Source organism: Mycobacterium angelicum (genome assembly GCF_002086155.1).
GTDB classification, from domain to species: Bacteria; Actinomycetota; Actinomycetes; order Mycobacteriales; family Mycobacteriaceae; genus Mycobacterium; species Mycobacterium angelicum.
Window position 1 is genome coordinate 1 of record NZ_MVHE01000038.1, and the last position, 50258, is coordinate 50258.

General features: G+C 65.7%; 45 protein-coding genes, 1 tRNA gene and 2 pseudogenes. 30 read left to right on the plus strand and 18 right to left on the minus strand.

The window, feature by feature from the left end; translation table 11 throughout:
* On the plus strand, nt 1-815 hold an 815-nt coding region (locus BST12_RS19275; RefSeq protein ID WP_139801780.1), incomplete at its 5' end, for an HNH endonuclease signature motif containing protein.
* Nucleotides 816-846: 31 nt separating this feature from the next.
* Here the strand turns inward: BST12_RS19275 and BST12_RS19280 are convergent.
* The 3 genes from BST12_RS19280 to BST12_RS19290 are packed head-to-tail and all read right to left on the minus strand — an operon-like array spanning nt 847 to nt 6714.
* Nucleotides 847-2472, minus strand: a complete 1626-nt coding sequence (locus BST12_RS19280) for a PE family protein (protein ID WP_083114738.1) — start codon at nt 2470-2472, stop codon at nt 847-849.
* Nucleotides 2473-2512: 40 nt separating this feature from the next.
* Entirely contained in the window at nt 2513-4450 is a 1938-nt protein-coding gene (locus BST12_RS19285; protein ID WP_083114739.1) for a fumarylacetoacetate hydrolase family protein, read from the minus strand.
* Nucleotides 4447-6714 carry an ATP-dependent DNA ligase gene (locus BST12_RS19290; protein WP_083114740.1) on the minus strand — a complete coding sequence of 756 codons (2268 nt, stop codon included), beginning with the start codon at nt 6712-6714 and terminating at the stop codon, nt 4447-4449. The genes BST12_RS19285 and BST12_RS19290 overlap by 4 nt, the downstream gene beginning before the upstream one ends.
* Before the next feature lie 57 nt (nt 6715-6771).
* Between BST12_RS19290 and BST12_RS19295 the strand changes: the two genes are divergently transcribed.
* The 7 genes from BST12_RS19295 (at nt 6772) to BST12_RS19325 (ending at nt 13060) form a co-directional block, all read left to right on the plus strand.
* Complete coding sequence (locus tag BST12_RS19295) at nt 6772-6999, plus strand: ribbon-helix-helix protein, CopG family (protein ID WP_083114741.1); 228 nt, start codon at nt 6772-6774, stop codon at nt 6997-6999.
* Complete coding sequence (locus BST12_RS19300) at nt 6996-7301, plus strand: toxin (protein ID WP_083114742.1); 306 nt, start codon at nt 6996-6998, stop codon at nt 7299-7301. The genes BST12_RS19295 and BST12_RS19300 overlap by 4 nt, the downstream gene beginning before the upstream one ends.
* A gap of 4 nt (nt 7302-7305) precedes the next feature.
* Nucleotides 7306-8247 carry a carbohydrate kinase family protein gene (locus BST12_RS19305; RefSeq protein WP_083114743.1) on the plus strand — a complete coding sequence of 314 codons (942 nt, stop codon included), beginning with the start codon at nt 7306-7308 and terminating at the stop codon, nt 8245-8247.
* Between the two features lie 50 nt (nt 8248-8297).
* Nucleotides 8298-8525 (plus strand): CsbD family protein, encoded by a 228-nt coding sequence (locus BST12_RS19310; protein WP_083114744.1) that lies wholly within the window; start codon nt 8298-8300, stop codon nt 8523-8525.
* Between the two features lie 56 nt (nt 8526-8581).
* Nucleotides 8582-9499, plus strand: a complete 918-nt coding sequence (gene ku / locus BST12_RS19315; RefSeq protein ID WP_083114745.1) for a non-homologous end joining protein Ku — start codon at nt 8582-8584, stop codon at nt 9497-9499.
* A gap of 54 nt (nt 9500-9553) precedes the next feature.
* Entirely contained in the window at nt 9554-10678 is a 1125-nt protein-coding gene (gene pstS / locus BST12_RS19320) for a phosphate ABC transporter substrate-binding protein PstS (protein ID WP_083114746.1), read from the plus strand.
* A gap of 270 nt (nt 10679-10948) precedes the next feature.
* Nucleotides 10949-13060: a serine/threonine-protein kinase PknD gene (locus BST12_RS19325; RefSeq protein ID WP_083114747.1), complete on the plus strand. Its 2112-nt coding sequence runs from the start codon at nt 10949-10951 to the stop codon at nt 13058-13060.
* A gap of 21 nt (nt 13061-13081) precedes the next feature.
* Here the strand turns inward: BST12_RS19325 and pstA are convergent, their stop codons facing one another.
* The 3 genes from pstA to pstS (BST12_RS19340) are packed head-to-tail and all read right to left on the minus strand — an operon-like array spanning nt 13082 to nt 16120.
* On the minus strand, nt 13082-13984 hold the full coding sequence (pstA, locus tag BST12_RS19330; RefSeq protein WP_083114748.1) for a phosphate ABC transporter permease PstA: 903 nt from the start codon (nt 13982-13984) through the stop codon (nt 13082-13084).
* A 6-nt stretch (nt 13985-13990) separates the two neighbouring features.
* Nucleotides 13991-14992: a phosphate ABC transporter permease subunit PstC gene (gene pstC / locus BST12_RS19335; RefSeq protein ID WP_083114749.1), complete on the minus strand. Its 1002-nt coding sequence runs from the start codon at nt 14990-14992 to the stop codon at nt 13991-13993.
* Nucleotides 14993-15004: 12 nt separating this feature from the next.
* On the minus strand, nt 15005-16120 hold the full coding sequence (gene pstS, locus BST12_RS19340) for a phosphate ABC transporter substrate-binding protein PstS (protein WP_083114750.1): 1116 nt from the start codon (nt 16118-16120) through the stop codon (nt 15005-15007).
* Nucleotides 16121-16458: 338 nt separating this feature from the next.
* Between pstS (BST12_RS19340) and BST12_RS19345 the strand changes: the two genes are divergently transcribed.
* Complete coding sequence (locus BST12_RS19345) at nt 16459-17250, plus strand: SDR family oxidoreductase (RefSeq protein WP_083114751.1); 792 nt, start codon at nt 16459-16461, stop codon at nt 17248-17250.
* Between the two features lies 1 nt (nt 17251).
* Here the strand turns inward: BST12_RS19345 and BST12_RS19350 are convergent, their stop codons facing one another.
* Nucleotides 17252-17701, minus strand: coding sequence for a MarR family winged helix-turn-helix transcriptional regulator (locus tag BST12_RS19350; protein ID WP_245850436.1), 450 nt, complete (start codon nt 17699-17701; stop codon nt 17252-17254).
* Nucleotides 17702-17908: 207 nt separating this feature from the next.
* Between BST12_RS19350 and BST12_RS19355 the strand changes: the two genes are divergently transcribed.
* The 5 genes from BST12_RS19355 to BST12_RS19375 all read left to right on the plus strand — a co-directional run bounded on the left by BST12_RS19355 (nt 17909) and on the right by BST12_RS19375 (nt 22844).
* Nucleotides 17909-18481, plus strand: a complete 573-nt coding sequence (locus BST12_RS19355; protein ID WP_245850437.1) for a TetR/AcrR family transcriptional regulator — start codon at nt 17909-17911, stop codon at nt 18479-18481.
* Between the two features lie 92 nt (nt 18482-18573).
* Nucleotides 18574-19800: an Nramp family divalent metal transporter gene (locus BST12_RS19360; RefSeq protein ID WP_083114753.1), complete on the plus strand. Its 1227-nt coding sequence runs from the start codon at nt 18574-18576 to the stop codon at nt 19798-19800.
* Complete coding sequence (locus BST12_RS19365; RefSeq protein WP_083114754.1) at nt 19801-20859, plus strand: poly-gamma-glutamate hydrolase family protein; 1059 nt, start codon at nt 19801-19803, stop codon at nt 20857-20859.
* Nucleotides 20860-20877: 18 nt separating this feature from the next.
* Nucleotides 20878-21702 carry an LLM class F420-dependent oxidoreductase gene (locus BST12_RS19370; protein ID WP_083114755.1) on the plus strand — a complete coding sequence of 275 codons (825 nt, stop codon included), beginning with the start codon at nt 20878-20880 and terminating at the stop codon, nt 21700-21702.
* A gap of 131 nt (nt 21703-21833) precedes the next feature.
* On the plus strand, nt 21834-22844 hold the full coding sequence (locus tag BST12_RS19375) for an Acg family FMN-binding oxidoreductase (protein ID WP_083114781.1): 1011 nt from the start codon (nt 21834-21836) through the stop codon (nt 22842-22844).
* On the opposite strand, the gene BST12_RS19380 is transcribed toward BST12_RS19375, so the two are convergent.
* Nucleotides 22817-23473, minus strand: a complete 657-nt coding sequence (locus BST12_RS19380) for a helix-turn-helix transcriptional regulator (protein WP_083114780.1) — start codon at nt 23471-23473, stop codon at nt 22817-22819. The two genes, BST12_RS19375 and BST12_RS19380, sit on opposite strands and share 28 nt — an antisense overlap.
* A gap of 11 nt (nt 23474-23484) precedes the next feature.
* The gene (gene fdxA, locus BST12_RS19385; protein WP_083114756.1) at nt 23485-23838 is read right to left on the minus strand and encodes a ferredoxin; all 354 of its coding nucleotides are present in this window, start codon (nt 23836-23838) and stop codon (nt 23485-23487) included.
* A 120-nt stretch (nt 23839-23958) separates the two neighbouring features.
* Between fdxA and BST12_RS19390 the strand changes: the two genes are divergently transcribed.
* Nucleotides 23959-24150, plus strand: coding sequence for a ferredoxin (locus tag BST12_RS19390; protein WP_083114757.1), 192 nt, complete (start codon nt 23959-23961; stop codon nt 24148-24150).
* A gap of 10 nt (nt 24151-24160) precedes the next feature.
* Here the strand turns inward: BST12_RS19390 and BST12_RS19395 are convergent, their stop codons facing one another.
* Nucleotides 24161-24928, minus strand: coding sequence for a DUF2249 domain-containing protein (locus tag BST12_RS19395; protein WP_083114758.1), 768 nt, complete (start codon nt 24926-24928; stop codon nt 24161-24163).
* A gap of 94 nt (nt 24929-25022) precedes the next feature.
* Here BST12_RS19395 and BST12_RS19400 point away from each other — a divergent pair, with 94 nt between their 5' ends.
* The 5 genes from BST12_RS19400 to BST12_RS19420 all read left to right on the plus strand — a co-directional run bounded on the left by BST12_RS19400 (nt 25023) and on the right by BST12_RS19420 (nt 33193).
* Complete coding sequence (locus BST12_RS19400; protein WP_083114759.1) at nt 25023-25727, plus strand: helix-turn-helix transcriptional regulator; 705 nt, start codon at nt 25023-25025, stop codon at nt 25725-25727.
* Nucleotides 25717-26808 (plus strand): hypothetical protein, encoded by a 1092-nt coding sequence (locus BST12_RS19405; RefSeq protein ID WP_083114760.1) that lies wholly within the window; start codon nt 25717-25719, stop codon nt 26806-26808. Before BST12_RS19400 ends, BST12_RS19405 begins: the two co-directional genes overlap by 11 nt.
* On the plus strand, nt 26805-29363 hold the full coding sequence (locus BST12_RS19410) for a multicopper oxidase domain-containing protein (protein WP_083114761.1): 2559 nt from the start codon (nt 26805-26807) through the stop codon (nt 29361-29363). Before BST12_RS19405 ends, BST12_RS19410 begins: the two co-directional genes overlap by 4 nt.
* 87 nt (nt 29364-29450) lie before the next feature.
* Nucleotides 29451-29523: transfer RNA gene (locus BST12_RS19415), tRNA-Arg, on the plus strand.
* Nucleotides 29524-30307: 784 nt separating this feature from the next.
* The gene (locus tag BST12_RS19420) at nt 30308-33193 is read left to right on the plus strand and encodes a cellulose binding domain-containing protein (RefSeq protein WP_083114762.1); all 2886 of its coding nucleotides are present in this window, start codon (nt 30308-30310) and stop codon (nt 33191-33193) included.
* Nucleotides 33194-33686: 493 nt separating this feature from the next.
* On the opposite strand, the gene BST12_RS19425 is transcribed toward BST12_RS19420, so the two are convergent.
* Together BST12_RS19425 and BST12_RS32095 are read right to left on the minus strand one after the other, a co-directional pair.
* Nucleotides 33687-34982 carry an NAD(P)/FAD-dependent oxidoreductase gene (locus BST12_RS19425; protein WP_083114763.1) on the minus strand — a complete coding sequence of 432 codons (1296 nt, stop codon included), beginning with the start codon at nt 34980-34982 and terminating at the stop codon, nt 33687-33689.
* 22 nt (nt 34983-35004) lie between these two features.
* Nucleotides 35005-35160, minus strand: coding sequence for a hypothetical protein (locus tag BST12_RS32095; RefSeq protein WP_170062158.1), 156 nt, complete (start codon nt 35158-35160; stop codon nt 35005-35007).
* A 191-nt stretch (nt 35161-35351) separates the two neighbouring features.
* Here BST12_RS32095 and BST12_RS32100 point away from each other — a divergent pair, with 191 nt between their 5' ends.
* On the plus strand, nt 35352-35582 hold the full coding sequence (locus BST12_RS32100; protein WP_083114764.1) for a hypothetical protein: 231 nt from the start codon (nt 35352-35354) through the stop codon (nt 35580-35582).
* 123 nt (nt 35583-35705) lie between these two features.
* Complete coding sequence (locus BST12_RS19435) at nt 35706-36374, plus strand: DUF3298 domain-containing protein (RefSeq protein ID WP_245850439.1); 669 nt, start codon at nt 35706-35708, stop codon at nt 36372-36374.
* A 332-nt stretch (nt 36375-36706) separates the two neighbouring features.
* On the opposite strand, the pseudogene BST12_RS34640 reads toward BST12_RS19435, so the two are convergent.
* Nucleotides 36707-37003 (minus strand): annotated as a pseudogene (locus tag BST12_RS34640) (PE family protein); the annotation flags it as partial.
* A gap of 257 nt (nt 37004-37260) precedes the next feature.
* On the opposite strand from BST12_RS34640, the gene BST12_RS19445 reads away from it, so the two are divergent.
* The 8 genes from BST12_RS19445 (at nt 37261) to BST12_RS19480 (ending at nt 46864) form a co-directional block, all read left to right on the plus strand.
* Nucleotides 37261-37584, plus strand: coding sequence for a PE domain-containing protein (locus BST12_RS19445; RefSeq protein WP_083114766.1), 324 nt, complete (start codon nt 37261-37263; stop codon nt 37582-37584).
* Nucleotides 37585-37715: 131 nt separating this feature from the next.
* Entirely contained in the window at nt 37716-39407 is a 1692-nt protein-coding gene (locus BST12_RS19450) for a PucR family transcriptional regulator (RefSeq protein WP_083114767.1), read from the plus strand.
* 229 nt (nt 39408-39636) lie between these two features.
* Nucleotides 39637-39936, plus strand: a complete 300-nt coding sequence (locus BST12_RS19455) for a PE family protein (RefSeq protein WP_083114768.1) — start codon at nt 39637-39639, stop codon at nt 39934-39936.
* Complete coding sequence (locus BST12_RS19460) at nt 39937-41178, plus strand: PPE family protein (RefSeq protein WP_083114769.1); 1242 nt, start codon at nt 39937-39939, stop codon at nt 41176-41178. It begins immediately after the preceding gene.
* 94 nt (nt 41179-41272) lie between these two features.
* Nucleotides 41273-43438: a glycogen debranching protein GlgX gene (gene glgX, locus BST12_RS19465; protein ID WP_083114770.1), complete on the plus strand. Its 2166-nt coding sequence runs from the start codon at nt 41273-41275 to the stop codon at nt 43436-43438.
* 189 nt (nt 43439-43627) lie between these two features.
* The gene (locus BST12_RS19470) at nt 43628-44854 is read left to right on the plus strand and encodes an acetyl-CoA acetyltransferase (RefSeq protein ID WP_083114771.1); all 1227 of its coding nucleotides are present in this window, start codon (nt 43628-43630) and stop codon (nt 44852-44854) included.
* 1 nt (nt 44855) lies between these two features.
* Entirely contained in the window at nt 44856-46373 is a 1518-nt protein-coding gene (locus BST12_RS19475; RefSeq protein ID WP_083114772.1) for a carotenoid oxygenase family protein, read from the plus strand.
* Between the two features lie 11 nt (nt 46374-46384).
* Nucleotides 46385-46864 carry a VOC family protein gene (locus tag BST12_RS19480; RefSeq protein WP_083114773.1) on the plus strand — a complete coding sequence of 160 codons (480 nt, stop codon included), beginning with the start codon at nt 46385-46387 and terminating at the stop codon, nt 46862-46864.
* 2 nt (nt 46865-46866) lie between these two features.
* Here BST12_RS19480 and BST12_RS19485 read toward each other — a convergent pair whose 3' ends face one another.
* The 5 genes and pseudogenes from BST12_RS19485 to BST12_RS19505 form a co-directional block, all read right to left on the minus strand.
* Nucleotides 46867-47301 (minus strand): hypothetical protein, encoded by a 435-nt coding sequence (locus BST12_RS19485; protein ID WP_083114774.1) that lies wholly within the window; start codon nt 47299-47301, stop codon nt 46867-46869.
* 92 nt (nt 47302-47393) lie between these two features.
* Entirely contained in the window at nt 47394-48167 is a 774-nt protein-coding gene (locus tag BST12_RS19490) for a VOC family protein (protein ID WP_083114775.1), read from the minus strand.
* A 143-nt stretch (nt 48168-48310) separates the two neighbouring features.
* A complete protein-coding gene (locus tag BST12_RS19495; protein WP_083114776.1) occupies nt 48311-48748 on the minus strand; it encodes a type II toxin-antitoxin system Rv0910 family toxin in 438 nt (145 codons plus the stop codon).
* Between the two features lie 4 nt (nt 48749-48752).
* Nucleotides 48753-48938, minus strand: a complete 186-nt coding sequence (locus BST12_RS19500) for an antitoxin (RefSeq protein WP_083114777.1) — start codon at nt 48936-48938, stop codon at nt 48753-48755.
* 92 nt (nt 48939-49030) lie between these two features.
* Nucleotides 49031-50258 (minus strand): annotated as a pseudogene (locus tag BST12_RS19505) (PPE family protein); the annotation flags it as partial.

Below are 50258 nucleotides of genomic sequence, written 5' to 3' on the forward strand. Positions count from 1 at the left end.
GCAACTACACCGACGAGGACCGCGCCCGCAAACGCGGCCTGAGCCTGGGCAAGCAAGACCACGACGGCATGTCACGCCTGAGCGGCTATGTGGATCCCGAGCTGCGGGCCACCCTGCAAGCCGTCGCAGCCAAACTGGCCGCACCGGGAATGTGTAACCGTGACGACGAAACCCCGGTGGTCGACGGGCAAGCGGCGCCGGACGCCGCGCGCCGCGACCTGCGCTCCAAAGCCCAGCGCTTCCACGACGGGTTGCTCGCCGGGCTGCGGGCGCTGTTGATGTCCGGAGAGTTGGGTCAGCACAACGGATTACCGGCCTCGATCATCGTCACCACCACACTCAAGGAACTAGAGCTTGCGGCCGGGCGCGGCCTCACCGGCGGCGGCACCCTCCTGCCCATGCCCGATGTGATCCGCCTGGGCCGCCAGGCCAGCCACTATCTGGCGATCTTCGACGACGGCAAGCCCCTAGCGCTGTATCACACCAAACGTCTGGCCTCACCAGCACAGCGAATTGTCTTGTACGCCAAGGAACGTGGCTGCTCGGCACCGGGCTGCGATACGCCCGGGTACTACTGCGAAGTGCACCATTGCATCCCGTATGCCCAGTGCGGCAGCACCGACATCGACCAGCTCACCTTCGCCTGCGGCGGCCATCACCCACTGGCCGAGAAAGGATGGACCACTCGTAAGAACGCCAAGGGCGAAACCCAATGGATTCCGCCGGCACACCTAGATCGCGGACAGCCGCGAACCAATTCCTACCATCACCCCGAAAGGCTTCTCTGCGACGGGGACGACGACGAACCCGTTTGACGGGCAATGCATTCAGTTGTCACCGCCGCCGTCACAACGGTGTCGGCGGCGGGTACCAGGCGCCGGTGAGGACGAACAGTTCGTAACCGGCCAGCAGCGTGGACAAGCCGACGGTGGCGGCGATCGGCCGGCCGATCGCATTGACCAGCCCTTCGACCGGGGCGCCGTTGACCATCTGCTGGATGCCGTCCACGAACAGCTGGGCGTCGTAGGCGGGGACCGCGGTCAGCAGGGCGGTCGCGATGTTCACCGTCGGCTGCACCTTGGCGAAGGCGTCGGTGAAGTTGGCGGGTAACGCTCCGCCGATAGCCGACACCGGATTCCACTTGAACACGTCCGCAACGTCCGAGAGGGTGAGGCCTGCCAAGTCGTTTCCGAAAGCGGTGATGCCCTGTTGCGTCCCGGTAGCCAGGTGGCCCAGCAGCGCTTGGGGATCGACGGACGGAAAGACGCCGAACGGGGTGGGCACATCGGGCGGCCCGGTCGAGTAGCCGTGCGCCACATCGCCGTAGCCGAGGTTGACCAGTACCCGCAAATCCGGTTCGAGCAGATCCGCCATTGCATTGCCCAGCAACGGAATTGACCGCAACGGCTGCACCAGCGGCAGATGTGGATTGGTGATCATGTAGTAGGTGGTATTGCCCGCATAACCCTGCGACGGTTGCAGCATCTTCAGCTCGTACCCGGTGGGCAGCGCCGCCGGATTCAGGCTCGGATACAACGGGTGCGCGTAGTAGAACCCGGCGAAGGCGTTGAGGTCGGCCAGCACATTGATCGGATACTGCGGCCAGTCGGAGATCCCGTCGTATTCCAGGGTGTAGATCGTGGTCGGCCACACGGTGTTCGAGGGCGTCGCGCCGTAGAACGTCTGCCCCAGACTGGGAAAGCTCAGGCCCGGGAAGCGCGCGAAGAGACCGCCATTGGGATTCATCGGGTCGCCCAAGAGCTGGAAGCCGAGTTGCTGGTCGGTCAGCGGACTATGCATGTTCAGCAGCTTCTGCATTTCCAGCGATGCGATGATGGCTCCCTGTGAAATGCCATGCACCACAACGGGATTACCGCCGGGAGTGATCAGCCCATGCTGGCCGGCCGCCGTCCCGAACAGTGTCGTGTCCAGGATCTGCAGGCCCTGGGCCACCGACTCGTTGAGCGTCAGGACGGTGGTGCCGGTCAACGGATACAGGCCCGCGGGAGTGAACATGGCGAACGCGTTGCTCAGCAGTCCGCCGGGGAAGGCGGGCTTGATGTAGTTGGCGAGAACGGTCGTTATGTAGTCCGGGCTGGGCATGCCGTTGCCGCTGCCGGAGATGAACACCGATGCGTAGTTGGCCGGAAACGTGAACGGCGGTGTGGCCGCGGCGGCCAGGGCGCCCACGCTGGTGGCCTCGGTACCCGCGTAGGCGTTGGCCGCGGCCGCCAGAGCGGCGGCGAAGTCGCTTCGATAGCCCTCGATCAGTCGGGTGACCGCCTGGTATTCCCGGCCGAAGTCGTTGAACAGTGTCGCGGTCGCCGCCGACACCTCGTCGGCGGCTGCCGCCAGCACACCGGTTGTCCGGGTCACCGCGGCCGCATTGGCTTCGCTGATCGCCGATCCCAGCCCAGCAACATCCGCGGCGGCGGCCGCCATCGCGGCGGGTTGCGCGAGCATGTTTGTCATCGGCGACAGCGTAAATCGCGCTCGCCGGTCATGTCGGCATTTAGGCCGTTTCGCGTTTAGCCAGCCACTCGGCCTGCATCACCATCAGCCCGTACAACTCGGGCGTCGGGGTCTCCGGATCCAGTTCGCGGTAGCGCTGATAGATGTTGACGACGGCGCGTTCGGAATCCAGCCAGGAGGCATACTCGCCCAGGTCGACGGTATCGACCGCCTCTTCGAACGAAAGCCCCTTGCGGTAGGCGGCCTCGGCTTGTTCGCTGATGTGCACGAGATAGCCACGCACAGCACGGATTCCGTCCGGGTCGGTGACCGGGCCGTGGCCGGGAACCACCGTCGGCGCATCGAGTGCGATCATCGCGTCGCACGCCGCGATCCAGTTGGCGATCGGACCGGCCCAGACGATCGGCGTGCAGCCGATGAACAACAGGTCCCCGCCGAACAGCACACCTGCGTCGGGGACGTGCACCACCGAATCGGCGGCGGTGTGCGCGGGACCGAGGTTGAGCAGATCCACCCGTCGGCCGCCGACGTCGATGGTCAGCTCCCGATCGAAGGTGTGGTCGGCATTGCGCACCGTGATGCCACTGAAGTCGAAGTGCCCGAAGCGATCTCGCGCATATCGGGTCGCCACGGGACCCAGGTCGGCGGTCTGGATCCGGGCCAGCATCTCGGCACCAGGGTCCTTCGCGATCTCCTCGGCTGTGCCGGTGGCGGCGATGATCCGCACCGAGCGCTCCAGCAGTTGATTGCCGTGGGTGTGGTCGCCGTTGGAGTGAGTGATCAGGGCATCGGTGATAGGCGCGCCCGCGGTGACCGGCCGCATCGCGGCCAGCATCTCGCGGGTGAGCGCGAGGTCGAACAGGGTGTCCACCAACAACGACGCGCCGTCGCCGGCCACCAGACCGGCGTTGCTCCACCCGTATCCGCCGTCGGGCAGCATCCACGCCCACACCCGCTCGGCGACCTCGTGCAGCCCGCGGGTGTAGGGCACCTTGGCCTTCGCCGGATTGACGCGCGGCCGCGACGGCGCAGCATCCGGATTGGGCCGCACCGCCAACGGCACGGGCGGGGCGCTGGCCCGAACGGTCTGCCGCGTTTCGCCCAGCCCCTCGACCCGCAACGTCACCACGTCGCCGTCGCGCAACCAACCCGGAAAGGACTCGGGCCGGCTCAGGTGCTCGACCAGCGTGCAGGTGGGCACCGTGCCGGAGCCGAACACGTCGCCGGGGTGCAGCGGCACCCCGCGCGAGGCGTAGGAGATGACTTCGCCGAAGGTCCAGTCCATCTGCCCGGTCGATCCGGAGCCGATCACGGTGTCGTTGACCAGCGCGGTCACCGACAGGCTCAGCCTGCCGTCGCGCAGGTGGGGCTCCAGTTCGTCCGCGGTGACCAGATACGGGCCCAGCGTGACGCCGCTGTCCTTGCCCTTGGCCTGCCCGATCCGCAGCTGCCCTTCGAGCATCTGCAGGTCCCGTGCCGACCAGTCGTTGAAAATCGTGTAGCCGATGATCGAGCTTTGCGCCTGTTGCACCGACAGGTCTCTACCCGGCGCCCCGATGACGGCGGCGATCTCCAATTCGAAGTCCTGCCAAGCACTTCCGGGCGCCATGGGCGCGTCGTCGTAAGGGCCGAGCACGGTTGCCGGGCAGGCGAAGTAGAACGCCGGGATGCGATACCAGGTGTCCGCCAGTATCCGGCCGCCCCCGGTCGCCTCCTGGCAGTTGCGCATGTGGTCCAGAAAACACAGCGAGTCCCGTATCGAGGGCGGGCGCGGAATGGGCGCCGCCAGAGTCGCGTCGCGCAGGCTGATCACCTCGGCGGGTGCACGCAGCGCCTCCGCACCGGCTGCGGCCAGCCCGTCGGCGCCGCGCCCGATCAAGTCGAGCAGCGTCACTCCGGCCGGCATCGCGTGGATCGAGTCGCCGGCGAGCACGCCACAGCGTTCGCCGTCGTCGCTTCGATACGTCACCCACTTCATTCGCGTACCACCTCACTCGGGTTCTTGTCCGGCCGCAGGCCGCGCCAGCTCACTTGCCGCAGCCGGTTGTCCGGCGTCCATTCGCTGTAGCGCACCTCCCCCACCAGCGTCGGCTCGACGTACGTCACGCCCTTGGCGTCGCGGGTGGAAAGCTTTGCGCTGAAAGGTGATTCATCGGTGTGCAGCGGCGCCAGAGTCTTCTTGAGATTGGCCAGGTCGCGTTCGGTGAAACCGGTACCGACCCGGCCGACGAACTGCAACCCCTCCGGGCCGGGGATACCCATCAATAGCGCACCGATGCCGCTGCTGCGCCCGCCCGCACCGACGCGCCAGCCGCCGATGACGACTTCCTGAGTGTTCCAATGCTTGTCCTTGATCCACGACGCCGAACGGCGTCCCGGCTGATACGTCGAGTCGCGCTTCTTGGCGACCACACCTTCCCAGCCGCGCTTGCCCGAGTACTCCAGCGCCTGTGCGCCGTTACCGGGCAACAACTCCGGAACGATGAGACCGCCTGCGCTGCCGAGGGTTTCCAACAGCTTGCGACGGTCCTGATATTTCGCGCGCAACAACGAGCGGCCGTCCAGGTAGAGCAGATCGAACGCCCAGAATTCGATGCGAGTGGCCCGGACCCGGTTCTGCATCTCGTTGAAGCTGGGCACTCCGGACTGGTCGAGGGCAACCACTTCGCCGTCGATGACCACGTGGTGATCGGCGAGATCTGCTGCCAGCGCCTGCAATTGGGGATATTCACCGGTGACGTCGCGGCCGCTGCGCGAACGCAACCGCAACCTGCCATGGTCGGCGTCGACCAGCAGCCGGTAGCCGTCCCACTTACCCTCGAAGGCCCACTGGCCCGCGGTCAATCCCGCCGCCGAACCGTGGCTGGCGAACATGGGCGTAAGCGTGTCGAAGTCGAAGACCTTCTGATCCTTGGTCCGGTGCGCCAGCCACTGATTGCCGTCGGTCTGAATCAGCGCATAACGCCCGGAGATCCGATTGCCGTGCAGATTGACTATCACCTCGTCATCGAGAAACTTCTCGGCCTCGTAGGTGCCCGAGTCCCAGATGACGACCTTGCCGGCGCCGTATTCGCCCTTGGGGATGGTGCCCTCGAACGAGCCGTATTCCAGCGGATGGTCTTCGGTATGCACCGCCAGATGGTTCACCGATGGGGTCTCGGGCAGGTTCTTCGGCACCGCCCACGACACCAGCACCCCGTCTCGCTCCAGCCGGAAGTCGTAATGCAGCCGGCGGGCGTGATGCTCCTGGATGACGAACGTATTGTTCTGCCCCGCCGCGGGTTTCGCACTCGGCACCGGCTCCGGGGTCTTCGCCGCGTCCCGCATGCTGCGGTACTTGGTCAACCGGTCCCGGCTGGGCAGGTCGGCATCCAGCGGCGCCAGCAGGTCGCCGTCGCGGGCCACCCGGGCCAGCACCTCGTCGTAGCGCAACTGACGCAGCTTGTTGTCGTCGAGCTCCGCCCAGGTCCGGGGTGCGGCCACCGTCGGAAACTCGCGTCCGCGCAGCGAATACGGTGCGATGGTGGTCTTCGCGCCGTTGTTCTGACTCCAGTCCAAGAACACCTTGCCCGCCCGCAGGCTCTTGGTCATGGTCGACGTGACCAGCTTGGGCATCGTCTTTTCCAGTTGCTGCGCAACACGTTTGGCCAGCACGGTGGCACCGGAGCTGCTCACCGGTTCAGCCAGCGGGGCATAGAGATGCAGCCCCTTGCTGCCGCTGGTGAGCGGAAAGGTCGTCAGCCCGATATCGCTCATCAGGTCACGAACCGCACGGGCCACCTCGGCCAGCTGTGCCATGGTCACACCCTCGCCCGGGTCGAGGTCGAACACCAAACGTGTTGCCGGGCCGGGCTTGAACTCTTCGGCCTTGCTGCGCGTCCATTGAGCGACGAACCGCCACTGCGGCACGTGCACCTCGAGCGCTGCCTGCTGGGCGATCCACGCCAGCCCGTCGTCGTCGTCGATGATCGGGTAGGTGGTGGTGCCGGAGCGGTGGGTGATGCTGGCGCGCGGTAACCAGTCCGGCGCCGACGACGCCAGCTGCTTCTCGAAGAACGAGGCCTCCTCGACGCCGTTGGGCCAGCGCTTGCGGGTTGCCGGGCGTCGGGCGACGTGCGGCACCATCACCTCGGCGATCCGGGTGTAGTAGTCGAAGACGTCTGCCTTGGTAGTGCCGCTCGCGGGGTAAAGCACCTTGTCGGCGTTGGTGAGCTTCACCCGCCGCGCTGCCGCCGAGCCCATGTTGTCAACTTACGTCGTATGGTCAAGCAGTAGTAGGAGCGTCAGTAGGATAAACAGATGGCGAAAAGTAAGATCTCGGTAACAGTGGATGCGGACGTGCTGGCAGCCGCCGATGCCGATGCCGAGGCGGCCGGCATGAACCGGTCGGAGATGATCGAGCGAGCGCTGCGCCACGAGCATCTACGTAATGCGCTGCATGACTACACCACCCGAACCGCTCCGGCGCTCGACATCGATAGCTACGCCCAGCACGTCTATCGGGCCAATCGGACCGCAGGCTTGTGATCGCTCCCGGTGCCATCGCGGCCCGCCGGGATAGCAATGGACAGCTCTACGTTGTGGTGTTATCCAACACAATTCACCTTGCCGCGGCCACCGGACGGATCATCACGTGCCCCTTCATCCCCGGTCAGATTCCCGACGACATCATGGCAATGGTCGTCACCGTCGACCAGCCGCCAGGCACCCTGTTGCCCGAACTGGTGCAGTGGCTGCCGAGCTCGGCGCTCGACGAGCCGATCGGCACCATCGGCAAAGCCGCTCTGCGCGAAACGACCTCGATCGTGACCGCCCTCATCTCGTCCTGAACCCATGACACCGCGCGGGCTGGTGATCGGCGAAGCGCTGATCGACATCCTCGAAGGCGGCGCGGGCGCCGAGGGTGTCGGGACCATCAGCGAGCATGTGGGTGGCAGCCCGCTCAATGTCGCCGTCGGGCTGGCCAGGCTGGGCCGCAACATCGATTTTCTCACCCACATCGGCGACGACGGACGCGGCAAACGCATCGCCGGATACGTGAAAGACGCTGGCGCACAACTCGTTCCAGAAAGTATCGGGGCGGGGCATACCCCGACCGCGGTGGCGAAGATCGCTCCGGACGGGTCGGCACGCTATGAGTTCGACCTGGATTGGCAGCTGTCCGGCACCCCGCCCGTGCCGCCGCCGCTTTTCGTGCACACCGGATCCATCGCTGCGGTACGCGAACCGGGATGCCTGGCGGTAGTGGCGCTGCTGGACGCCTATCGGGTGTCGGCCACGGTGACGCTGGACCCCAATGTGCGGCCGTCGCTGATCGTCGACCGGGATCAGGCGCGCGAGCGCATCGAACGCCTCGTGGAGCGCAGCGACGTGGTCAAGGTCAGCGACGAGGATCTGCGCTGGCTCAATCCCGAGCACAGCCCGGAACACACCGCCCAGACCTGGTTGGCGTCCGGTCCTGCGGTCGTGGCGCTGACCCTGGGCGCTCGCGGCGCTGTGGCGTTCTGTGCGGCCGGCGAGGTCCGCGCGGACGCCCGGCCGGTGACGGTGGCCGACACCGTCGGCGCCGGCGACGCGTTCCTGGTGGGTCTGCTCGACACACTGTGGGAACTGGGTTTGCTGGGCGCTGGACGGCGGGCTGATCTGCACCGGATCGGACTCGACCCACTGGGGCGCGCGCTCGAGGTGGCCGGCCTGTGCGCGGCGCTGACGGTCGCGCGTGCTGGTGCCGACCTGCCCGATCGCGCCGCTCTCAACGCCGCAGCTAAGAGCTGATTCCGGGGCCTAAGGGTTATCCAGGCGGCCCCGGTGGGTACCCGAGTCCCATGTCTGGTGCAGACAAGATCAGGAACAAATTCGACAAGGTCGGCGGCATGGCCAAACAGGTCGTCGGGCGAGCCACGGGCAACCGCAGGCTGGAAACCGAAAGCCGAAACGACCAGCGCAGAGCCGACCTCAAGGACGCCGGCGAGAAGGTCAAAGACGCATTCCGGCCACGGGGATCGCGACGGCGCACGTCGCGCCCGGCCACCGGTTCTCGGCGTTCGCGGTAACGACACCCGGCGCGGGTTAGCTGCTTACCGGCCCATTGCTGTGGGCATACTGGTGTATGCGCTCCATCTGGAAGGGTTCGATCGCATTCGGGCTCGTGAACGTCCCGGTCAAGGTGTACAGCGCCACCGAGGACCACGACATCAAGTTCCACCAGGTCCATGCCAAGGACAACGGGCGCATCCGGTACAAGCGCGTCTGCGAGGTGTGTGGCGAGGTCGTCGAATACGGTGACATCGCCCGGGCCTACGAATCCGACGACGGCCAGTCGGTGGTGATCACCGACGAGGACATCGCCACGCTGCCCGAAGAACGCAGCCGCGAAATCGAGGTGCTGGAGTTCGTCCCGGCCAGCGATGTCGACCCGATGATGTTCGACCGCAGCTACTTCCTGGAGCCCGACTCCAAATCGTCCAAATCCTATGTGCTGCTTGCCAAGACGCTCGCCGAGACGGACCGGATGGCGATCGTGCATTTCACGCTGCGCAACAAGACGCGGCTGGCGGCGTTGCGCGTCAAGGACTTCGGCAAGCGCGACGTGATGGTGGTGCACACCCTGTTGTGGCCCGACGAGATCCGTGACCCCGATTTCCCGGTGCTGGACAAGAAGGTCGACATCAAACCGGCAGAGCTCAAGATGGCCGGCCAGGTGGTCGAGTCGATGGCCGACGAGTTCAACCCGGATCGCTACCACGACACTTACCAGGAGCAGTTGCAGGAGCTCGTCGACGCCAAACTCGAAGGCGGAGAAGCGTTTACCGTCGAGGAGCAGCCGAAGGAACTCGACGAGACCGAAGACGTGTCGGACCTGCTCGCCAAGCTGGAGGCCAGCGTGAAGGCGCGCTCGGGTGACGGCAAGCAGCCCGCCAAGAAGGCACCGGCCAAATCAGCGGCGACAAAGTCGCCGGCCAAAAAGGCTGCGGCCAAGAAGGCGCCGGCGAAGAAGGCCCGCCCCAAAGCAGCGTCAAAGTCTTGACGCGGGCGTAAGCTCATCGTGCTGCCGAACCCGAGTCTTCAAGAGGAGATTTGCGTGAAGTTCACTCGATCTGGCGCTCGATTTGGCATGAGCCTGATCATCGTTACCGCACTGGTGTTGTCGGGCTGCGGTGGGCATTCGAACAACGCGGCCTCCTCGTCGGGATCCAGCACCCCCGCCGTGCCCGTGAACTGCGGCGGCAAGAAGAAGATTCTGGCTGCGGGCTCGACGGCACAGAAAAACGCGATGGAGCAGTTCGTCTACGCCTACATCCGGGCCTGCCCGGGCTACACGCTGGACTACAACGCCAACGGTTCCGGCGCCGGGATGAAGCTGTTCCTCGACGGCCAGACCGACCTCGCCGGGTCCGACTCGCCGATGGATCCGGCCAAGGGTGAACCCGACAAGGCCGCACAGCGCTGCGGATCGCCGGCCTGGGACCTTCCGGTGGTGTTCGGCCCGATCGCGGTCACCTACAACGTCAACGGGGTGAGTTCGCTCAGTTTGGACGGGCCCACCACGGCGAAGATCTTCAACGGCACCATCACCCGGTGGGACGACCCGGCGATCAAGGGCCTCAACCCGAGCGTCAACCTGCCCGGCACCCAGATTCACGTCGTCTTCCGCAGCGACAAATCCGGCACCACCGACAACTTCCAGAAGTATCTGGACGCCGCGTCCAACGGCGCGTGGGGCAAAGGCACCGGCCAGACCTTCAACGGCGGCGTCGGGGAGGGCGCCAGCGGAAACGACGGCACGTCGCAGGCGCTGAAGCGAACGGACGGCTCGATCACCTACAACGAATGGTCCTTCGCCGTCGGCCACCAGCTGAACATGGCGCAGATCGTCACCTCGGCCGGGCCGAATCCGGTAACGATCACCGCCGAAACGGTGGGTAAGACGATCGCCGGAGCCACCTTCCGCGGCGAGGGCAACGACCTGGTGGTCGACACCTCGTCGTTCTACCGGCCGACCCTGGTCGGTGCGTATCCGATCGTGTTGGTGACCTATGAGATCGTCTGTTCGAAGTATCCGGACGCCCCGACCGGCACCGCGGTAAAAGCCTTTATGCAGGCCACAATTGGCGAGGGCCAAATCGGTTTGGACGAGTATGGGTACATTCCACTGCCGAGCACGTTTCAATCGAAATTAGTTCCGGTGGTGAACAGTATTGCGTAACCGGGTGCCGACGACCGGCAACCGCCGGCTAATCCGGCCGAATTGCCCAGGGCCCGAACGGCTTTAATGCATTAAGCGATTTCTCAGCACAGAGCCGTATCCTGGCGGCCAGAACGTCGTTACTGACTCGTGATTCAAAATTCACTGTGAGTGGCGAGATTTTGTTGTGTGCCCACTCTCCGAGGATTTACCGTGGGTTAACCATCCGTTTGATACGGCGGCCGGTTCGGCCTGTGTGTATCGGGTGGCCTAGCGAAGGGAGCGTCGACGGTGAGCGTCACCGGGCCGGATTCGCGGGTGGGGCAACACTTTGGGCCATATCAGCTGGTGCGCCTGATCGGCCGCGGCGGCATGGGCGAGGTCTATGAAGCCGAGGACACCCGCAAGCGCCGGGTGGTGGCGCTGAAACTGATCTCCGCGCAATACTCCGGCAATCCGACGTTTCTGGCGCGCATGCAGCGCGAGGCCGACATCGCTGGACGGCTCACCGAACCGCACATCGTGCCGATCCACGATTACGGCGAGATCGACGGCCAGTTCTACGTGGAGATGCGGCTGATCGAAGGCGTCTCGCTGCGCTCGATGCTGACCCAGTTCGGTCCGCTGGCCCCGGCCCGGGCGGTAGCCATCGTGCGCCAGATCGCGGCCGCACTGGACGCCGCACACGGCAGCGGCATCACGCACCGCGACGTCAAGCCGGAAAACATCCTGATCGCCCAAAGCGATTTCGCCTATCTGGTGGACTTCGGCATCGCCCGCAACGCCGCCGACCCGGGGCTGACGCAGAGCGGGATGGCGGTGGGGACCTACAACTACATGGCCCCCGAGCGGTTCACCGGCGACGAGGTCACCTACCGGGCCGACATCTATGCGCTGGCCTGCGTGTTGGGTGAATGTTTGACAGGCGCGCCGCCCTATCGCGGGGAGAGCGTCGAACGGCTGATCGCTGCACACCTGATGGAACCCGTCCCGCGGCCCAGCCAGATTCGCCCCGGGCGGATCCCGCCGGCGCTGGATCAGGTGATCGCCAAAGGCATGGCCAAGAAACCGGCAGACCGCTACATGAGTGCCGGCGATCTGGCGATCGCCGCCCACGAGGCGCTGACCACACCCGAACAGCACCAGGAAGCGACCATTCTGCGCCAAGGCGACAATGCAACCCTGATGGCCCCGGTCGTCACGCCGGAGGTGGCCAGCGGCTGGACCAACTACAGCGGCTCGGGCCCCCAGCAGGCTCCGCAGAACCTGACGCCACCGCCGCAGTACCCGACGCCACCACCGCAGTACCCGACCGGCGACGAGACCATGGCCCGCCCGCTGCCGTCGAACACCGGCGGATGGCGCTCGACGCCCAACCAGTCCGACCAATGGACGCAGGCCGCTCCGGTGCCCGGCGCCGCCGGCTGGCCCAGCCAGCCCGGGGTCGCGCCGTCCGGCGGCGGTCCGGCCGGACCGCCGAGTTATGGCCCGTCGCAACCCCTTTCGACGCCGCCGCCCCGCAAGAGCCGAAAAGGGTTGATCATCGGCGCGGTTGCCGCGGTGGTCCTGATCGCCATCGCTGCCATCACGGCCTTCGTGATGACCAGGCCGAATGGCGGCGGCGGGTCGGCGCAGACGGCGACGGGCCAAAGCGTGCTGCCGTTCACGGGCCTGAACTTCCGCCTCTCCCCCGGCGGAGTGGCCCTTGACGACTCCGGCACCGTGTACATCACCAATCAAACGATGTATGGACGCGTGGTGGCGTTACCCGCTAACTCGTCGACGCCCGTGGTCAAGCCGTTCAACGGGCTCTACGAGCCCCAGGGCCTGGCGGTGGACGGCTCCGGGAAGATCTACGTCAGCGATTTCAACAACCGGGTGGTCGCGCTGGCGCCCGGTTCCAACAACCAAACGGTGCTGCCCTTCGACGGCCTCAACTATCCCGAGGGTGTGGCGGTGGATGCCCAGGGCAACGTGTATGTCGCTGACCGGGGTAATGACCGGGTGGTGAAGTTGGCCCCCGGCGCCAATGCCCAGACCGTGCTGCCGTTCAACGGCCTCAAGAATCCCGACGGCGTGGCGGTGGACACCGACGGCAACGTCTACGTCACCGACACCGACAACAACCGGGTGCTGAAACTGGATGCCGGCACCAGCAACCAGAGCGTGCTGCCGTTCACCGGCATCAGCGCGCCCTGGGGAATCGCGATCGACGGCGCCGGCAACATCTACATCACCGAGCACGACACCAACGTGGTGGCCAAGTTGCCGGCCGGCGGCACTGCCTCGACCGAACTCCCGTTCACCGGGCTCAACACTCCGCTGTCGGTGGCGGTGGACAAGAAGGGCAACGTCTACGTCGCCGACCGCGGCAACGGCAGGGTGCTCAAACTCGCGCAGTGATCCTGCAGTGATCTTGCCGGGTCAGTTCCGGTGGCTGGCCACGAAGCGAATTCCCGCGGCGATCAAGTTGATCACCGCCACGATGATGATCAGGGTGAGCGCCGCACCCCAGATGCGCAGGAAGCCCGCATGTTCGGGGTTGGTGAGTTCGGTGTAGATCAGCAGCGGCAGCGAGGCCATGTTGCCGTTGAAGATGTCGATGTTGATCGAGCGGCTGTAGCCCACCAACACCAGCACCGGTGCCGTTTCGCCGAGGACGCGCGCGACCGCTAACAGAATGCCGGACACGATGCCCGGCATCGCGATCGGAAAGACGATCCGCACGATCGTCTTCCACTTCGGAACACCCAACGCGTAGCTGGCTTCTCGCAATTCGTCGGGGACCAGGCGCAGCATCTCCTCGGTCGAGCGCACCACCACCGGCAACATCAGCAAGACCAATGCCAGCGAGACCGCGAACGCGCTCTGCTGAAATCCCATGGTGGCGATCCACAAACTGAAGATGAACAACGCGGCCACAATCGAGGGCACCCCGGCGAGCACGTCGACCATGAAGGTGGTCACCCGTGCCAGCCGACTGGTTCCGTACTCCACCAGATACACCGCGGTCATCAGGCCCAGCGGCACCGCCAGCCCGGCGGCCACCCCGGCCTGCACCACGGTTCCGTACAGCGCGTGGTAGACGCCGCCGGCGAACTCTTCGGGCAGCACGCCGCGCAGCGAGTGGGTCCACCAGGTGGACCGGGTGACGCCGTACCAGCCTCGCGCGACCACCACGCCCAGCAGCCAGAACAGCGGCACCAGCGCGATGGCGAACGACGCGAAGAAAAACGTTGCGGCAAGGCTGTTGGTGATTCGCCGCCGCAAGCTCAACGGCCGGAAGACCTCCGCCTTGACCGGCTGGTCGAGCGCGTCAATGGTCATCGGTGCTCACCCGTTGACCTTGCCGCCCGCGATGGCCCGCGCGGCGGCGTTGACCACGAAAGTCAGGACGAACAACGCGAATCCGGCGGAAATGTAGGCGCCGGTCGGCAGCGGTTCACTGAATTCGGAAGCCGCAGAAGCGATTTTGGACGCGAACGTGTAACCGCCGTCGAACAACGACCAACTCCCCGGCCTGGCGGCCGACCGCAGAATGATCAGCACGGCCACCGTTTCGCCCAGCGCGCGGCCCAATCCCAGCATCGACGCGGCAACCACACCGCTGCGGCCGAACGGCAGCACGGTCATCCGCACCACCTCCCACTTCGTGGCACCCAGCGCCTGCGCCGCTTCGATGTGGATGAGTGGGGTCTGCCGGAACACTTCTCGCGATACCGAGGTGACGATCGGCAGGATCATCACCGCGAGCACGATGCTCGCGGTGAAGATCGTGCCGCCGCCGGCCAATGACACGTTGCCCTGCTTGAACAGGCAGAGCCAGTCGTGCTTGCGCCACAGGCACACCGAACCCAGATGCCGGTTGAGAAACCTGGCGACCGGTTCCAGTTTGGGCGCCAGCACGAAAATCCCCCACAGCCCGAAGACGATCGACGGCACTGCGGCCAGCAGATCGACCATCGCGGCGAACGGACGCGACAGTCGCCGCGGCACGTACTGGGTGAGGAACACCGCGATCCCGACCGCAATCGGCACCGCCAACACCAGAGCGCTGATCGAACTGAGCACCGTGACCATGAACAGGTCACGGATGCCGAACGCCAGCTTCTCGTCGTCGGCGGTGTCGAATGTGGCGCTGGTGAAGAAGTTCGCGTTGTTGGCGCGCAGCGCCGGTACCGCACGGATCAACAGGAATACCGCGATCAGCACGATTGCCGTCACAATCGTCGAACTGGATACTCCGGCGAGGAACTTGAATAGCCGATCGGCGCGCCGCGAAGCGCGCGCGTCGACCGCCCCTAGCTCAGACTTGGCCAGCGGGCCTTTGACCACATTGACCTCAGATCAAGCGATGGCGTTGACGGCAGTCGACAACCTCGACTTGAAGGCATCAGGGATCGGGATGTATCCGTTGTCTCCCAAGCCATTCTGGCCCGCACCGATGGTGCTCTGCAGGAACGCCTTCACCGCCGTACCGACCTGGGCGTCGGGATACTTCGAGCACACGATTTCATAGGTGGCCAGCACGATCGGGTACGAACCGGGCTGCGTCGGCCTGTAGAACGAAACCGTGTCGAGCACGAGGTCGTTGCCCTGCCCGCTGATGGTGGCGCCGGCGATCGTCTTGCCGACGGAGTCGGTGCTGATCGCCACAGCATCCGGGCCGGCCGAAGTGATGACCTTGGCCATGTTCAGGTGCTGGGCCTGAGCGAACGACCATTCGTTGTAGGTAATCGATCCTTCGGTGGCCTTGATGGCCGCCGAGGTGCCGTCGTTGCCCTTGGCGCCCTCACCGACGCCGCCCTTGAACGCCTTGCCCGCACCCTTGCCCCACGCGCCGTTGGACGCCGCGTCGAGATAGCGCTGGAAGTTGTCCGTGGTTCCCGATTCGTCGCTGCGGAACACCACATGGATCGGTGTCGCCGGCAGGCTGGCGCCGGAGTTGAGTCCTTGGATGGCGGGATCGTTCCAGGTGGTGATGGCACCGTTGAAGATCTTGGCCAGGGTGGGGCCGTCCAGGTTGAGCGAACTGACGCCATTGATGTTGTACGTGACCGCAATAGGACCGAAGACCACCGGCAGATTCCACGCCGGTGACCCACCGCAACGCTGCTGCGCGGTGGCGGCTTCCTCCTTGCTCAGCGGCGAGTCCGAACCGCCGAAATCGGTTTGGTTGCCGTTGAATTCGCTGATTCCGGCACCCGAGCCGTTGCCCGTGTAGTTCAGCGTCTGCCCTGGGCAGGCCTGCTCGAAAGCCTTGACGAAGCGGGTCATCGCGTTGGCCTGGGCCGTCGAACCGCTGGCTTTCAGGGTCTTCTTGCCGCCGCAATTGACATTGCTGGCGGCCTGCCCGCTCGTTGAGCTTCCCCCGGATGAGTTGTTGTCACTGCCGCACGCTGTCAAGACCAGTGCACCAGAAGCCAGGACACTGAGCGCGGCGCCAAATCGGTTGAGTTTCAATTCAGTTCCTAACGGTAGAGATGAAACATCCTTGCCGCCACCCGTAAGCCGCGGCCCCGTCAATCCAACCAGCCGTTTTCCTCGCAGCCTTGAAGCCACATTAACAACAAGTGACCTCCTATGAAACAGTTGCCGCCGCATCGTCCCATGTCGATGGCGATATCAATTCGGCGAGTTCTCCGGCCACTGAATTCAAACAGATTTTCGCTGTGGGCACACCGTGCGCGCTGTGTTCGCGGGGGCCTGTGACAAACTAGAACCTGTTACAGAAAAGCAAAGCCCCTCCCGAGGCGGCCAGGACCGCTGCCGTTTCGGCCGACATCTGAAACGAGGCCCCAGTGATCCTCGACAGGTTCCGTCTCGACGACAAAGTCGCCGTCATCACCGGCGCCGGCCGCGGCCTGGGTGCGGCCATCGCCCTGGCTTTCGCCGAGGCCGGCGCCGATGTCGTCATCGCTTCGCGGACCCAATCCCAACTGGACGAGGTCGCCGAACAGGTGCGCGGCCTTGGCCGCCGTGCCCACGTGGTCGCCGCCGATCTGGCTCATCCGGAGGACACCGCGCAGCTGGCCGGTCAGGCGATAGCGACGTTCGGAAAACTAGACATCGTTGTCAACAACGTCGGGGGAAGCATGCCCAACACCTTGTTGACCACGTCGACCAAAGAGCTCAAGGACGCCTTCACCTTCAACGTGGGCACCGCACATGCGTTGACCGTCGCGGCGGTGCCGTTGATGCTCGAGCACTCCGGCTGCGGCAGCATCATAAACATCACCTCGGCGATCGGCCGGCTGGCCGGACGTGGCTTCGCCGCCTACGGCACCGCCAAGGCCGCGCTTGCCCACTACACCCGGCTGACGGCACTGGACCTATGCCCGCGCATTCGGGTCAACGCCATTGCGCCGGGGTCGATCCTCACCTCGGCGCTGGATGTGGTGGCAGCCAATGACGAGCTGCGCGCGCCGATGGAGAAGGCGACCCCGTTGCGCCGGCTGGGCGATCCCGTCGATATCGCCGCTGCGGCAGTCTATTTGGCTTCTCCGGCCGGCAGCTTCCTCACCGGCAAGATATTGGAGGTGGACGGCGGACTCACCTTCCCCAATCTGGACATTCCCGTACCGGATCTGTGAGTCACCACAGTTTGGGCGGGCGGAAAATATAGCCGGGTTCGGATTCCGTTGTCCCCCTGGCCACTTCGGTGACCGCATGGAGTCCCTTGATCAGCCCCTCGAGGCCGTCGTCGCCGATGCGTTTGCGAATCGCCCGATCTAGTGCGCCCGCGGTGCGCAGGCGGGCGGTCATGAAGTCGTTCGCTTTCTGGGTAAGCTCGACCACCTTCTCGCGCTGGTCGGTGGTTGACGTGGTGGTCTGCACGTAGCCGCGATCGCGCAGTTCTGCGACGACCTTGCTGGCCGCCTGCCGGCTGATGCCGAACAGTCGCCCGATCTCCGAAATCGTGATCGGAGCCGGTTGCGCGTAGAGGACGAATACGTAAAGGATCGAATAGCTACGGTCGGGAAACCCCGCAGCCTCCATCTCGTCATCGACGCGCCGGACGTAACTCCACCAAGCCACCCGCATTGCGGTTCCAAGATCTGTCTGCGGTGCCCGGTACTTAGGTGTGGCAACCATGGTTGACAGCATAAGCAACTCCCCTTACTCTCCAATCGTCAACCAAGTATGACTTTCAACCAAAGATGACAATTTCGTCCCAGGAAGACCAGGATGGCCCCCAGATCCAGCGCTACGGCACGCAAAGCACCGGTGCAGCAACGGTCCCGAGAGACCGTGCGGCGCATTCTCGACGCGGCGACACGCGTTCTGAAAGAGCGTGGCTACGAAGGCTTTTCGACGAACCGGATCGCCCTGGCGGCCGGTATCAGCCCTGGTTCGCTGTACCAGTACTTCGCCAACAAGGACGCGATCCTCAACGCCATGGTCGCCGAATACACCGAGCAGCTGCTGCACCGCGTGTCCAGCAACCTGGGTAAGCATGTGTACTACGACGCCGCCGGCCTGGTGTCCGCGGCGGTGGCAACACAGGTCGACGCCATGCTCGAACAGCCCGAAATGCTCCACGTGATCGCCGGGCAAATGCCCGGAACCACGGGAGCAGAGCTGCTCAAGCCCATCGAAGGGCTGATCGGCGAAATCATCAGGGGCTATACGCTGGCATCCGGCGACCGGCCCAGCGACATGGATGTCGAGGCCGCCTCGTGGATCATGATCCAGCTGCTCGGCACCACGATCCGCTATGTGCTGGACAAGCCGCCCATTGCCAAGGATGTCTTCATCAAGGAAATGACGCGCATCGCGCAGTGTCACCCGATGGGCAAAGCCCGCGCGCTTGCTGCCAGCTGACTCCGGCTACCACGGGTAGCCGGTGGCCGCGACCGCCCGGTTTCGGATACCCTCACTTTCTTATTCGGGTATGCGGATGAAAGTCGGGGGAGTTGGCGCAGGACATCCAAGGCTCGGCCAAGACCAGCTGGTATCTGCTGGGGCCGGCTTTCGTTGCTGCCATCGCCTACGTCGACCCCGGCAACGTCGCCGCCAACGTCAGCTCCGGCACCCAATTCGGCTACCTCCTGCTATGGGTCATCGTCGTGGCCAATGTGATGGCGGGCCTGGTGCAGTACCTGTCGGCGAAGCTGGGCCTGGTCACCGGACTCTCACTGCCCGAGGCGATCGGCGCCCGGATGGGACGCCCGGCCCGGCTGGCCTACTGGGTACAGGCCGAAATCGTCGCAATGGCAACCGATGTGGCCGAAGTGATCGGCGGCGCCATCGCGTTACGGATCCTGTTCGGCCTGCCGCTGCCGCTCGGCGGGATCATCACCGGGGTGATTTCACTGCTGCTACTGGCAGTCCAGGATCGCCGCGGCCAGCGCCTGTTCGAACGCGTCATCACCGGATTGCTGCTGGTGATCGCCGTCGGTTTCACCTCCAGTTTCTTCGTCGCGACGCCGCCCTCCGACGCCGTGCTCGCCGGCCTGGTCCCCCGCTTCCAGGGCACCGAGAGTGTGCTGCTGGCCGCCGCGATACTCGGGGCGACCGTGATGCCGCACGCCGTATACCTGCATTCCGGGCTGGCGCGAGACCGGCACGGCCATCCCGAACCGGGGCCGTTCCGGCACCGGCTGCTGCGCATCACGCGCTGGGACGTCGGCCTGGCCATGGTCGTCGCCGGCGGGGTGAATGCCGCGATGCTGCTGGTAGCGGCTTTGAACATGCGCGGTCGCGGCGATACCGCCTCGATCGAGAGCGCCTACGCCGCCGTGCACGACACGTTGGGGGCAACGATCGCGGTGTTGTTCGCGATCGGGCTGCTGGCCTCGGGATTGGCGTCGACATCGGTGGGCGCGTACGCCGGCGCGATGATCATGCAGGGATTGCTGCACTGGTCGGTGCCGATGCTGGTACGCCGCTTCGTCACGTTGTGCCCGGCCGTGGCGATTCTGACGCTGGGCTTCGACCCCACCCGGACGCTGGTGCTTTCGCAGGTGGTGTTGTCCTTCGGCATACCGTTCGCGGTACTTCCGCTGGTCCGGTTGACCAGTAGCGCCGAGGTGATGGGCAGCGATATCAACCATCGCATCACCACCGTTGTTGGCTGGGTGGTCGCGGTAATGATTAGTCTGCTTAACGTGGTGCTGATTTTTCTGACGGTGACGGGATAGATGCCGGTCCGCCGGCACCCCTACTTCGCATACGGGTCCAACCTGTGCGTCCGGCAGATGGCGAAACGCTGTCCCGACGCCGGTGATCCGCAGCCCGCGGTGCTGTCCGATCACGACTGGCTGATCAACCAGCGCGGGGTCGCCACCGTCGAGCCGTTCGCCGGAAATCAGGTCCACGGGGTGCTCTGGCAACTCTCCGACCACGACCTGGCCGCGCTGGACAGCGCCGAGGGAGTCCCGGTGCGATACCGCCGTGACCGGCTGACCGTGCAGACCGACAGCGGGCCCGCCCCCGCCTGGGTGTACATCGACCACCGGGTGACCCCGGGGGCACCGCGGCCCGGCTATCTGCCGCGCATCATCGACGGCGCCAGGCACCACGGGTTGCCGCAACGCTGGATCGACTTCTTGCACCGCTGGGACCCCGCGCACTGGCCGCGGCCCGTCTCCTCGAATGACCCTGCACCGCAATCTCTTTCGGCATTGTTGAGCGAACCCGGAGTGGCCGAGTGCAGCCGGCTGCGATCGCGTTTCGGTTTTCTGGCCATCCACGGCGGCGGACTGGAACAGATGACCGACGTGATCGCCGAACGCGCCGCCGAGGCCGCCGACGCATCGGTCTACGTGGTGCGCCATCCCGACGGATATCCGCATCACCTGCCGTCGGCGCGCTATGACCCGACGGATTCGCCCCTACTGGCAGCGTTTCTCGAGCACGTCGACGTCGCCGTCTCGCTGCACGGTTACGGGCGCATCGGGCGCAGCACGCAGTTGCTGGCCGGCGGCCGCAACCGTGCGCTGGCCGACCACCTGGCCCGGCATATCCAACTGCCCGGTTATCACGTCGTCACCGATCTCGACGCCATCCCGCTCGAGCTGCGGGGGCTGCATCCCGACAACCCGGTGAATCGGGTGCGCGACGGCGGGACGCAGTTGGAATTGTCGGTTCGCGTCCGGGGGCTCAGCCCGCGCAGCACCCTCCTGGGAGCGGATGGCTTGTCACCGGTCACTGCGGGGTTGGTGGATGGCTTGGTTTCCGCCGCCCGCTCCTGGCTTTAGCGATTCATTCGACGGAGGTTGTTGGTGGCAAAGGATTTTCGCTTCGGTTTGAGTATGCGCTTCATCAAATCGCGCGCGGCGCTGGAAGAGATGGCCAAGCACGCCGAAGACCTGGGTTTCGATGTGCTGTGCGTGCCCGATCACCTGGGTGCCATCGCGCCGTTTCCGGCGCTGACCGCAGTCGCCATGGTTACCAGCAAGATCCGGGTGAGCATGTATGTGCTCAACGCCGCCTTCTACAAGCCCGCCCTGCTGAGCCGGGACGTCGACGCGCTGCATGTGCTCAGCGACGGACGGCTGGAGGTGGGCCTCGGCACCGGTTACGTCCGAGCGGAATTCGAGGCCGCCGAGTTGCCGTATCCCAGCGCCGGCGCCCGCGTCGACTACCTCGAACACATGACGAAGTATCTGGCCGAGCACAACCCGACGGTGCCGCTCATGATCGCCGGCAGCGGCGACCGGGTGATGACCCTGGCCGCCCGGCACGCCCACATCATCGGGCTCACCGGAGCCAAGGTCCGCGACGTCGAGGACCCACTGGCCGAACGCATCTCGTTCGTTCGGCAGGCCGCCGGGCAACGGGCTGACTCGCTTGAGCTGAATCTGGTGATCACCGCCGTGCCGCGCGCAGGCGAGAGCATCCCGAACTTGTCGTTGACCCGCCGCAACGCACCGGACTTGTCCGACGAGCAGTTAATGGCCATGCATTCGGTGCTCAGCGGGTCGCCGCGCGACATGGCCGACCAGCTACTTGGCTACCGCGAGAAGTATGGGGTCACATACTTCACCGTGCAGGACAACCACGTCGAGAATTTCGGAAAGGTGATCGCCGAACTGCGTTGAGCGTTGAACGTTGAGCGTTGAGCGGGCCCAAAGCCTGGTCAGATAGGGCACTTCGGCTCTAGCGCGGCTCACCGCGGTGCGACATGGTGGCAGTAGCACCCGATCTGCAAAGCACGAAGGCAACACAGTCAATGGAAAGCTACTTCCCCGACGACGAGACGATCCGCTCGGTTCTCACCCTGGCTACGCGCGCACCTTCGGTGTACAACACCCAGCCGTGGCGTTGGCGGGTGGACGACCAGGCGCTGCACCTGTACGCCGATCCGAGCAGACAGCTGCCGGTCACCGATCCCGATGGACGCGACCTCATTGTGAGTTGCGGTGCGGCGCTCAACCATTGCGTGATCGCCTTGGCGGCGATGGGATGGCGGAGCAAGGTGCGCCGGTTGCCGGATCCGGCCGACCACGACCACCTGGCCACGATCGAGGTGCATGCCGACGCCGCCGATCCGGTCGATGTGGCGTTGGCCGCGGCGATACCGCAGCGGCGAACCGACCGCCGCTACTACGGCTCGTGGCCGGTGTCCGCCGCTGATATCGCGCTGATGGGCGCGCGAGCCGCCCGGCTCGGTGTCATGCTGCGCCAGGTCGACGAGCTAGCCACGCTCAAGCACATCGTCACCCACGCGGTTCGCACTCATATGAGCGACCGTGAGTATCTCAACGAACTCACCGTCTGGAGCGGACGGTACGACTCGAAAGCCGGTGTGCCGGCGCATAACACGCCCGCACATGACTGTGCGTCTCCGCTGCCTGGCCGGTTCTTCGCCGGTCCGGCACTGGCGCAGCCGGCCGGTGCGTCACCGACAGACGACAAAGCCGCCATCCTCGCGCTGGGCACTTCGACCGACGATCGGCTGGACTGGCTGCGCGCCGGCGAAGCCACCAGTGTGGTGCTGTTGACCGCCACGGCGCTGGGCTTGGCCAGCTGTGCCGTCACCGAGCCGCTGGAGATCGCGGCAACACGTGAAGCCGTGCGCACCGACGTCTTCGGCAGCTGCTGCAATCCGCAGATGTTATTGCGGGTGGGCTGGGCGCCGGTCAACGCCGATCCGCTGCCGGCCACGCCGCGACGCAGGCTGGAACGCGCCGTGGAATGGGCGACCGAAGACGATCAGTCTGCGGAAGCGAGCCTCAGGTGAGCCAGGCATAGATCCGGTTGGGCGAACGCCACCAGTCGGTCGACGGTGACCGGTGCCGCTTCACCTTCGAGAACTCCTTGCATGAGCCCAAGGTGAATCGAGCACACGACCTTGCTGTGGCTCTCGGCAAGTTCGAGAAATGGGCAGTGCCGCAACCCGATCTGCTGCTGGCCCCCGGATCTGCGATGCTCGGGCGCGAACCCGAACTCGTCGAGGACACCGACGAGGTGTTCGACCGATTTCTTCGCACTGGTCTTTTTCGGTTGTGGCGCAGGCATTCTGAACTGCCGCGCCCATTCGCGACCGGCGGCCTGCGCCTTGGCCGACGGATCACGGCCAGAGGCTAAAGCCACCGCCAGGATTTCTGCGAGCAGCCGGTAATGACGCGGTCCGGCCCGGTCCATCTGCGCGACGGCACGAAACATCAGCGGCGGCCGGCCCGGTTGTCCGCCGCTTGGCTCGACGCGCTCAACCTGGCCGTCGTCGACCAATTTGTCCAGGTGGAAACGGACCGTATTAGGGTGCACGTCAAGCACTTTGGCGATCGCAGCGATACTCATCGGAGCCGGCTCAGCCTTCAGTACGCGCAGCACATCACGACGGCGCCCAGCCGACTCCGCCCGTGACATGGCCACCGCGGTCAGGCCCGCTGCGGGTCCTGCTTGGGCAGACTTGCCACCAGCGGAGTGTCGACGCCAAGCGGGCCCAACTTACCGGCTCCGCCCGGTGACCCCAGGGGCTCGCCGCGGCCTGCCAGGGTTTCGGCGAAGAACGCCGCGTTGTCGGCTTGATAGGGCTGCAACTCTTCGGGCAGGTCATCCTCGTAGTAGATCGCTTCGACGGGGCAAACGGGCTCGCACGCCCCGCAATCCACGCACTCGTCCGGATGAATGTAGAGCGCCCGGCCACCCTCGTAGATGCAGTCAACCGGACACTCCTCAACGCAGGCCCGGTCCATCACGTCAACGCATGGCTCGCCAATCACATATGCCATGATCTGGAGTTTACACAATAGAGATTGTATAAACTAGAGAGAGTGCGGATCCGATGGCCGACAACGAATTCGGCGTGCGGCGTCGACTGCATCCCTGAGCCGAAAGTAGAGGAGGTTCTCATGCGCGTGGTGGTAGACCGTGATCGCTGTGAGGGCAATGCCTTCTGTGTGAATATCGCCCCGGCGGTGTTCCAACTCGACGACGACGAGTACGCCGTGGTCATCACCGACCCCGTCCCCGTCGAGCAGGAGGCGCTTGTCGAAAAGGCCATCGAAGCCTGCCCTCGCGCGGCTTTATTGCGCGAAGGATAGGCGGTGCCGGCTAGCCCTTGACCAGCCGCAGCCGCCACGCCTCCGGCCCGCGCTGCTCGTATTCGACCCCGAGCCGGCCCGCAGCTCGGTGATCGAGCTGGCGCAGCAGCGGAATCGGATCATGGGGTGCCACAAGCACCAGCACGCCGCCGTCGGGAACGGCGTCGAACGCACCGAACACGGTGGCATGCCGGATCGAGTGCGGCACGTCGCGGACGTCGAGCACGGGATCGTCGGCGTCGGAGTCGCAGCAACCACAGCCATGTGACGGCGCGGCACCGTCGTCGCAGTGGGCATGGCCGAGAAGTTCGTGCATGCCGTCGGTGACCTCGGCGAGGGAGACGTCGGGATCGGCGGCCACGATCGGCAGGATCCGCTCGTTCTCGTCGACCAGGTGCGCGTCGAACAGCACCCGCAGGGCTTGGGCGGAACCGGCCGCGCGCACCGGCGATTCCGTGCGGATGCCGTCGACGAGGGAGCCGATGACGCGGTGCGCCGCGATCATCGATTCGACCAGGGGCCGGGCGCGCTCGGTGTTGGTGGCGGCCGGGTACAGCCGAGCCTCTTCAGCGGCGGCGTGCGGCAGCAGCTCGCCGGTTAGGAACGCCAGAGCCGCGGCCCGCGCCGGCTCAATGTCCGCACCGCGCTCCAGCGCCGACACGATGCCATCGGTGAGCACGCCGAGTTGCCCGGCGAGCTGCGCGTGATGGCTTTTGATCGCATCGACCGCCTCGGCATCAGCGGCTGTTGACGCGACGACTACATCGTTGGCCGACATCTTGGTTCCCTTCCGCCGAGTCCGCAGGCTCCGCTGAACGAATGTGACTCATTGCCCTATGTGCTTCGCCCGATAATTTACTACAGTAATTTCCGTGAAAAAAGACCGGGTGGTCCTGGGCCCTGAACCGACGCCGGTGGTTCGGGCGCCCGTGGCCCTGTCCGGGCAGCGGCTGCGGGTGCTCGAGTACGTGCGTGCGCACTCCCCCGTCCGGGTCGGTGACGCCGCCGGCGCACTTGACCTGCACCCCAACACCGTTCGCGAACACCTCGACGCGGTCGCCGGACTCGGACTCGTCGAGCGCTCTACCGCAACCGCGCTCGGACGCGGACGGCCGGCCACGTTGTATCGGGTGTCGGCCGCCGACCCGGCCGTCGCGGTCCGCGATTACGCGGGTCTGGCGACCGCACTGGCCGGCCATCTGGCTCGCACCAGCGACCACCCCGAACGCGATGCCCGAGCCGCCGGCATCGAGTGGGGACGTGAACTCCTCGACGAGGACAGCCAAGCCGGCGGCGATCCGCGACAGACCGTGCTCGACGTGCTGACCCGCCTCGGCTTCGCGCCGGACGACGAAGGCACGCCGAGCGCCGGGGGCATCGCGCTGCGTCGCTGCCCCTTGCTCGAGGCAGCGCGGCGTTACCCCGCCATCGTCTGTCAGGTCCACCTCGGCATCGTCGAGGGAATGCTGGAGCGGCTCGGCGCTCCCAGCGGCCAGGGACTCGATCTCATTCCGTTCGCCGAACCCGGCGCGTGCCGGTTGTTCCTGCCAGAACCCGTTGTGCGACATGAAGATTGACCGACGCATTCCATCCCGGGGGCTGCTGCTGGTCCCCGGCGGGATCGCGCTTCTAGCCGGACTCGATGCGGCGCTGCTGTTGCTCGGCCTGCCCGCGCCGATCAAGACGACCCGGTTGGCCGAAGTGCACGGCGTGCTGCTGGTGCTCGGGTTCGTCGGCACCGTGGTCGCGCTGGAGCGAGCCGTGGCCGCCCACCGACGGTGGGCCTACCTGAGCCCGGCGTTCCTGGGCGCCGGAGCGGTGCTTCTCGTCACGCAGGCACCCCGAAGCCTGGGCGGTGTCCTGTTGGTCGCCGGATCCGCGGTGTTGGTCGCGGCATATGCGTCGCTGTGGCGGCGGACTGCCGACGCGGCGGTTCTGGTCCAGGTCGGCGGTGCGGTGCTGGCGACGGGCGCGGCGCTGTTGTGGCTGGGTGGCGTGCCGGTCCCCGACCTATTGCCCTGGCTGTCGGGTTTCCTCATTCTCACGATCGTCGGGGAACGCCTCGAGCTTGCCCGCCTGACCATGGTCGGCACACCGGCCGAAGGCACGCTGATCGTCCTCGCTGCGGCGATGGTCGCCGGCACCGTCGCCGCGTTGTTGTGGCCGGCGCCGGGCTACCCGTTGCTCGGCGCGACGCTGCTGGCGACGGCGGTGTGGCTGTACCGGTTCGATGTCGCCCGCCACACCGTACGTGCGACGGGCCTGGCCCGCTACATCGCGGTGTGCCTGCTCGCCGGCTATGTGTGGTTGCTGGTGCCGGCCTTGGCCTGGCTGCTCACCGGCCAAATCCGTTCCGGCGCAGGCTATGACGCGGTCGTACACGCGGTGATGCTCGGCTTCGTGCTGTCGATGATCATGGCGCACGCACCCGTGATCTTGCCCGCCGTGTTGCGTCGCCCGCTGCCCTACACCCGTTTGATGTACGGGCCGGTGGCGCTGTTGCACCTGTCGCTGTTGCTGCGGCTGGCGGTTGGTGATGCACGCGGCCTGCCTTGGGCAGTGCAGATGGGGAGCGTCCTGAACATCGTGGCGGTGCTCGGATTCATTGCCGTCGCAGGCTATTCGGCGATGCGCGCAAGCCGTCGGGTGCCGGCATGAATCGCTCGGGATGGCACTTGCGGGTCGGGGCGGTCGTTTTCGCCTGGCTCGTCGCGCTCGTCGCAGTGGCGGTGGGGCATCGGTTCCTGCCGCTGTCCGGCTGGCTACTGGTCCATCTGTTGGCGATGGGCGCAGCCGGCAATGCGATCCTGATCTGGAGCCGGCATTTCGCAGATGCGTTACTGCGCCGAGCGCCGGATCCTGCGCGGACGTCAGAAGTGTTGCGCCTCATAGCCTTTAACGTCGGTGCGGTCACTGTGGTCGCGGGCATGCTGGGCCGGTGGTGGCCGGTGGTGCTGACGGGAGGTGTCGTGGTCGCCGTCGTCGCCCTGGCGCACGGCGCGGCACTGCTACGGCAGTTGCATACTGCGTTGCCCGCCCGCTTCGGTATCACCGTGCGGTACTACGTCGCCGCGACGACGTGTCTGGCCGGCGGCGCCGGACTTGGTGTGGCGATGGCGAATTCGGCGCTGCCCGGCCGCATCCACGAGCGGTTCATCCTTGCGCATGCGGCGCTGAATTTGTTCGGTTGGGTGGGGCTCACGGTGTTGGGCACACTGGTAACGCTGTGGCCGACGATGCTGCGCACCCGGATGGCCACCGGCGTCGAGGCGGCCGCCCGCAAGGGCCTGCCGGCCCTGCTCATCACCCTGGCCGTGGCCAGCGGTGGTGCGGTAGTGGGCTCGCCGCCGATCACCGGACTGGGCGCCCTCGGGTATCTCGGTGCCGCGGTGATCGTGCTGCGGCCGCACCTCGACGAGATTCGTCGCAAGCGGCCCAACGACTTTGCGACCTTGTCGGTATTGGCGGGCGTCGGCTGGCTGATCGCCTCGCTGGTGTTCGCCGCAGTGGCGCTGGTGACCTCGCGGACGTGGCCGGCTGCGGTGGCGGCGGCCGGCGCGCTCACCGCGCCGGTGCTGGCCGGCTTCCTGGTGCAGGTGCTGCTCGGGTCACTGACGTACCTGACGCCGGTGGTGGTGCGCGGCCGTGCCGCGACACTGGCGGCGGGAGCCGAGCTTGAGCGGGGAGCCCCGTGGCGGCTCACCGTCGCCAACACCGGGCTGCTGCTGTGTGTTCTTCCGACACCAAGCCTGGTGCGGGTCGCGGCATCGATGCTGGTGCTGGTGTCCTACGTGGCCTTCCTGCCGCTGCTGGTGCGGGCGGTGTGGCGGGCACACCGGGATCGCGACAAGCCGTCTGTCGACCTACCGCGCGCGCGGCGGCGACTCGGCGCCGCGGCGGCCGGACTGGGGGCCGTCGTGCTGGCCGCCGCGGCCGCAGTGGCCGCCGACCCCGCCGCCATCGGAATCGCCACCACGCCCCAGGTTGCCGTGGCGGCCACCGGGCGCACCACCACGGCGTCGGTCCGAGTCGAGGGCATGCGCTTCGTGCCCGACACGGTGGAGGTCCCGGCCGGAGACCGGCTGCTGATCACCCTGGCCAACACCGGCACCAACCAACACGACCTGGTGCTGTCCAACGGCGCCCGCACCGGACGCCTGGCACCTGGTGAATCGACCGTCCTCGACGCCGGGGTGATGGGCTCCAGCCTCGACGGCTGGTGCGCCGTGGCCGGACACCGCCAAATGGGCATGACGTTTTCGGTCCGGGTGACCGGCGCGCCGACGCACGCCACGCACCCCGATCATTACGGGCCGGCGCACGTCGCACCGATCTCGGCTGCCGATATCGCCCGCAGCCTCGGCGCCGACCCGGGTCCGGCCTTTACCGCGCGTGACGCCGCGCTGCCGCCGGCGACTGTCGAGCACCGTCTGACGCTGCCGGTGACCGAGATTCAACGTGAGGTCTCCCCCGGAATCACGCAGCGGCTGTGGACGTTTGGTGGTACCGCCCCGGGTCCCACATTGCACGGCAAGGTCGGCGACGTCTTCGAGATCACCCTGATCAACGACGGCAGTACCGGGCATTCGATCGACTTCCACGCCGGGGCGCTGGCCCCCGACGAGCCGATGCGGACGATCCAGCCCGGCGAGCGCCTGGTGTACCGGTTCACCGCGACGCGGGCAGGTATCTGGCTGTACCACTGCTCGACCATGCCGATGTCGCTGCACATCGCCAACGGCATGTTCGGGGCGGTGATCATCGACCCGCCGGATCTGCCGCGCGTAGATCGCGAGTACGTGATCGTGCAGTCCGAGATGTATCTCGGCGCGCCCGGGGAAGATGCCGATGCGGACAAGGTTGCCGCGGACAAGCCCGACCTGGTGGTGTTCAACGGCTACGCCCGCCAGTACGACCACACGCCGCTGACCGCCCGGATAGGCGAGCGGGTCCGCATCTGGGTGCTTGCCGCCGGACCCAACCGCGGCACCTCGTTCCACGTCGTCGGTGGCCAGTTCGACACCGTGTGGTCCGAGGGCGACTACCGGCTGCGGCCGGGTGCCGGCGGTGCGCAGACGCTCGGATTGTTTGCGGCCCAAGGCGGATTCGTCGAACTATCCTTCGACCAGCCGGGGCGATACCCGTTCGTGTCACACGCCATGGTCGACGCCGAACGCGGCGCCCACGGCGTCATCGAGGTGGCGGCGCGATAGCGTGCTTGGCGCGGGTCAGTCGGTGGCGTCGCTACACTCACACCGCCGCCAGCGACTAGGTTTGGTCAGGTATTCAAGAACGTCCCCGCCCTCGTAGCTCAGGGGATAGAGCACGGCTCTCCTAAAGCCGGTGTCGCAGGTTCGAATCCTGCCGGGGGCACTTTTTTGGTGTATGACCTCGGTTGATGTTTGACACTCCTTTGAATGAGGGAGTTGCGTGTCTGAGCAGCGGTATCAGGCAGTGATGGCTGTGATTGCCGATGGATTGGCGCCTGCGGCGGCCTGCGAGGAACCCATGCCCCGCCCGGGCACCGGCCCGAGTTCACTTTCCCATGCTGCCGGTTTTTCCAAGGCATTCTGTGAATACATTTTCTGCATGGGCACTTTGTGGAACCGCTTCGGGAGTAAGCACTATTCGAGTGGGCACTTTGCAGCGTTTTTTGGATAGTTTGCCCGGTTTGCGAGAGGTTGCATTGACCCCGTGCTTGCTTTAGGTTCGGCGCTATTTCTAGGCTCCACTTTTTGTGGACCTGGCGAGAGCTAGCTGGCGGCTGCCGATCGCACGGCACGAAGCGCCGACGGCGCCATCGGCTCGCGCCTTGCCTGGTCAAACAGCAAGTCGGCTGGCTAGTAAGGCTATTAGGCCGTAGCCCACGTGCGTGGAAAGGCGACTTGAGCGCATGGTTGTGCCGGGGACTCCCCTGGTCAAACGTCGGTTATCGGCGGGGCGCGCGGCGCTTGATCGCCGCATGAATTCAATTTCGACGAATACTAGAAAGTTATTTCAATAGCAGTTGTAAGTAATCAGCGTGACGATAATGAATCTATGGCAAACCATTAATAAAACTGTAATAAAGCTGGGATCCGACGCCGATCGGCGGTACATATGAACTCGTTATGGAGTCGTTATGAGTTCGTTATAGGGGTCGAGAAGGGGTTGGGTCATGACGTATGTAACGGCAGTACCGGCGGCGCTCGCAGCGGGAGCGGCGGACATATCCGGGATCGGTTCCACGCTGAGTGCGGCCGCAGGAGCCGCCGCGGTTCCGACGACCAAGATCGTCGCTGCGGCCTCCGACGAGGTATCGGCTTCGATCGCGGCGTTATTCGGCACGCATGGTCAGGATTTTCAAGCCTTAAGCGCCCAGTTGACGGCGTATCAGAACCGGTTTGTCCAGGCATTGACGTCGGGCGCTGGGCTGTACGAGCTCGCCGAGGCGGTCAACGCGTCACCGCTACAGAGCCTCGCCCAGTCGGCGGTTGGCGCGGTGAACGCGCGGCTGTTCGGAACCGGTAGCGCCGCAACGACGACGAGCCAGGCCACTGCCGACAAGACGACGAGCACTGCGGGCAGCGCCAACACCACCGCGTCGAGCGCGGGAACGACGTCTGCGTCGACGGCTAGTACAGCAACGACTGCTGCCAACACCGGCGGCGCAGCATCCGGCGCCACCGGCGGCAATACGGCGAGCACTGCGGGCACCGGCGCCGCCACGACTACCACGTCCACTGGGTCGGCTACGTCGGCGACGTCGGCGACGGGGGCTACGACGGCGACGGGGGCGTCCGCGCTGAGTGCGGCGGCGCCCGCCGCCACCACAACCAGCGGATCGGGGGGCGGCGACGTTACTGCGACGTATGCGACGACGTCGCAGTGGGGCAACGGTTTCGTCGCCAACTACACGATCACCAATACCGGCACGACTCCGCTGTCCAACTGGCAGCTCCAATTCAACTTGCCCGCAAACGAATCCGTCACCAACCTGTGGAATGGTCAACTTCAGCAGTCCGGCACGCAATACACCGTCACCCCGGAGAGCTACAACGCCACGATCGCGCCAGGCCACTCGATCACGGTTGGCTTCCAAGGTGCGCACGACGGGACCTATTCAGCGCCAACACATTTGACAGTTAACGGGCAACCGGTTGGCGGCGATACCGGCGGAACGGGCACCGGTACCGGAACGGGTACGGGCACTGGGACTGGGACCGGCACTGGCACTGGCACTGGGACCGGCACTGGGACTGGTACGGGTACCGGCACTGGGACTGGTACGGGTACCGGCACTGGGACTGGTACGGGCACCGGCACTGGCACTGGGACTGGTACGGGTACGGGTACGGGCACTGGCACTGGCACTGGCACTGGCACTGGGACTGGGACCGGTACGGGTACTGGGACTGACACTGGCACTGGGACCGGTACGGGTACCGGCACTGGGACTGGGACCGGTACGGGAACTGGGACTGGTACGGGTACGGGCACTGGGACTGGGACCGGTACGGGTACCGGCACTGGCACGGGCACCGGAACCGGCACAGGCACGGGCGACAACGGGCTTACGGCGACCTACACGGCGACGTCACACTGGGACAACGGCTTTATCGCCGACTACACGATCACCAATACCGGCACGACCCCGGTAAACAACTGGCAGCTCCAATTCGATTTGCCCTCAAACGAATCCATCACCAGTGCCTGGAGTGGGCACCTGGCCCAGTCAGGCACGCACTACACCATCACCCCCGAATCCTGGACACAAACGATTGCACCCGGCAGTTCGGTAACCGTCGGCTTCCAAGGGTTGCAGACCGGCTCCTATTCGGCGCCAACGAATTTGCTGGTGAATGGGCACGCGGTTGCCGGCGGCACAGGCACAGGCACCGGAACAGGAACCGGCACCGGCACGGGCACGGGCACGGGCACGGGCACGGGCACGGGCACGGGTACAGGCACCGGGACGGGTACGGGCACCGGGACAGGTACGGGAACCGGAACGGGTACCGGCACCGGGACGGGTACGGGAACCGGGACTGGCACCGGAACGGGCACCGGCACGGGTACAGGCACCGGAACAGGGACCGGCACTGGCACGTACTCGCCCTATGTCGACATCACGCTCTGGACCGGGCCCAACGGATACGACTTTGCGACCGCCGCCCAAAACGGAGTCAAGAACGCCACACTCGCCTTCATCAACGCCGACCCGACTGGTCAAGCGTCGTGGGGCGGCTATCAGGCGTATGACGTCACGGGCGGCTCGCAGAGCTCGTTCATCAATAACCAGATCGCCAACATGAAAGCGGCCGGCATCAACGGGACGCTCTCCTTCGGCGGGGCGTTCGGTACCGACCTCTCCGCGGTTCCCGGTCAGACCCCCGCCGCACTGGCCCAGCAGTACAAGACGATCGTGGATACCTACCACATCTACAACCTGGACTTCGATGTCGAAGGTGCGTTGCAAGGCAACACCCAAGCGATGCAAACCCAGTCGAAGGCCATCGCCTTGCTGCAGCAGCAGGAGGCGGCCAACGGCACACCCGTGAGCGTCTCGTACACCCTCCCGGTACTGCCGACCGGCCTGGTCGAAGGGCAGGGCGGAGGTTTGAGCGTTCTGCAGACCGCCCAAACGAACGGCGTGCAAATCTCACGCGTGAACGTGATGGCCATGGATTATGGCAATGGCTTCGATCAGCCCGGAAACCCGGGCATGGGCCAGTACGCCATCGACGCCGCGACGAATACCCACAGCCAGTTGATGACGCTGTATCCGACGATGTCCAGCCAGCAGGCGTGGTCGATGGTTGGGGTGACACCGCTGATCGGAATCAACGACGACCCGCTAGAGGTCTTCAGCCTGGCCAACGCCCAACAACTCACCAACTTCGCTCAGCAGCACGGTATCGGTGAGCTGTCCATGTGGGAGTTGCCTCGCGATGTGACAGGCACATTGGGCGCAGTAGACGCAACCGACGGCAGCGGAATTGCACAAACCCCGTTCGCCTTCTCGAAGATCTTCGAGCAGATCGAAAGCGGACCCGTTACCTAGGGCCGACAGTCATGGCTATCGGAATCGAGTGTGCAGCCATGGCTTTGAGTGTGTAGCCAGGGCGGGAGAATCGCGCTACGAACGCCAAGGATTCACACTCGAAGCCGCCAGCTCACGCTCGAAGCCACGGCCCTCGGGACGGCCCGCGGGGCGGCCCGCGGCGAGCTGGGGTCTGCGACACTCATGGCTATCGGAATCGAGTGTGCAGCCATGGCTTTGAGTGTGTAGCCAGGGCGGGAGAATCGCGCTACGAGCGCCAAGGACGCACACTCGAAGCCGCCAGCTCACGCTCGAAGCCACTGCCCGCGAAGCCACGGCCCTCGGAGCGGCCCGCGAGGCGGCCCGCGACGAGCGGGGTCTGCGACAGCCCCGGCTATCGGAATCGAGTGTGCAGCTACGGCTTTGAGTGTGTAGCCAGGGCGGGAGAATCGCGCTACGAGCGCCAAGGGTTCACACTCGAAGCCGCCCCAGCTCACACTCGAAGCCAAGCCAGCTATCCCATCACCGTGCCGGAGGAATCCGCATTGCGCTCGCGCTTACGCGAAAAGGCCCCGAGGTTGAGGTCGTGGCCGGTATGCGGACACGTGTAGTGGACGGGTTCGGCGTCGTGGTCGTGGCCACCCTCAACCGCGTCGATGATGCGGGCCAGCAGCGAACCGATGATCGGGGCGTTCTTGAATTGGTTTCCGCTGGTACCGATTCCGACGTAGAAGCCAGGCAGCGCCGTCTTGTCGTATATCGGCGTCCAATCCTCGGCGACGTCATAAACACCGGCGATACCCTTGGGCCGGTTCGGAACGGACATCTCGGGAAGCCGGCGAGCGGCGCGGGTGATCTGAGCCTCGTACCGCTCGACGGTTGGGTTCAGATTGGCCGCATCGGGATCGTCGATCCATTCGAGCGGATCACACTCCGGCTCGGTGCCACCGACCAGCATGTTGCCCGCCGAATCGGGCCGCAGATAGACGCCCAGGTCCAAGTCACAGATCGCGGGCAACCTGCCGCGCAGCGACGCCGGCGCCGGCACGTGATGCACCTCCTGGCGCATCGGGGCCACTTCGATCGTGAAATCGCTTGTCGCGCTGACCATCCGGTTGAGGCGGCTGGACCATGGGCCGGCCGCATTCACCAGAATGGGCGCCTCAATCGGTTCGTGTCCGTCGACCATCACACGCCACACCTCACCGACACGATCGATTGATGCGACGTTGCGGCGGAATGCGAAGCGCGCGCCGCGGTGTGCCGCGGCCGCGGCCAGGTTGGCGGCGGCCAGGCGTGGGTCGTCGACGTATCCCCCATCGGGGTTGTACAAGGCTCCGAGGTCGCCGTGTGCGTCGCCGAAGAATTCATCGGAATCGATCGGCTTAGGCGGGTAATACGAGCCGGTGTCGATGCCGTTGACGCGCTTGGCCAGTGTTTCGGCATCCCACACCTCATACGGGATACCGGCCCGCTCGAACAGCTCGACCAACCGCCGCCGTGGGATGACCGGGACGTCGAGAAGAATTTTGCCGCATCGGTGAAAACGCGCCATTCCGTTGGGATCTCGGTGGCCGAGGTGTTCTTCCCAGTCCTCCCAGCAGAATTTCGACTCCCAGGCAGCAGCCACGCCTTCCCAGGTGGAGTAGCTGAAGCGGATGAGCGCGCTCGACGCGCTGGTCGATCCCATACCGGCGGCACCGGCCTTGTCGAGCACGAGCACATCCACTCCGCGCCGCGACAACTGCAGAGCCGTGGAGCAGCCGACGATTCCGGCGCCGATGATGACGGCGTCAGCCGTGAGGGTCATGCAATGACGCTAGTACGTACCGCTATCGCTTGGTCTCGTCCGGAAGTTGATGGCGCGACTGGTGCAGTGCGGGCGCGTCCGGGTCCTCGCCCTGGTGGTCGAGCTGGTCCTGCTCACGACGTTGCTCCTCGGTCGCCTTCGTCGCGTCCCTGGGCGTCGACGCTGATTGTTCAGCCACGCGAATCTCCTCTGGCCGCTGACAAGTGAACTACCGGCCAGGATCCCCGGATATGCCCGCGGCCAAACCGGCTATCGCGGTGTTGCATCACGGCTCCACCGCCGTTACGATCTGCGATGTGATCCGTATCACGGCTCTCTATGAACCGCTATACGGTCCCAGGCTAATTTTCGAATCAGGAGTAAACCGATATGAGTCTTCGCAGCACCACCACATACGCGCTGCTGGCCCTGAGCGCCCTGGCCGCGGCGGGCTGGCTGGCCTACAACCCGGCTGACATCGCGACCGCCACGCAGAGCACGACGTCGCCGTCGACGTCGGTTCCGACGACGACCCCGACCCCGCTCACCACGCTTCCGCCGCCATCGACGCTCTCGGCTCCGCCGGCCCCGTCCGCGCCGCCGGCGCCGCCGCTGCCCTAATCTCGGGCAGCCCAAGGCGATCTGGAAGGGATCGCGTGCGCCGCGGCGGTTTTTGCGGTAAGTCATTCGATGATGAGCCGCGTACGAGTGTTTTGCGCCACGGTCGCAGTTGCCGTGCTGGCGATGTCGACGGCAACGACCGCACGCGCCGACTCGGGTGTGTCCAACGGCCAAACCTATGGCGTGACAACTCCCTCGATCACCGGGTCTACGCCGGATAATCGCGGCCATTGGAGCGCCCAGGCGGGCCAGCTCTCCGGCGGTGATGCGGGCGTGCGGGACGCGTTCAACCAAGCCAGCACCGCGTCAGCGCGTGGTCAGATCGATCAAATACTCGCCGCTTCGAGCCCCGACGTCGAATGGTCCTTCGAATCCAAATCGACCGTGACATTCCGTGCGGCCGCGATTGCCGAAGTCGTCGAGGGCGTTTACTACGCCAAAAGGGCCGCACACGGAAGCAGCTCGGTGAGCACCGTCGTCATCGACAGCCGGTCGGCCAAACCCATCACCTTGGCCGGACTGTTCAGCAACGAACAAGCCGGCCTGAACCGGCTTTCGCAGCAAACCAAGCTCATCTTCCCGCAGGTTTACGGCGGCCCCGCGCCGATGCCCGACGAACAGGGAAACAAACCGATTGCGGAGAACTTCGCCAACTGGATCCCCACGCCAACCGGAATGCAGCTCCATTTCACCGACTACCAGTTCGGCCACGGGCTACCGGTGATCACCGTGCCCTGGTCCGCACTCAGTGACGTACTGGCCCCCGACATGGCGGCCCTGACGCACGATTGAGGTTAAGCCAGGCGCTCGCCCGGTTGCAGCTGCTCAGCGGCCTCGCGATCGTCCTCTTCGGCGGGCTCGGTGGCCGAGACCAGGCCCGGCTTGGAAGCACCCGCCGGGGCACCCGAACCCATCCCGCTGCCCAGCGGAGCGGCACCACTCATCGCCGACGAACCGGCGTTGGCGGCCGTCGAAACCATCGGCGACGACGACGCCTCCACCACCTGAGACACCAGCGGAGTCCGCGCCAGCGCTTCGGCCGGCGCCTTGGCCGCTCCCAGGAGCCCGCCGCCCACCGTCGAACCACCGGCCGCTGCCGGGCGGGACATGGTCGCGGCGCTGGTCATGAGCACGCCGGCGGCGTTGACGTCGGAATCGCTGTACATGCGAGCGATATCGGTCAGCGCCGTGCCGGTGCGCATGAGCTCTTCTTGAGCCGCGGTGTTCGACGCCAGCATGGAGGCTGCTTCCTGGGCAAACGCCAGCACGGCCTGCGCAGAAACCTCTTCGGCGCCGGCGGGAATCAGCCCGCTCAGCACCGACGTCGCCGCCGTGGTTCCGGCACTGACACCCTGGCTGCCGATGTCGACCAACTGCGAGCCGATGTCACCGGCGGCCGGGTCGTGGGACATGGAATCCATTTACCTACTGCTCCTGTCTATCGAGGCATCGGCGGTAACGGCGACCGCCGGGCAAAACCGGCGGTCAACAGGCCCGATGCACAAGACGATGGGTCAATTCTAAACCGGGTGCGGGGGTGACCCAGTCACCAAAATGGCCTTAGGGGCTCCACCCCCACGGATCGGTGAGCACAATGCGCAAAACCAGGTAATCGCTGGTAACTCCGACTTTCGTGCACAAGCGCGACGCCGCTATCGCGCCGCCATAGCTTGGGTCCATGCAATCCATGTCATTTGGTCCGGCGGCCGGCGATATCGGCGGACAGGTCGTCGAACTGGGAAAAAGCGCCCTCGAGGCGGCCGGGAAAGCCGCGGCCTCGGTGACCGGACTGGCTCCCGCCGGCGCCGACGAGGTGTCCGCGCAGGCGGTCACGGCTTTCCACTCGGAGGCCGCCTCGGCGCTGGCCGCCAACCAGGCGGCCCAACAAGAACTGGTGCGCACGGGTACGGCGTTCACCCAGATCGCGCAGACCTATACCGACGTCGACCAGGCAGCCGCCAGCACCCTGGTGTTCGGCGCTAATCCGGCGATCGGCCGCTGACCCGCCGTCTGGGGCGATGCGGCAGGACTGGTGACTTCACTGATTCGAGGCGCGCCCGCCGGCGCGACGCTGTGGCGGTGCTGGATGAACAACCGGCAGAAGAAAGCCCCCGTCGCCCAGGAGGACAGGCCATGGCAGCACCGCTCACCCACCGCCCGACACCGGCGGCGGACACGGAGAAGTTGACGATTCGCATGCTGCTTGACGAGCCGCTGATGTCCAGCGCCCGCGTGGTGGCCGGCCGCGAGCAAGTCGATCGCGTGTTGACGTGGATGCTGCCGCTGACCGAAGTTCCGCCCCGACCGGACTCACTGGAAGATGTCGCGCTCTATGCCCGCCCCGAGGCATTGCTGGCCAACGGCACCATGCTGACCGCCATAGCAGCCCGGGGCGCCACGGTGCTGGTGGTCGACGGCCCGATCCCAACCGACTTCCCGCGCGCCGGACTGCCCGGCACTCTCGTGGTGATCGAGATGGCCTTCCCGGTGGGTTTTGCCGCCCTCAACCGGCTGCTGGCCGAGCGGACGCTGAGCCGGGAACTGCAGTCGATGCGCTACTCCACACAGGTGTATGCGTCCCTGTCGGGGCTGTTCCATCGCGGGGCTGGCCTGCAGATGCTGGTGCGCGAAGTGTCCAATCTGGCCCGCAATGCCGCACTGGCACTCAACGCCCGCGGCCAGGTCGTAGCCCAGAACGGACTGGCCGCCGAAGCCGTCGAGACGCTGTCGGGTTCGGTGCGGCGCATGCTGTCGACGGGCGTGACCGCCGCGCAACGCTGCATCCAACACAATGTTCGCGTGGCCAAGGTCGCCGGCCCCCGGGACAGCGTATGGACGTGCGTCGCCAGCACGATCCAGTTCGGGAAGGCACCCCAGGGTTGGGTCGTGGTCCTGGTCCCCAGCGACAACGTCGCCCCCCAGGACCTGGTGCGCCACCGCATCGTCACCGAACAGGCAACAGCGGTGATCGGCTCGGAGATGCTGCGCCAGCGCAGTGTCGATGAAGCCGAAGAGCGTGCCCGCGGCGACTTCATCCAAGCCCTGGTCCACGGCAGCTTCTCCAGCGAGCACGAACTGCGCGCCCGCGCCGACCACCACGAAATCGATATCGACTCCCCCTTTGGGGTTTTCGTCGCCTACGGCGTCCTCCCCCACCCCGTGGACAATCCGGCCGCCGGCATGATCCGGCTGGCGCGCTACGCCGCCAACATCTGCGCCGAATCCTCGGTGCGCACCGACGCCACCGTCATGGGCGATGTGCTGGTGGTGGTGCGCACCCTGCGCGACGGCGACGACGCGGCGCTGGTACAGCAGATGACCGACTTCGCAAACTCGATGCACCGTGAACTTGAGCAGCGCTGCCGCGCTTCGGTGGCCGTCGCCTACGGCCGGCCCTCACCCGGTGCCCACCGGGTGTCCGACAGCTACCGCGAGGCCCGCATCGCGCTGGGCATCGCCCGCCGGCTCGGACGCACCAGCGCCATCTCCTACCAGGAGCTGCGCAGCTTCACCATGTTGGCCGAGATCGCCGACACGCCAAACAGCCGACAATTGATCCAGGAGTTCGTCGAGCCGCTGCGCGGAGGGCACAACCTGCTCGAGACGTTGACCAGCTACCTGTCCCTCGGCGGCAACGCCACCCTTGCCGCCCGTGCCCTCAATGTCCACCGCAACACGATGCTGGCAAAACTCGACCGGATCTCCGAGACGATCGGCCTGGACATCCGCGAACCGGAGAACCAATTCACGCTGTGGCTCGCCATCCGGCTCAACCTGCTGGCCGAGGTCACGGCGGCCACCGATCGCGAGGCCAGTTTCCACTGACGCCACTCAGCTTGCCCGGCGGCGGGCCAAACCGCCCAGACGCGCAGAGCAAATCACAGCGAAACCGGGGTGCGTTGACCAAACGACGAAGTACCCTGCACTAGAGAGTGCCTTCCGCTGCGGATCTGCGACGACATCTGAATATCCAATTCCGTTCTGTGGCAGGCACTTCGGCGTATGTGCGGAAGGTACGGCCGAATGGGAGATGCTCGTCAGTTAGGAGACACGGATGTCTTTTGTGGTCACCCAGCCAGAGACCTTGGCAGCAGCGGCTGGGAACTTGCAGGGGATCGGTTCTGCGGTCTCCGCTGAGAGTGCGGCCGCATTTGCCCCGACGACCGGGGTGACTCCCGCTGCTGCCGACGAGGTTTCCGCTCTGACCGCGGCGCGATTCGTCGCCCATGCGCAGCTGTATCAGGCGATGAGTGCACAGGCCACGGCGATTCACGACATATTCGTGACCACACTGGCGGCCAGCGCCGACTGCTATGCGGACACCGAGAACGCCAACGCGATCGCGGCCGGCTAAATGGACTTCGGGCAATTGCCGCCGGAGGTCAATTCGGGCCGGATGTATGCCGGTCCGGGAGCGGGGTCGATGCTTGCGGCCGCCAACGCCTGGGACGGTTTGGCCGCGGTGCTCAATTCCGCGGCGGTTTCCTATGCATCCGTGGTTGCCGGACTGGCCGCCGAATCGTGGATGGGACCGGCTTCCGCGTCGATGGCGGCGGCGGCCGCACCCTATGCGGCGTGGCTGAGTATCGCCGCAACGCAAGCCGAGCAAACTGCGGCGCAGGCCCGTACGGCCGCCGCGGCCTTCGAGGCGGCGTTCGCGATGACGGTGCCGCCGCCACTGATCGCGGCCAACCGCAGCCAGCTGCTGTCGCTGATCGCGACCAACATTCTGGGCCACAACAGTCCGGCGATCGAGGCCTTGCAGGCCGACTACGCCGAGATGTGGGCGCAGGACGCCGCCGCCATGTACGGCTATGCGGGCGCATCCGAGGCCGCATCGACGTTGTCGCCGTTCAGCCAGCCGTCGCAGGCCGCCGACCCGGCGGCCGCGGCAGCCGGCGCCGCCGGCGCCACCACGAGCACGCAGGCGGTGCTCGGTCAGCTGTCGTCCATCGCCCCGCAAGCGCTGCAAGGGCTGGCCTCGCCCGGATCTACCGCCACGCTGCCGTCGGCGGCCGCGGTCCAGCCGGCGGCCAGCATTTCAATCCCAACTCCCATAGGGGATTTGGACATCGTCGCTTGCTATATCGCGATCACCGCGACCGCCAGCTTGGCCCTGTCGGCGGTGAACACGACCAGGCCCTGGATCTATGCCTACGGCGGCAATCACAGCCCCGCGCCCGTGCCGTCGGGCGGATTGGAACCCACCCAGGGGGAAGGCATCGCGTCCATTGCGCCGGCGCCGGGCGCCGGCGCCGGTGGCGCTGCCGCGTCGGCCGGTGTGGGCGAGGCGACCTTGGTCGGCGCGTTGTCGGTACCACACAGTTGGACCATGGCCGCACCGGAGATCAAGCTGGCCGTCGAGTCGCTGCCCAGCAGCAGCGTCAGCCCCGCACCGATCGACATGGGCGGCGGAGCTCCGGCGGGCCTGTTGAGCGGCATGGCGCTGGCGAGCCTGGCCGGGCGCAACGCAGCCGGCACCAACCGCAGCGACATGAGCACCGGCACTGGTACAGACGAGCAGGATCAGACCAAGCGCAAGCCCACGGTCGTCGTGATACAGAAGCCGCCGCCACCCGGTGAGCCGACGCGTTAGCGAAAATGCCAGCGGCAGTTCACCTTTCAGCGTCGACCGAAGCTGATGCCGCAGTCACAGTTTCATGTCGCCGTGCGCGGGGAATAGGCAGTGCATGGTTGAGCCCGAACGCGCCCAAATGACGGTCGCAGCTGAGGTGTGGCGCGGGAAGGCCTACCCGTTGGGCGCGACGTACGACGGCTCGGGCACCAACTTCGCTCTGTTCAGTGAAGTCGCCGAGCGCGTCGAATTGTGCCTCTTCGACCCTGACGGCACCGAGAGCCGCATCGCGCTACCCGAAGTCGACGGGTTCGTGTGGCATGGCTTTCTGCCCAGCGTCGAACCCGGCCAACGCTATGGCTACCGGGTGCACGGGCCATACGATCCCGCCGCCGGTCATCGATGCAACCCGAACAAGCTGCTGCTGGATCCCTACTCGAAGGCCATCGACGGCTCCTTCGAATGGAACCAGTCGCTGTTCGGCTACAACTTCGGCGATCCGGACAGCCGCAACGACCAGGACTCCGCGGCCAGCATGCCCGCCTCGGTGGTGATCAACCCGTACTTCGACTGGGGAATCGACCGGCCGCCCAGCCACGACTACGCAGACAGCGTGATCTACGAAGCGCACGTCAAGGGCCTCACCCATCAGCATCCCGAGATTCCCGAGCGACTTCGCGGCACCTACGCCGGTATCGCCGAGCCGGTGATCATCGACCATCTGCACAACCTGGGCATCACCGCCGTGGAGCTCATGCCGGTCCACCACTTCGCCAACGACTCCACCCTGATCGACAAGGGACTGTCAAACTACTGGGGCTACAACACAATCGGCTTCTTCGCCCCCGACACCAAGTACTCCTCGGCGACCACACCGGGCGGGCAGGTGCAGGAATTCAAGACCATGGTTCGCACCCTGCACGAAGCGGGCATCGAGGTGATCCTCGACGTCGTCTACAACCACACCGCCGAGGGCAACCATCTGGGCCCCACGCTGTGCATGCGCGGGATCGACAACGCCGCCTACTACCGGCTGGTCGACGACGACAAGCGCTACTACATGGACTACACCGGCACCGGCAACAGCCTCAATGTCGGCCACCCGCACACGCTGCAGCTGATCATGGACTCGTTGCGGTATTGGGTGACCGAGATGCATGTCGACGGGTTCCGTTTCGATCTGGCCGCTACCCTGGCGCGCGAGTTCTACGAGGTGGACCGGCTGGCTGCCTTTTTCGAGCTGGTGCAACAGGATCCGATCGTCAGTCAGGTGAAGCTGATCGCCGAGCCCTGGGACGTCGGGCCCGGCGGCTACCAGGTGGGCAACTTCCCGCCGCAGTGGACGGAATGGAACGGCAAATACCGCGATACCGTGCGCGACTTCTGGCGGGGCGAGGATTCCAGCCTGGGTGAATTCGCTTCTCGCTTCACCGGTTCGGCTGACCTGTACGAACATACGGCGCGCCGGCCGGTGGCCTCGATCAATTTCGTCACCGCCCATGACGGCTTTACCCTGCGCGACCTGGTGTCCTATAACGAAAAACACAACGAGGCCAACGGCGAGGACAACAACGACGGCGAAAGCCACAACCGGTCCTGGAACTGCGGCGCCGAAGGCCCCACCGACGACCCGGCCATCAACGAACTTCGCCGCCGTCAGCAACGCAACTTCCTTGCCACGCTCCTGCTTTCCCAGGGCGTGCCGATGCTGTGTCACGGCGACGAACTCGGGCGCACCCAAGGCGGCAACAACAACGGCTTCTGCCAGGACAGCGAAATAACCTGGATCGATTGGGAACACGCGGACACCGACTTAATCGAATTCTGCCGTCTGGTTTCCGGGCTTCGTGCCGAACATCCGATATTTCGCCGGCGCCGGTTCTTCGACGGCCGGCCCGTGCGCCGCCGCGGCGCCGAAGGGCTGCCGGACATTTCCTGGTTCCGGCCCGACGGCTCGGAGATGAGCGAAGAGGACTGGGATGCGGGATTCGGAAAGGCGATTGGGGTTTACCTCAATGGCCACGGTATCCCCGATCGCGATCAGCGCGGCCAGCCGGTGCTCGATGACTCTTTCTTTTTGCTGTTCAATGCTCACCACGAAACACTCGAATTCACCCTTCCACCAAAGCAATTCAGCCGGGCATGGACTCTCGTCGCCGAATCCGGTGCCGCAACCGGGTTGCCGGAGACCACACACCCGTTGGACAGCGGCGCCACGGTGAAGCTTGCGGCCCGCTCATTGAGCGTGTTGATCGCCGGCGCGCCGGAGTCTTCCGAGTGATCGACAGCGACATGCTTGGCGATGTTTGTCATGGGCGGTCGGTGGTAATGCACCCAAAGAGGTGAGCGCGTTGGCCGGCCTGCGCGTCCACCCAGGTCCCGTCGGTTCAGCCCGAGAGCCGACGGGACCGCCCTTTTTGTGGGCCTCAATTTGTGGGTCTCGTCACAGTCACGTAGTACCGTGCGGCGTATGGACGGCAGTACCGGTGTGTGGATTCTGGGCGGTTATCAAAGCGACTTCGCGCGCAACCTCACCCGGGAGGGCCGCGACTTCGCCGCGCTGACCGCCGAAGTGGTCGAGGCCACCCTGGCGGCGGCCCAGCTGGACGCCGGCGATATCGGGGTGGTCCACGTGGCGAATGCGTTCGGTGAAATGTTCGCCGGGCAGGGCCACCTGGGGGCTATGCCGGCCACCGTGTGCGACGGCCTGTGGGACGCGCCCGCTTCGCGGCACGAAGCAGCCTGCGCATCTGGCAGCGTCGCAACCCTGGCCGCGATGGCCGACCTGCGCTCGGGCGCCTACGACACCGCGCTGGTGGTCGGCCTCGAGCTGGAAAAAACCGTTCCCGGCGATATCGCAGCCCAGCACCTGGGTGCGGCGGCCTGGACGGGGCACGAAGGGGCCGGGGTCCGCTACCTGTGGCCGTCGATGTTTGCCCAGGTCGCCGACGAGTACGACCGTCGCTACGGGCTGGACGAGGCGCATCTGCGGGCGATCGCCCAGCTCAACCTCGCCAACGCGCGACGCAACCCCAACGCCCAGACCCGCACCTGGACGGTGCCGGATCCGATCACCGACGACGATGCGACCAACCCGGTCACCGAGGGACGGCTACGCCGCTTCGACTGCAGCCAGATGACCGACGGCGGCGCCGGGGTCGTCCTGGTCAACGACGCTTACCTGCGCGAACACCCGTCGGCGCGGCCGATCGGCCGCATCGACGGCTGGGGACATCGCACCGTCGGGCTGGGTTTGCGGCAGAAACTGGACCGCGCGGCCGAGGATCCGTACGTGCTGCCGCATGTGCGGGGCGCGGTGCTGGACGCGTTGCGTCGGGCCCAGGTGAATTTGGACGATGTGGACGGTTTCGAGGTGCACGACTGCTTCACGCCCAGCGAATACCTGGCCATCGACCACATCGGGCTGACCGGCCCGGGCGAATCGTGGAAGGCCATCGAAAACGGTGAGATCGAGATCGGCGGGCGACTGCCGATCAACCCCAGCGGGGGCCTGATCGGCGGGGGTCACCCGGTGGGCGCCTCGGGGGTGCGGATGCTGCTGGATGCGGCCAAACAGGTCAGCGGGTCGGCCGGTGATTATCAGGTTGAGGGCGCCGCGCGTTTCGCCACGCTGAACTTCGGCGGCAGCACGGCCACCACGGTCAGTTTCGTCGTCGGCGATGTGGAGGGTTCCTGACATGGACGTTGAGATGGTCGGGAAGTTTCTGTCGACGCTGCCCGAGAACGACGACCACCCGTACCGGACCGGGCCGTGGCGGCCGCAGACCACCGAGTGGGACGCCGACGACCTGACCGTATTGTCCGGCGAAGTGCCGGCCGACCTGGACGGCATCTATCTGCGCAACACCGAGAACCCGCTGCACCCGGCGTTCAAGACCTACCACCCGTTCGACGGCGACGGCATGCTGCATGTCGTCGGCTTCCGCGACGGAAAAGCGTTCTACCGCAACCGCTTTGTCCGCACCGAGGGCTTTCTGGCCGAAAATGAGGCCGGCGGGCCGCTGTGGCCGGGGCTGGCCGAGCCGGTGCAATTTGCTCAGCGTGAAAAGGGCTGGGGCGCGCGGACTTTGATGAAGGACGCGTCGAGCACCGACGTCATCGTGCATCGGGGTATCGCGCTGACCAGCTTTTACCAGTGCGGTGATCTGTACCGGTTGGACCCGTATTCGGCCGACACTTTGGGCAAGGAGACCTGGAACGGCGGATTTCCGTTCGAGTGGGGCGTGTCGGCACATCCCAAGGTGGACAACAAGACCGGCGAACTGCTGTTCTTCAACTACAGCAAGCAAGACCCGTACATGCGCTACGGCGTGGTCGACGAGAGCAATGAACTGGCCCACTACGTCGACATCCCGCTGCCCGGGCCGCGGCTGCCGCACGACATGGCGTTCACCGAGAACTACGCGATTCTCAACGATTTCCCGCTGTTCTGGGACCCGAGGCTGCTTGAGCACAACGTGCACCTGCCGCGCTTCTACCCGGAGATGCCGTCGCGCTTTGCGGTGATCCCGCGCCGCGGGTCTTCGGCCGACATCCGCTGGTTCGAGGCGGACCCGACGTTCGTGCTGCACTTCACCAACGCCTACGAGGACGGCGACGAGATCGTGCTCGACGGGTTCTTCGAGGGCGCGCCGCAGCCGTTGGAAGCCGGCGCTAGCAGCAAGTGGGAGAAGCTGTTTCGCTTCCTGGCGCTGGATCGGCTGGAGACCCGGCTGCACCGGTGGCGGCTCAACCTGGTCACCGGCGCGGTCATCGAAGAGCAGCTGTCGGACTCCATCACCGAGTTCGGCACCATCAACCCCGGCTATGCGGCCGCCGACTACCGCTACGTCTACGCCGCAACCGGCAAACCGGGCTGGTTCTTGTTCGACGGATTGGTCAAGCACGATCTGCGCACCGGGGGCGTCGAGGCTGTTTCGTTCGGCGACGGCGTGTACGGCAGCGAAGCCGCGATGGCTCCGCGAGTGGGCAGTTCGGGTGAGGACGACGGCTACCTGGTCACTCTGGTCACAGACATGAACGACGACGCCTCGTATTGTCTGGTCTTCGACGCTTCGCGGGTGGGGGACGGGCCGGTGTGCAAACTTGCTCTGCCGGAACGCATTTCCAGCGGAACCCATGCGACGTGGGTGGCCGGCTCGGAGTTGCGCCGCTGGGATACCGCGGGGTCGGCGGCCGGCGCAGTGGGTCTATAGGGGGTGTAACGATGTATCCGGCAGGGCGCCGCCCGTCTCACTGGCCGGCGCATTTGGCGTCGATCGGCTCGATCAGATTCGCCCGTCGCTCGTCGAACTTCGCCGAAACGGTGCGGTTCTACCGGGAGTTGGTGGGGTTGCCGCTTTATGAGACGTTCGGGGAAAGCTACGGCAGCAACGGGGCCATCTTCGGCCTGCCCAGCTGGAACCTGACGATGGAGATCGTCGAGGCGGTCGAGCCCGTTGCATCGGATCACCACGATCAGCTTTGCCTCTACTTTCCCGATGAGCAGGCGCAGCAGGCGGCGTGCGCGCGGCTGCGTGAGGCCGGCGTCGAGCCGGTTGAGCAGCACCCGTACTGGGAGGCGACCGGAGCGGTCACCTACCGGGATCCCGACGGCCGCGAAGTCGTGTTTGCCCCGTTCGTGTACGGGGTCAACGAGCCCGCCGATAGCTCCGCCTCAGGCACGCACGAGTTCCCGTCGGCTTGACTTCAGCGTGCTGGCCGGCCGCCGAACGCGGCCGTGACCACCGCCCACAGCGAGCAGGCCAAAGCACCCGCCGCACTGACGGCGCCGAGGTAGAACCCGTATTCAGCCGCCACCGGCGGATTGACGTTGAGCTTGTAGTACCACACCGTGAGCGCCACGATGAGCAGCGAAATGAGAAGTGCGGCAAGGGAAGCCACCCGCACCGACAGGCCGCGGGCCGCCATGGCCCCGGCCACCAGCAACGTCGAGGACAACAACACGATGAGCTGGCCCGGCCCGAACCCGCGGGGCATTTCCAGATTGCCGTGGGTGCCGCCGATCGCGCTGGCCCAGCCGCCACCGTTGACCTTCGTGGCCAGCCACGGCAACCACGTGCTGACCGACACGAGCACGGCGAAAAGTACCACCAGCCACCCTGGGCGCAGCCGGCGAATCATGGTTGCGAGATTAGCCGACGCGTACAGGGGTGACCGAGCGTCACGGTGGCGTGGCGCTCGGTGCTCGCTGCTCGGTGCTCGCTGGTCGGGCTTCAGCTCTGCAGCGACGACAGGTTGAACACGACATCCGTCGGGTCGCTGGCCGCGGCAAGGCGCCCGTAAGGGGTGTCTTCGGCCGCCCGCAGCACACTGCCGCCGTTGTCGGCGATCATCTGAAGCGTCTTGTCGACATCCTCGGCCCCGAAGAAGATGCTCCACTGCGACGGCACATTCTCGGGCAGGAAGGCGGCGCCGTCCATTACGCCGAGCAATTGTTGACCGTCGAAAGATGCTGTGGTGTAACGGAATTCGTCGGTGTCACCCACCTGCTCGGTCTGCCAGCCGAACACCCCTCGGTAGAAGTCGACCGCGGCGCGATAGTCGTGGGTGGTGAGTTGGTGCCAGACGGGCGCGCCGGCCTCGCCGATCACCTCGAACCCGCGGTGCTCCAGCGGCTGCCACATCCCGAAGAACGCGTTGGACGGGTCGGTCGCCAGGGCCATGAAACCTTTGGCCGGTACCTCCATCGGGGCGAGGCATCCCGAGCCGCCGGCCGCCGTCACCGCGGACACCGTCGCGTTGATATCGGCGGTGTGGAAGTAGGTGGCCCAGTTGTCCGGAGCCTGCCACTCGGGGTTGTTGGCCATGATGCCGGCGACGGGGCGACCGTCCTTGGCCGCGTTGATGTATCCGCCGTAGTCGGGTCCGGCCGACTCGAATGTCCAGCCGAATACCGTCCCGTAGAAGTCTTGGGCACGGTCGACGTCCGATGTCGTCAAGTCGATCCAGCACGGAGCGCCCAGTGGTGCGCTGTTACGGGTGGGCACGATGACCTCCTTGTGTTGTCGGCCCCCAGTGGGGTTTCACAAGTATCGACTCCCGCGATGGCGCAAACTCATCGGCTTTGGCGCGGGCTGCGGCTTGAGGCGTGGGCTGCGGCTTGAGCCGTGGGCTGCGGCTTGGGCCGGGCTCACGCCGATGCGAAAACCGTGACGAACTTCTGCAGCGACTCGCGGATATCGGTTCTCAGCGCCGCGGCGACGACCATGCCGATCGGTCCGAACAGGGCCGGCCCCCCGAGGTGGACGTCGAAGCTGACGACGGAGCCGTCGTCTCTCGGCGTGATCTTGGCGATCAGCTTGACCTTGACTCCGCCGGCGCCGTCGCCGTTGAGCGTCATGCCTTCGGGTGGTCTGTAGCGCACGATCGTCCACTTGATCCGGTTGGGCATGCCCTTGACTTCGACATACGACTCGACAACCGTGCCCTTCTCCAGAACCTCGGGCAATTTGGACCGCCACACTTTATGGATCGTCAGCCACTCCTTGAAGCGGGACAGATCCGAGGCTGCCGTCCAGGCGTCCTCGGGCGGCAACGGTACGTCGATGGATCCAGAAAGCTTTGCCATGCGTTCAGCTCTGTTGGCCGGAACCGTCCGGGTTCGCGACCTTCTTGGCCTCCTCCTGCACCTTGTGGATGGTGTCGGAGTACTTGCCCTGGGTTTTCTCGTCGACGAACTCGCCGGCCTTGTCGATCGCGGTCTCGACCTTGTCGGCGTTCTGCGCCAGCAGGTCCTTTGCTTTGTCCAGGAATCCCATGGTTATGTCCTTTCCCGGCTTTGATCGTGCTTAATCGGAGTCCCCGTTGCTGGTGAAACCCTACTTGCCGATGCCGGCCGGGGGGTGGGCGGCTACGGCACCGAGCCGGTGAGGAAGAAACCGGAGAGCCGGCTGCCGGTGTTGGCCAAACCTGAGATGACACCGGCGACCGAGAGACCCAGAGCATTGGTGTTGGCGATGCCTGACATGGCGTTGCCCAGGTTGGTGAGACCCGAGAGGAGCTCGCCGCCGTAGTTTTCGAAGCCCGATGCGTGTGCTCCGATGTTCCAGAATCCGGAGATGGTGTCGCCCATATTGCCGAAGCCTGATGCGCTGCCGTCACCGGAGTTGAAGAAGCCCGAGGACGGCGCGTTGGTGGTGTTCCCGAAGCCCGGCGCCGCCGGGAAGTGGAATACCGGCACGGTGATGCCGCCGATGTTGCCGGCGATACCCACATTGAGCATCGTGTTGTCGCTGCCCAGCGTGAGGTTGAGAGGGATGTCGGAGATCCGGATTTGCGGGATCTGAATGGGGTCGAGCGACGAGTTCAGGGGGACCGTGATGGTGATCGGCAGCCCGGATATGGGCACGTCGAAGTGGATCTCGTCGGTCACGTGGATGGGGATGGTGATGCCGCCGGACTCTCCGTCGACGATGAGGGAGAGGTTGACCGGGATGGCGCTGGTGGTGTCGCCGTGGATGGTGAAGGGGTTGACCGACAGGCCGGTGATGTTGCCGGTGATGGGGAGTTTGAGGATGCCGCTGGCGCCCAGGGTCAGTGGGATGGGTGGGATGTTCAGGGTGTAATCGGCCTGCATCAGGCCCTGGCCATCGCCACGCCAGAACAACCCGTTGTTGGCGTCTCCGGAGTTAAACGCCCCGGTGTTCAGATCCCCGGTGTTGGCGTACCCGGTGTTGAGATCGCCGGTGTTGTAGCTGCCGGTATTGGTATGCCCGGGATTAAACGATCCGGTGTTCAAACTGCCGGCGTTGAAGCCACCCGAGTTGTAACTGCCCGCGTTGGCCCACCCGGTGTTCAACACACCGGAGTTGAACACCCCACTGTTGGCCATGCCGCTGTTGGCGATCCCGGTATTGAACTCACCGGAGTTACCGATCCCGAAGTTCCCGGTCCCGGAATTGAAGAACCCCACATTATTACTACCGGAATTGAACAACCCCACATTCCCCGACCCCGAATTCCAGCCCCCGAACCCAACCTGATGATCCCCGGTCAGCCCGATCCCCACATTATTATGCCCCTGATTCCCGAACCCGAAATTCCCGCTCCCACTGTTCCCCCACCCCGTATTGAAACTC

Coding starts and splice junctions, on each gene's coding strand:
- BST12_RS19280 (WP_083114738.1), bottom strand. CDS start 2,472: ATGACAAACATGCTCGCGCAACCCGCCGCGATGGCGGCCGCCGCCGCG.
- BST12_RS19285 (WP_083114739.1), bottom strand. CDS start 4,450: ATGAAGTGGGTGACGTATCGAAGCGACGACGGCGAACGCTGTGGCGTG.
- BST12_RS19290 (WP_083114740.1), bottom strand. CDS start 6,714: ATGGGCTCGGCGGCAGCGCGGCGGGTGAAGCTCACCAACGCCGACAAG.
- BST12_RS19295 (WP_083114741.1), top strand. CDS start 6,772: ATGGCGAAAAGTAAGATCTCGGTAACAGTGGATGCGGACGTGCTGGCA.
- BST12_RS19305 (WP_083114743.1), top strand. CDS start 7,306: ATGACACCGCGCGGGCTGGTGATCGGCGAAGCGCTGATCGACATCCTC.
- BST12_RS19310 (WP_083114744.1), top strand. CDS start 8,298: ATGTCTGGTGCAGACAAGATCAGGAACAAATTCGACAAGGTCGGCGGC.
- ku (WP_083114745.1), top strand. CDS start 8,582: ATGCGCTCCATCTGGAAGGGTTCGATCGCATTCGGGCTCGTGAACGTC.
- pstA (WP_083114748.1), bottom strand. CDS start 13,984: ATGACCATTGACGCGCTCGACCAGCCGGTCAAGGCGGAGGTCTTCCGG.
- BST12_RS19350 (WP_245850436.1), bottom strand. CDS start 17,701: ATGCGGGTGGCTTGGTGGAGTTACGTCCGGCGCGTCGATGACGAGATG.
- BST12_RS19365 (WP_083114754.1), top strand. CDS start 19,801: ATGCCGGTCCGCCGGCACCCCTACTTCGCATACGGGTCCAACCTGTGC.
- BST12_RS19375 (WP_083114781.1), top strand. CDS start 21,834: ATGGAAAGCTACTTCCCCGACGACGAGACGATCCGCTCGGTTCTCACC.
- BST12_RS19380 (WP_083114780.1), bottom strand. CDS start 23,473: ATGTCACGGGCGGAGTCGGCTGGGCGCCGTCGTGATGTGCTGCGCGTA.
- fdxA (WP_083114756.1), bottom strand. CDS start 23,838: ATGGCATATGTGATTGGCGAGCCATGCGTTGACGTGATGGACCGGGCC.
- BST12_RS19390 (WP_083114757.1), top strand. CDS start 23,959: ATGCGCGTGGTGGTAGACCGTGATCGCTGTGAGGGCAATGCCTTCTGT.
- BST12_RS19395 (WP_083114758.1), bottom strand. CDS start 24,928: ATGTCGGCCAACGATGTAGTCGTCGCGTCAACAGCCGCTGATGCCGAG.
- BST12_RS19405 (WP_083114760.1), top strand. CDS start 25,717: ATGAAGATTGACCGACGCATTCCATCCCGGGGGCTGCTGCTGGTCCCC.
- BST12_RS19410 (WP_083114761.1), top strand. CDS start 26,805: ATGAATCGCTCGGGATGGCACTTGCGGGTCGGGGCGGTCGTTTTCGCC.
- BST12_RS19420 (WP_083114762.1), top strand. CDS start 30,308: ATGACGTATGTAACGGCAGTACCGGCGGCGCTCGCAGCGGGAGCGGCG.
- BST12_RS19425 (WP_083114763.1), bottom strand. CDS start 34,982: ATGACCCTCACGGCTGACGCCGTCATCATCGGCGCCGGAATCGTCGGC.
- BST12_RS32100 (WP_083114764.1), top strand. CDS start 35,352: ATGAGTCTTCGCAGCACCACCACATACGCGCTGCTGGCCCTGAGCGCC.
- BST12_RS19435 (WP_245850439.1), top strand. CDS start 35,706: ATGTCGACGGCAACGACCGCACGCGCCGACTCGGGTGTGTCCAACGGC.
- BST12_RS19445 (WP_083114766.1), top strand. CDS start 37,261: ATGCAATCCATGTCATTTGGTCCGGCGGCCGGCGATATCGGCGGACAG.
- BST12_RS19450 (WP_083114767.1), top strand. CDS start 37,716: ATGGCAGCACCGCTCACCCACCGCCCGACACCGGCGGCGGACACGGAG.
- BST12_RS19455 (WP_083114768.1), top strand. CDS start 39,637: ATGTCTTTTGTGGTCACCCAGCCAGAGACCTTGGCAGCAGCGGCTGGG.
- BST12_RS19460 (WP_083114769.1), top strand. CDS start 39,937: ATGGACTTCGGGCAATTGCCGCCGGAGGTCAATTCGGGCCGGATGTAT.
- glgX (WP_083114770.1), top strand. CDS start 41,273: ATGGTTGAGCCCGAACGCGCCCAAATGACGGTCGCAGCTGAGGTGTGG.
- BST12_RS19470 (WP_083114771.1), top strand. CDS start 43,628: ATGGACGGCAGTACCGGTGTGTGGATTCTGGGCGGTTATCAAAGCGAC.
- BST12_RS19475 (WP_083114772.1), top strand. CDS start 44,856: ATGGACGTTGAGATGGTCGGGAAGTTTCTGTCGACGCTGCCCGAGAAC.
- BST12_RS19480 (WP_083114773.1), top strand. CDS start 46,385: ATGTATCCGGCAGGGCGCCGCCCGTCTCACTGGCCGGCGCATTTGGCG.
- BST12_RS19485 (WP_083114774.1), bottom strand. CDS start 47,301: ATGATTCGCCGGCTGCGCCCAGGGTGGCTGGTGGTACTTTTCGCCGTG.
- BST12_RS19495 (WP_083114776.1), bottom strand. CDS start 48,748: ATGGCAAAGCTTTCTGGATCCATCGACGTACCGTTGCCGCCCGAGGAC.
- BST12_RS19500 (WP_083114777.1), bottom strand. CDS start 48,938: ATGGGATTCCTGGACAAAGCAAAGGACCTGCTGGCGCAGAACGCCGAC.